Source organism: Streptomyces blastmyceticus, assembly GCF_039521185.1.
GTDB classification, from domain to species: Bacteria; Actinomycetota; Actinomycetes; order Streptomycetales; family Streptomycetaceae; genus Streptomyces; species Streptomyces blastmyceticus.
The window spans coordinates 386,887-443,015 of record NZ_BAAABW010000026.1; the positions used below are offsets into that span (position 1 = coordinate 386,887).

The 56,129-nt window shown below is 73.8% G+C and carries 49 protein-coding genes and 1 riboswitch (1 of these 50 running past the window's edge); of the genes, 26 read left to right on the top strand and 23 right to left on the bottom strand.

Annotated elements, in window-relative coordinates; all coding sequences use genetic code 11:
* The 6 genes from ABD269_RS24160 to ABD269_RS24185 form a co-directional block, all read left to right on the top strand.
* Positions 1-755: the 3' portion of an acyl-CoA dehydrogenase family protein gene (locus ABD269_RS24160; protein ID WP_344120958.1), read on the top strand. The gene continues 400 nt to the left of window position 1, outside the view; only the last 755 of its 1,155 coding nucleotides appear in the window; its start codon lies beyond the left edge, outside the window; the stop codon is at positions 753-755.
* A 61-nt stretch (positions 756-816) separates the two neighbouring features.
* Complete coding sequence (locus tag ABD269_RS24165) at positions 817-1,845, top strand: acyl-CoA dehydrogenase family protein (RefSeq protein ID WP_344120960.1); 1,029 nt, start codon at positions 817-819, stop codon at positions 1,843-1,845.
* Positions 1,846-1,866: 21 nt separating this feature from the next.
* Positions 1,867-3,489 (top strand): FUSC family protein, encoded by a 1,623-nt coding sequence (locus ABD269_RS24170; protein WP_344120962.1) that lies wholly within the window; start codon positions 1,867-1,869, stop codon positions 3,487-3,489.
* Between the two features lie 84 nt (positions 3,490-3,573).
* Positions 3,574-4,080 (top strand): MarR family winged helix-turn-helix transcriptional regulator, encoded by a 507-nt coding sequence (locus ABD269_RS24175; protein WP_344120964.1) that lies wholly within the window; start codon positions 3,574-3,576, stop codon positions 4,078-4,080.
* Positions 4,081-4,231: 151 nt separating this feature from the next.
* A complete protein-coding gene (locus tag ABD269_RS24180) occupies positions 4,232-6,496 on the top strand; it encodes a heavy metal translocating P-type ATPase (RefSeq protein ID WP_344120966.1) in 2,265 nt (754 codons plus the stop codon).
* 191 nt (positions 6,497-6,687) lie between these two features.
* Entirely contained in the window at positions 6,688-7,440 is a 753-nt protein-coding gene (locus tag ABD269_RS24185) for a polysaccharide deacetylase family protein (protein ID WP_301891081.1), read from the top strand.
* A gap of 6 nt (positions 7,441-7,446) precedes the next feature.
* Here the strand turns inward: ABD269_RS24185 and ABD269_RS24190 are convergent, their stop codons facing one another.
* From ABD269_RS24190 to ABD269_RS24210, 5 genes are all read right to left on the bottom strand, one after another.
* Complete coding sequence (locus tag ABD269_RS24190) at positions 7,447-8,019, bottom strand: hypothetical protein (protein WP_344120969.1); 573 nt, start codon at positions 8,017-8,019, stop codon at positions 7,447-7,449.
* Complete coding sequence (locus tag ABD269_RS24195; protein WP_425572968.1) at positions 8,016-9,518, bottom strand: ATP-binding protein; 1,503 nt, start codon at positions 9,516-9,518, stop codon at positions 8,016-8,018. Before ABD269_RS24195 ends, ABD269_RS24190 begins: the two co-directional genes overlap by 4 nt.
* On the bottom strand, positions 9,515-10,213 hold the full coding sequence (locus ABD269_RS24200) for a response regulator transcription factor (RefSeq protein ID WP_301891083.1): 699 nt from the start codon (positions 10,211-10,213) through the stop codon (positions 9,515-9,517). The genes ABD269_RS24195 and ABD269_RS24200 overlap by 4 nt, the downstream gene beginning before the upstream one ends.
* 63 nt (positions 10,214-10,276) lie before the next feature.
* The gene (locus ABD269_RS24205; protein WP_344120972.1) at positions 10,277-11,350 is read right to left on the bottom strand and encodes a glycosyl hydrolase family 18 protein; all 1,074 of its coding nucleotides are present in this window, start codon (positions 11,348-11,350) and stop codon (positions 10,277-10,279) included.
* A gap of 263 nt (positions 11,351-11,613) precedes the next feature.
* Positions 11,614-12,354 carry a PaaX family transcriptional regulator C-terminal domain-containing protein gene (locus ABD269_RS24210; RefSeq protein ID WP_301891085.1) on the bottom strand — a complete coding sequence of 247 codons (741 nt, stop codon included), beginning with the start codon at positions 12,352-12,354 and terminating at the stop codon, positions 11,614-11,616.
* A gap of 89 nt (positions 12,355-12,443) precedes the next feature.
* On the opposite strand from ABD269_RS24210, the gene ABD269_RS24215 reads away from it, so the two are divergent.
* The 4 genes from ABD269_RS24215 to ABD269_RS24230 all read left to right on the top strand — a co-directional run bounded on the left by ABD269_RS24215 (position 12,444) and on the right by ABD269_RS24230 (position 16,563).
* Positions 12,444-14,090, top strand: a complete 1,647-nt coding sequence (locus ABD269_RS24215) for an acyl-CoA dehydrogenase family protein (protein WP_344120975.1) — start codon at positions 12,444-12,446, stop codon at positions 14,088-14,090.
* Positions 14,087-14,851 (top strand): crotonase/enoyl-CoA hydratase family protein, encoded by a 765-nt coding sequence (locus tag ABD269_RS24220; RefSeq protein WP_344120977.1) that lies wholly within the window; start codon positions 14,087-14,089, stop codon positions 14,849-14,851. Before ABD269_RS24215 ends, ABD269_RS24220 begins: the two co-directional genes overlap by 4 nt.
* 143 nt (positions 14,852-14,994) lie before the next feature.
* Entirely contained in the window at positions 14,995-15,741 is a 747-nt protein-coding gene (locus tag ABD269_RS24225) for a hypothetical protein (RefSeq protein ID WP_344120979.1), read from the top strand.
* A gap of 66 nt (positions 15,742-15,807) precedes the next feature.
* Positions 15,808-16,563, top strand: coding sequence for a bestrophin-like domain (locus ABD269_RS24230; RefSeq protein ID WP_344120981.1), 756 nt, complete (start codon positions 15,808-15,810; stop codon positions 16,561-16,563).
* Here ABD269_RS24230 and ABD269_RS24235 read toward each other — a convergent pair.
* A complete protein-coding gene (locus tag ABD269_RS24235; protein WP_344120983.1) occupies positions 16,541-17,842 on the bottom strand; it encodes a cytochrome P450 in 1,302 nt (433 codons plus the stop codon). The two genes, ABD269_RS24230 and ABD269_RS24235, sit on opposite strands and share 23 nt — an antisense overlap.
* 158 nt (positions 17,843-18,000) lie before the next feature.
* Between ABD269_RS24235 and egtA the strand changes: the two genes are divergently transcribed.
* From egtA to ABD269_RS24260, 5 genes are read left to right on the top strand one after another with little or no spacing between them, the layout of a single operon-like run.
* Complete coding sequence (gene egtA, locus ABD269_RS24240) at positions 18,001-19,284, top strand: ergothioneine biosynthesis glutamate--cysteine ligase EgtA (RefSeq protein WP_344120985.1); 1,284 nt, start codon at positions 18,001-18,003, stop codon at positions 19,282-19,284.
* Positions 19,281-20,606, top strand: a complete 1,326-nt coding sequence (gene egtB / locus ABD269_RS24245; RefSeq protein ID WP_344120988.1) for an ergothioneine biosynthesis protein EgtB — start codon at positions 19,281-19,283, stop codon at positions 20,604-20,606. The genes egtA and egtB overlap by 4 nt, the downstream gene beginning before the upstream one ends.
* Positions 20,606-21,388 carry an ergothioneine biosynthesis protein EgtC gene (gene egtC, locus ABD269_RS24250; protein WP_344120990.1) on the top strand — a complete coding sequence of 261 codons (783 nt, stop codon included), beginning with the start codon at positions 20,606-20,608 and terminating at the stop codon, positions 21,386-21,388. The genes egtB and egtC overlap by 1 nt, the downstream gene beginning before the upstream one ends.
* Complete coding sequence (egtD, locus tag ABD269_RS24255) at positions 21,385-22,359, top strand: L-histidine N(alpha)-methyltransferase (RefSeq protein ID WP_344120992.1); 975 nt, start codon at positions 21,385-21,387, stop codon at positions 22,357-22,359. The genes egtC and egtD overlap by 4 nt, the downstream gene beginning before the upstream one ends.
* On the top strand, positions 22,356-22,841 hold the full coding sequence (locus ABD269_RS24260; protein ID WP_344120994.1) for a universal stress protein: 486 nt from the start codon (positions 22,356-22,358) through the stop codon (positions 22,839-22,841). The genes egtD and ABD269_RS24260 overlap by 4 nt, the downstream gene beginning before the upstream one ends.
* Before the next feature lie 48 nt (positions 22,842-22,889).
* Here the strand turns inward: ABD269_RS24260 and ABD269_RS24265 are convergent, their stop codons facing one another.
* Positions 22,890-23,105 carry a dodecin gene (locus tag ABD269_RS24265; RefSeq protein WP_301891096.1) on the bottom strand — a complete coding sequence of 72 codons (216 nt, stop codon included), beginning with the start codon at positions 23,103-23,105 and terminating at the stop codon, positions 22,890-22,892.
* 267 nt (positions 23,106-23,372) lie between these two features.
* Between ABD269_RS24265 and ABD269_RS24270 the strand changes: the two genes are divergently transcribed.
* Positions 23,373-24,065, top strand: a complete 693-nt coding sequence (locus tag ABD269_RS24270) for a PAS domain-containing protein (protein WP_301891097.1) — start codon at positions 23,373-23,375, stop codon at positions 24,063-24,065.
* Here the strand turns inward: ABD269_RS24270 and ABD269_RS24275 are convergent.
* Positions 23,999-24,712 (bottom strand): (2Fe-2S)-binding protein, encoded by a 714-nt coding sequence (locus ABD269_RS24275; protein ID WP_344121001.1) that lies wholly within the window; start codon positions 24,710-24,712, stop codon positions 23,999-24,001. The two genes, ABD269_RS24270 and ABD269_RS24275, sit on opposite strands and share 67 nt — an antisense overlap.
* Positions 24,713-24,932: 220 nt before the next feature.
* On the opposite strand from ABD269_RS24275, the gene ABD269_RS24280 reads away from it, so the two are divergent.
* Positions 24,933-27,275: a GH92 family glycosyl hydrolase gene (locus ABD269_RS24280; RefSeq protein ID WP_344121004.1), complete on the top strand. Its 2,343-nt coding sequence runs from the start codon at positions 24,933-24,935 to the stop codon at positions 27,273-27,275.
* Positions 27,276-27,369: 94 nt separating this feature from the next.
* Complete coding sequence (locus ABD269_RS24285) at positions 27,370-28,818, top strand: amino acid permease (RefSeq protein ID WP_301891100.1); 1,449 nt, start codon at positions 27,370-27,372, stop codon at positions 28,816-28,818.
* A 4-nt stretch (positions 28,819-28,822) separates the two neighbouring features.
* Here the strand turns inward: ABD269_RS24285 and ABD269_RS24290 are convergent, their stop codons facing one another.
* Genes ABD269_RS24290 through ABD269_RS24300 form a run of 3 tightly spaced genes read right to left on the bottom strand, consistent with a single transcriptional unit; the run spans position 28,823 to position 33,621 of the window.
* A complete protein-coding gene (locus ABD269_RS24290; protein WP_344121008.1) occupies positions 28,823-29,686 on the bottom strand; it encodes an Fpg/Nei family DNA glycosylase in 864 nt (287 codons plus the stop codon).
* A 23-nt stretch (positions 29,687-29,709) separates the two neighbouring features.
* Complete coding sequence (locus tag ABD269_RS24295; RefSeq protein WP_344121010.1) at positions 29,710-32,115, bottom strand: excinuclease ABC subunit UvrA; 2,406 nt, start codon at positions 32,113-32,115, stop codon at positions 29,710-29,712.
* A gap of 45 nt (positions 32,116-32,160) precedes the next feature.
* Positions 32,161-33,621 (bottom strand): glycosyltransferase 87 family protein, encoded by a 1,461-nt coding sequence (locus ABD269_RS24300; RefSeq protein WP_344121012.1) that lies wholly within the window; start codon positions 33,619-33,621, stop codon positions 32,161-32,163.
* Between the two features lie 113 nt (positions 33,622-33,734).
* On the opposite strand from ABD269_RS24300, the gene ABD269_RS24305 reads away from it, so the two are divergent.
* The gene (locus tag ABD269_RS24305) at positions 33,735-34,880 is read left to right on the top strand and encodes a molybdopterin-dependent oxidoreductase (protein WP_344121014.1); all 1,146 of its coding nucleotides are present in this window, start codon (positions 33,735-33,737) and stop codon (positions 34,878-34,880) included.
* Positions 34,880-35,302 (top strand): hypothetical protein, encoded by a 423-nt coding sequence (locus ABD269_RS24310; RefSeq protein ID WP_344121016.1) that lies wholly within the window; start codon positions 34,880-34,882, stop codon positions 35,300-35,302. The genes ABD269_RS24305 and ABD269_RS24310 overlap by 1 nt, the downstream gene beginning before the upstream one ends.
* A 37-nt stretch (positions 35,303-35,339) precedes the next feature.
* Here the strand turns inward: ABD269_RS24310 and ABD269_RS24315 are convergent, their stop codons facing one another.
* Positions 35,340-36,452 carry a sensor histidine kinase gene (locus ABD269_RS24315; protein ID WP_301891105.1) on the bottom strand — a complete coding sequence of 371 codons (1,113 nt, stop codon included), beginning with the start codon at positions 36,450-36,452 and terminating at the stop codon, positions 35,340-35,342.
* Positions 36,445-37,215 carry a response regulator transcription factor gene (locus ABD269_RS24320; RefSeq protein WP_344121019.1) on the bottom strand — a complete coding sequence of 257 codons (771 nt, stop codon included), beginning with the start codon at positions 37,213-37,215 and terminating at the stop codon, positions 36,445-36,447. The genes ABD269_RS24315 and ABD269_RS24320 overlap by 8 nt, the downstream gene beginning before the upstream one ends.
* Positions 37,216-37,374: 159 nt before the next feature.
* Here ABD269_RS24320 and ABD269_RS24325 point away from each other — a divergent pair, with 159 nt between their 5' ends.
* The 3 genes from ABD269_RS24325 (at position 37,375) to ABD269_RS24335 (ending at position 39,568) form a co-directional block, all read left to right on the top strand.
* Entirely contained in the window at positions 37,375-38,052 is a 678-nt protein-coding gene (locus tag ABD269_RS24325; RefSeq protein ID WP_344122049.1) for a glycosyltransferase family 2 protein, read from the top strand.
* Positions 38,053-38,237: 185 nt separating this feature from the next.
* Positions 38,238-38,906: a TIGR04282 family arsenosugar biosynthesis glycosyltransferase gene (locus ABD269_RS24330; RefSeq protein ID WP_344122051.1), complete on the top strand. Its 669-nt coding sequence runs from the start codon at positions 38,238-38,240 to the stop codon at positions 38,904-38,906.
* Positions 38,903-39,568 (top strand): methyltransferase domain-containing protein, encoded by a 666-nt coding sequence (locus ABD269_RS24335; RefSeq protein ID WP_301891108.1) that lies wholly within the window; start codon positions 38,903-38,905, stop codon positions 39,566-39,568. Before ABD269_RS24330 ends, ABD269_RS24335 begins: the two co-directional genes overlap by 4 nt.
* 92 nt (positions 39,569-39,660) lie before the next feature.
* Here ABD269_RS24335 and ABD269_RS24340 read toward each other — a convergent pair whose 3' ends face one another.
* From ABD269_RS24340 to nicT, 3 genes are all read right to left on the bottom strand, one after another.
* Positions 39,661-40,053: a YidB family protein gene (locus tag ABD269_RS24340; RefSeq protein ID WP_344121022.1), complete on the bottom strand. Its 393-nt coding sequence runs from the start codon at positions 40,051-40,053 to the stop codon at positions 39,661-39,663.
* A 102-nt stretch (positions 40,054-40,155) separates the two neighbouring features.
* Positions 40,156-41,205 (bottom strand): NAD-dependent epimerase/dehydratase family protein, encoded by a 1,050-nt coding sequence (locus tag ABD269_RS24345; RefSeq protein WP_344121024.1) that lies wholly within the window; start codon positions 41,203-41,205, stop codon positions 40,156-40,158.
* Positions 41,206-41,287: 82 nt separating this feature from the next.
* Positions 41,288-42,424 (bottom strand): Nickel transporter NicT, encoded by a 1,137-nt coding sequence (gene nicT / locus ABD269_RS24350; RefSeq protein ID WP_301894251.1) that lies wholly within the window; start codon positions 42,422-42,424, stop codon positions 41,288-41,290.
* A gap of 32 nt (positions 42,425-42,456) precedes the next feature.
* A riboswitch (cobalamin riboswitch) is annotated at positions 42,457-42,677 on the bottom strand.
* Between the two features lie 166 nt (positions 42,678-42,843).
* Between nicT and ABD269_RS24355 the strand changes: the two genes are divergently transcribed.
* Positions 42,844-44,400 (top strand): APC family permease, encoded by a 1,557-nt coding sequence (locus tag ABD269_RS24355; RefSeq protein WP_344121026.1) that lies wholly within the window; start codon positions 42,844-42,846, stop codon positions 44,398-44,400.
* A gap of 74 nt (positions 44,401-44,474) precedes the next feature.
* Positions 44,475-45,080 (top strand): YIP1 family protein, encoded by a 606-nt coding sequence (locus tag ABD269_RS24360; RefSeq protein ID WP_344121028.1) that lies wholly within the window; start codon positions 44,475-44,477, stop codon positions 45,078-45,080.
* Between the two features lie 155 nt (positions 45,081-45,235).
* Here the strand turns inward: ABD269_RS24360 and ABD269_RS24365 are convergent, their stop codons facing one another.
* From ABD269_RS24365 to ABD269_RS24380, 4 genes are all read right to left on the bottom strand, one after another.
* Positions 45,236-46,432, bottom strand: coding sequence for a cytochrome P450 family protein (locus ABD269_RS24365; protein ID WP_344121030.1), 1,197 nt, complete (start codon positions 46,430-46,432; stop codon positions 45,236-45,238).
* Positions 46,433-46,679: 247 nt separating this feature from the next.
* Positions 46,680-47,891 carry an MAB_1171c family putative transporter gene (locus ABD269_RS24370; RefSeq protein WP_301891114.1) on the bottom strand — a complete coding sequence of 404 codons (1,212 nt, stop codon included), beginning with the start codon at positions 47,889-47,891 and terminating at the stop codon, positions 46,680-46,682.
* On the bottom strand, positions 47,884-48,513 hold the full coding sequence (locus tag ABD269_RS24375) for a hypothetical protein (RefSeq protein WP_344122054.1): 630 nt from the start codon (positions 48,511-48,513) through the stop codon (positions 47,884-47,886). Before ABD269_RS24375 ends, ABD269_RS24370 begins: the two co-directional genes overlap by 8 nt.
* A gap of 5 nt (positions 48,514-48,518) precedes the next feature.
* The gene (locus ABD269_RS24380; RefSeq protein ID WP_301891115.1) at positions 48,519-49,004 is read right to left on the bottom strand and encodes a helix-turn-helix domain-containing protein; all 486 of its coding nucleotides are present in this window, start codon (positions 49,002-49,004) and stop codon (positions 48,519-48,521) included.
* Between the two features lie 397 nt (positions 49,005-49,401).
* Here ABD269_RS24380 and ABD269_RS24385 point away from each other — a divergent pair, with 397 nt between their 5' ends.
* Positions 49,402-50,334: a trypsin-like serine peptidase gene (locus ABD269_RS24385; RefSeq protein ID WP_301891116.1), complete on the top strand. Its 933-nt coding sequence runs from the start codon at positions 49,402-49,404 to the stop codon at positions 50,332-50,334.
* Positions 50,335-50,392: 58 nt separating this feature from the next.
* On the opposite strand, the gene ABD269_RS24390 is transcribed toward ABD269_RS24385, so the two are convergent.
* The 3 genes from ABD269_RS24390 to cobN form a co-directional block, all read right to left on the bottom strand.
* Entirely contained in the window at positions 50,393-51,157 is a 765-nt protein-coding gene (locus ABD269_RS24390) for a hypothetical protein (protein WP_344121033.1), read from the bottom strand.
* Complete coding sequence (locus ABD269_RS24395; protein ID WP_344121035.1) at positions 51,157-52,416, bottom strand: VWA domain-containing protein; 1,260 nt, start codon at positions 52,414-52,416, stop codon at positions 51,157-51,159. The genes ABD269_RS24390 and ABD269_RS24395 overlap by 1 nt, the downstream gene beginning before the upstream one ends.
* Positions 52,417-52,485: 69 nt before the next feature.
* Entirely contained in the window at positions 52,486-56,094 is a 3,609-nt protein-coding gene (gene cobN / locus ABD269_RS24400; RefSeq protein ID WP_344121037.1) for a cobaltochelatase subunit CobN, read from the bottom strand.
* Positions 56,095-56,129 lie beyond the last annotated feature (35 nt).

Here is a 56,129-nt window from a genome sequence, read left to right on the forward strand (position 1 = left end):
CGGACCTCGCGGCGCTGCGCTCGGTCGCGGTGCGCGAGCGGGGCGGCTGGCTGCTGCGCGGCCAGAAGACCTGGTCCTCGCGCGCGGCCTTCGCCGACCGGGCCTTCGGGCTGTTCCGCAGCCACGCGGACCCGGAGCGGCCGCCGCACCACGGGCTGACGTACGTGATGTTCCCGCTGGACGCGGACGGGGTGACGGTGCGGCCCATCGGCCGTCTCGACGGCAGGCCGGCCTTCGCGGAGCTCTTCCTGGACGACGTGTTCGTGCCGGACGCCGATGTGATCGGCGAACCGGGCCGGGGCTGGGGCGTCGCCATGAGCACCGCGGGCAACGAACGCGGGCTGACCCTGCGCAGCCCCGGCCGCTTCCTCGCCACCGCCCGGCGGCTGGCCGCCCTGTGGCGCGAGAGCGCGGACCCCGGCGACGCGGCGCTGCGGGACCGGGTGGCGGACGCGGTGATCAAGGCCCGGGCGTACCAGCTGTTCACCTACGCCCATGCGGAGCGGCTCGCCGCGGGGGGCTCGCTGGGGGCGGAGTCCAGCCTCAACAAGATCTTCTGGTCCGAGCTCGACCTTGCGCTGCACGAGACGGCGCTCGATCTGCTGGGCCCGGAAGGGGAGTTGGCGGGTAGCGCGTGGGCGGAGGGGTATGTCTTCGCGCTGGCGGGGCCGATCTACGCGGGGACGAACGAGATCCAGCGGGACGTGGTGGCGGAGCGCCTGCTGGGGCTGCCGCGCGGCCGGCGCCGGCCGTGACCGCGCACAGGACTCCGGGTGCGCGAACGCCCTTGCCCCGCCCGATGGGAGGACACAGCGCGTGAAGCTTTCGCTCGACACCTCGCAGCTCGACTTCCAGCACTCGCTCGCGCGCATGCTCGACGCGGCCGACACCCCGTCGGCCGTTCGCGCGTGGGCCCGAGGCGAGCACGGGCCCGGGCTGGCCGTGTGGGAGCGGGCGGCGGCCATGGACGTCTTCGCGCTGGCCACGCCGGAGGCGTACGGCGGCGCGGGGCCGCTGCCCGTGGAACTCGCCGTCGCTTTCGTCGAGTTGGGTCGGTACGCGGCACCCGGCCCCTTCGTCGAGACGGTCGCGGCGGCCGCGCTGCTCTCCCGCCTGGCCGAGCGCGGCGCGGCCGCCCCCGCGGCGGCCTGGCTCCCCCGCGTCCGCACCGGCGAGGCGCGGGTCACGCTGACGCTGCCCGGCGGCAGTCCGTACGCCCTGGACGCGGACGTGTGCGACGCCGTCCTCGCGGTGGCGCCGGGCACGGACACCCTGCGGCTGGCCGCCGGGCACGGCCCCGTACGGCCCTCGCTCGATCCCGCGCGACGGCTCGCCCGGCCGGGCGACGGCGGCGAGCCGCTGGCCGCGGGCCCCGCGGTGCGGGAGGCGGCGGCGTACGCGGCGGACCACGCGGCGTTCGCGGTCGCCGCGCAGGCGCTGGGGGTGGGGTGCGCCTTGCTGGAGCGCACGGTGGCGTACGTCCGGCAGCGCACCCAGTTCGGCTCGCCGGTCGGCGCGTTCCAGGCGGTCAAGCACCGGCTGGCGGACACCCTGGTGGGCCTGGAGTTCGCCAGGCCGCTGGTGTTCGGCGCCGCGGTCGCGCTCGCGTCGGGGGCGCGGTCCGCCCCGGCCGAGGTCGCCGCGGCGAAGGCCGCCGCCTGCGACGCGGCGTACGCGGCGGCCCGCACCGCGCTCCAGCTGCACGGGGCGATCGGTTACACGGCGGAGTACGACCTGTCGCTGTGGCTCGGGAAGGCGCGGGCCCTGCGAACCGCGTGGGGCGGCCCGGCGGAGTGCAGGGCCCGCGCGCTGGAGCTGTTTCCGGGGCGGTTATTTTTCGAGTAAAACACTTGCTAATCTTTTTGTATGCCCGAACAGACCACCCGACGCCTCCCCCTGCGCGGCACGCTCCGGCTGAACCGCGCCGGGGACATCTGGCACAAGCCCGCGTTCAGCGCGGTCTCCGCGATCGCGGTCCCCGACGGCGTCCTGCTCGCCACCGACCGTCTCGACCTCGCGCTCTACACCTCGGCCGGGGCGCTCTGCGCCCTCTACGGCCACGCCAGGCCGTACGCGGCGCGCGGCCGGGCGCTCGCCGGGGTGGTGCTCGGCATGGCGGCGGGGGTGGGCGTCGCGCTGACCGCCGCGTCCCTGACGGGTTCCGTCGCGCTGCTGGTCGTGGTCGCGGCGCTGCTCGCGGCCGTGCAGAAGACGCTGTGCGACGCGTTCAGGACCGGCCCGCCGGGCAGCATCGTCCTCACCTTCGTCAGCTCCACCGCGTGCTTCGTGCCGCAACGGCCGGGCGAGGTGCCCTTCCATGTCGGGCTCGTCCTGGCCTGCGGCGCGTTCGCATGGCTGATCTGCATGGCTCCCCGGCTCGTGCGGCCGTACGGCCCGGAGCGCATCGCCACCGCCCGCGCACTGGAGGCCGCGGCCCGGCTGCTGCGCGCGGACACCGACGCCGCCCCGCGCGCCCGGCACACCGCGACCGCCCTGACGAACGCGGCGCGCGCCGAACTGCGCCGCGCGCCGTCGCGACGCCGGGACGGTGCCGGTGTGCTCGCGGCGCTGGAACTCCTGCTCGTACGGGCCGAGTCGGCGGCCGCGGACCGTCCCGGTTCCGCGTCGGAGGCGGAGCTGTACGACGCCTGGGCGCGCGACCTCCGCAAGGGGCGCGCACTGCCGGGCGAGACCACCGGCGGGGGTGAGGCGCCCGGCGGGCGGCCGTCGGGTGGGCCCACCGCGCTCGACCGGCTGCGGCCGGGTTCCCCGCTGCTGCTCCTCGGGGCGCGGGTCCTGGCCGGGTGCGTGCTCGCGGGCTGGGCGTCGGCGGCCGTGGGGATCGGCCATCCGTACTGGGCCGTGGTGACCGCCGCTTCCGTCTTCCAGGCGAATTCCGCGCTGTCCTGGCAGCGGGCCGTGCAGCGCGTGCTCGGCAACCTCCTGGGGCTGCTGCTGTTCACCGCGCTGCTGCCCGTCGCCCGGACCGGGCCCCTCGCGATGGTGGTGCTGTCGGTCGCCCTCCAGTTCGGCGCCGAGGCGCTCATCACCCGCAACTACTGGCTCGCGACCGTCTGCGTCACCCCGATGTCGCTGCTGCTCGGTGAATTCGCGGGCAGTCACCCGGCTCGCCCGCTCGTCGGCGACCGCTGGGCCGATACGCTCGTCGGCGCGGCGGTCGCGCTGCTCGCCTGCGCGCTGATCACCGACCGGCGCCGGGCGGACCGCGTCGACGCCGCGGTGGACCGGGTCGCCGAGGCCCGGACCACCGCCCTCGCCCTGCTGGACGCCCCGCACTCCGCCCACGAAGCGGGCCGGGCCCGCGACCGGCTCGCGACCGCGCTCGTGGAACTGCGGGAGACGGCGGACGCGGCGGCCGGCGAATGGCGGCGGCGCGCCCTGCCGCAAGGGCATGTGGAGCGTGCCGAGCGCGACGGCCACCACGCCCTGGCCGCGCTCGCCCGGCGCTTCGCCACGGCCGCGGCGTAGCCGGCGGCCGAGGGCCTGATCACCGGACGACCGCCCCGGGACGGCAGAATCTGCCGTGAGCACCCAGCCGAAAGGATCCCCACCGTGACCGAGGACGTCGTCGCGCGCGTGCTGCGCCAGTGGCAGCAGGTCCACCCCGGACTCGACACCGCGCCGATGGCCGTGATCGGCCGCCTCAACCGCTGCGCGGCGCTGTTGCAACAGGCGACGGATGCGCCGCTGGTGCGGGAGGGGCTGGCGCGCGCGGAGTTCGACATCCTCGGCACGCTGCGGCGCACGGGCCGGGAGCTGTCGCCGGGGCAGATCGCCCGGGAGACCTTCGCCTCCGGGGCGGCGGTCACCAAGCGGCTCCGGGTCCTGGAGGCGCGCGGCCTCGTGGCCCGCCGCACCGACGAGCGCGACCGGCGCGTGGCTCACCTCTCCCTCACCGAGGAGGGCACCGCCCTCATCGACCGCCTGGTGCCCCGCCAGCTCGACTACGAGAACACCCTGCTGGACGGGCTCGGCGACGACCACCGCGACCGGCTCGCGGACACCCTGGCCGACCTGCTCGTTCTGCTGGAGGGGCGGCTGGGCGGCCTCCAGCCGTAGGGCGCGCGACTGCCGGATCGACCTGAGGCGGATACCCCCTATGGGTATCTGCCTCGGGCACTTCCCCCCTTGCCCCGCCATACACCCTGGGGGTATACATATCTCTGGCAGATACCCCCAGGGGGTATCACCCTCAGCCCCAGGAGCCGCAATGACCACCACGGTCACCCAGGTCGAACTCACCATCGGCGGCATGACCTGCGCCTCGTGCGCCGCGCGCGTCGAGAAGAAGCTCAACCGCATGGACGGCGTGGAGGCCACCGTCAACTACGCCACCGAGAAGGCCAAGGTGACCTACCGCGAGGACATCGGCGTCGCCGACCTCGTCGCCACCGTGGAGGCCACGGGCTACACCGCCGCTGTGCCCCGGCCCGTACGGAACACCGGTCCCGCCCACGAGGCGGACGGCACCGCCGACGAGGCCGACGACGGAGGCGGGGAGCTGCGCACACTGCGGCAGCGGCTGCTGACCTCCGTGGTCCTCGCGGTGCCCGTGGTGGTCCTGGCGATGGTGCCGGCCTGGCAGTTCACCTACTGGCAGTGGCTCTCCCTGACGCTGACCGCCCCCGTCGTCACCTACGCGGCCTGGCCCTTCCACCGCGCCGCCTGGACCAACGCCCGGCACGGCGCGGCGACCATGGACACGCTGATCTCGGTGGGGACGTCGGCCGCGTTCCTGTGGTCGCTGTGGGCGCTGTTCCTCGGCGACGCGGGCATGCCGGGCATGACGCACTCCTTCGAGCTGACCGTCGCGCGGAGCGACGGCGCGCAGAACATCTATCTCGAAGCGGCCGCCGGGGTCACGGCGTTCATCCTGGCCGGGCGCTACTTCGAGGCCCGCTCCAAGCGCAGGGCGGGGGCCGCGCTCAAGGCCCTGCTGGAGCTGGGCGCCAAGGAGGTGACCGTGCTGCGCGGCGGCCGCGAGGAGCTGATCCGCACCGAGGAGCTCGCGGTCGGCGACCGCTTCGTCGTCCGGCCCGGCGAGAAGATCGCCACGGACGGCACCGTCGTCGAGGGCACGTCCGCGGTGGACGCCTCGATGCTCACCGGCGAGTCCGTCCCGGTCGAGGTCGGCGTGGGCGACGGCGTGACCGGTGCGACGCTCAACGCGGGCGGGCGGCTCGTCGTGGCCGCGACCCGGGTCGGCGCGGACACCCAGCTGGCCCGGATGGCCGAGCTGGTCGCGGACGCGCAGAACGGCAAGGCCGCCGCGCAGCGGCTCGCCGACCGGATCTCCGCGGTGTTCGTGCCCGTGGTCATCGCCCTCGCGCTCGGCACACTGGCCTTCTGGCTGATCAGCGGTGCGGGCCTGACGGCCGCGTTCACGGCCGCGGTGGCCGTGCTGATCATCGCCTGCCCGTGCGCCCTCGGCCTCGCGACGCCGACCGCGCTCATGGTGGGCACGGGCCGGGGCGCGCAGCTCGGCATCCTCATCAAGGGGCCCGAGGTGCTGGAGAGCACGCGCAAGGTCGACACGATCGTGCTGGACAAGACCGGTACGGTCACCACCGGCCGGATGACGCTGCTGAAGGTGCACACCACCCGGGGCACGGCGGAGGCCGATGTGCTGCGGCTCGCGGGCGCGTTGGAGCACGCCTCGGAGCACCCGGTGGCGCGGGCGATCGCCGCGGGGGCCACCGAGCGCGTCGGGGCGCTGTCCGTGCCGGAGGACTTCGCCAACGTGCCCGGACTGGGCGTGCAGGGCGTGGTCGAGGGCCACGCGGTGCTCGTCGGCCGGGAGAAGCTGCTCGACGCCTGGGCGATGCCGCTGCCCTCGGGCCTCGCCCGGGCGAAGGAGGAGGCCGAGGCGGCGGGGCGCACGGCCGTCGCGGTGGCCTGGGACGGCGAGGCGCGGGCGGTGCTGGAGGTCGCCGACGCGGTGAAGGCCACGAGCGCGGAGGCCATACGCAGGCTGCGCGCGCTGGGGCTGACCCCGATCCTGCTGACCGGCGACAACCGGGCCGTGGCCGAGGCGGTGGCCGCCGAGGTCGGCATCGACGAGGTGATCGCCGAGGTCATGCCGCAGGACAAGGTCGACGTCGTCAAGCGCCTGCAGGGCGAGGGCCGTTCGGTCGCGATGGTCGGCGACGGGGTCAACGACGCCGCCGCCCTGGCCCAGGCCGATCTGGGCCTCGCGATGGGCACCGGCACGGACGCGGCGATCGAGGCGGGCGACCTCACGCTGGTCCGGGGCGACCTGCGGGTCGCGGCGGACGCGATCCGGCTCGCGCGGCGCACGCTCGCGACCATCAAGGGCAACCTGTTCTGGGCTTTCGGCTACAACGTGGCGGCGCTGCCGCTGGCCGCGGCGGGGCTGCTCAACCCGATGATCGCGGGGGCGGCGATGGCCTTCTCGTCGGTGTTCGTGGTCGGCAACAGCCTGCGGCTGCGGGGGTTCCGGGCCGAGGACCAGTGATCGAACGCCCCCGGGAGCCGGGCGGGTCCACCGACCCGTCCGGCTCCTGACGTGGCGTCGACGGGCCTGCCGGCGGCGGGAGATGAGCCCTGTGTCCCCGCTCCATGATGAATCCGTAACAGGCGCACCCTCACCCCGGCCCGCTCCCTCTTGTGTGGTGACAGAGACCGCAGACAGGGAGGGCATGAGCCATGGCGCTGCCGAAGAAGCACAAGATCCGGATCGCGGCCACGGCGGCGGTCTTCACGATAGCCGCCGGCACCATCGCCGCGGCCGTCGACCACGGCAGCGGCGGCGGGAACAGCGCCCCGGTGACGGACCGTCCCGCGCCGGGGAAGAACGTGAGCGACGAGATCGTGCGGATCTCGGAGGACCCGGGCAAGACCGTCAACCTCACCTTCGACGACGGCCCGGACCCCACGTGGACCCCCAAGGTCCTCTCCCTGCTGGAGCAGTACGGCGCCAAGGCCACCTTCTGCATGATCGGCCCGAACGCCGAGAAGCACCCGGACCTGGTGAAGAAGGTCGTCGCGGCGGGGCACCGGCTGTGCGACCACTCGATCTCGCACGACACCCGCATGGACAAGAAGCCGGTGGCGTACCAGGAGAAGGAGATCCTGGACGCGAAGAAGCTCATCGAGGACGCGTCGGGCGGCGAGCCGGTGCGCTACTACCGGGCGCCGGGCGGGGCGTTCACCCCCGACAGCCGGAGGATCGCCGCCGAGAACGGCATGCGCCCGCTCGGCTGGAACGTGGACACCAAGGACTTCGAGCACCCCGGCGTCGACAAGATCCTGGACACGGCCAAGAGGGAGCTGAGCAAGGGCCCGACCGTGCTGATGCACGACGGCGGCGGCTCGCGCGCCCAGACCGTCGAGGCGCTCGCCCGGCTGCTGCCCTGGCTCAAGCAGCAGGGCTACACCTTCAGCTTCCCCAAGATCTGACGGACGTCAGGGGGTGGACACCGCCGCCTTGGTAGGGACCTGGGCCGCGGGGAAGGCGTTGTTGTTGTCGCAGACCAGGTCCGAGACGACGTAATTGCCGCCGCTGAGCTCCACCTTCACGTCCTGGACCGCCCGCCCCCGGGGCACCTCGGCGCTCGCCGCCGTGCACACGAGCTGGCTGCGGGCCACGAGGGACAGCCTCAGCACGTTGTACGGCAGCTGGATGCCCACCCGCATGGTGCCGGTGGTGACGTGGACCTCACCGTTCAGCTTCGGCAGGTCGGAGTAGAAGCCACGGGCCTGCTCCGCCGAGTTCGTCCCCTTCAGGAGCAGGGCGATCGCGTCCTCCGCGCCGACCTTGTCCGCGGCGTCCCGGCCGCTGGACGCGATGCCGGTCGGCGTCATGAAGTAGAGCCGGACCTCATGGGTGTTGGTGATCCCCTTCTTCTTGGCGCCCGTTGCGGGCTGTCCCGCATCGATGGCGTCAGTGGTAGTGACGCCGCAGCCTGCGAGCGTGGTGAGCAGCAGCGCGGCGGCAGCGGCGGCGTGGGGCTTCCTGATGGCGCTCGTCAGCCTCATGCCTCCTCACCCCCGCCGCGCCGCAGGGGCAGATCCACGGTGAACACCGCTCCTCCTCCGGGTGCGTTGGCGGCCCGTACCGTCCCGTCGTGCAGGCGGACGTTCTCCAGGGTGATGGCGAGGCCCAGGCCGCTGCCCTCGGAGCGGGCCCGGGCGGAGTCCGCCTTGAAGAACCGGTCGAAGACGTGCGGCAGCACCTCGGGGTCGATGCCCGCGCCCCGGTCCGCGATCTCGATCAGCAGCCGCTCGCCGGTGTCCCGCTTCTCGGCCCGGACCGTGACGCTCACCGGTTCCCCGCCGTGCTTGAGCGCGTTGCCGACGAGATTGGCGACCACGACGTCTATGCGGCGCGGGTCCAGCCGGGCCCGTACGCCCTCGGGCAGGTCGGCGGCCACCTTCTCCTGCCAGCCGCGGGCCTGGAGGGTCTTGCGCACGGTCTCCGAGACGTCGACCTCGTCGAGGTGGAGGGCGGCGGCCCCCGCGTCGAAGCGGGAGATCTCCATGAGGTCCTCGACCATGCGGGCGAGCTTCCCCGTCTCCTCGCTGATGAGCCGGACGGCATAGGCGGTGTCGGGGTCGAGCGAGGCGGCATCCTCGTCGAGGACGTCGACGACGGCGGTCATGGCGGCCAGCGGGGTGCGCAGCTCGTGCGAGACGTCGGCGGCGAAGCGCCGGGAGTTGGCCTCCATGCGGCGCAGCTCCGCGACGTTCTCCTCCAGCGCCTCGGCCATGTCGTTGAAGGTGCGGGAGAGGTCGGCGAGCTCGTCGCGGCCGGTCACCCGCAGCCGGGTGTCGAGCTCGCCCGCGGCGATCTTCCGGGAGGCACGGCGCAGTTCGCGTACGGGCCGCAGCACGCCGCGGGCGGCGATCAGGGCGGGCACGGCGGCCAGCGCGACGGCGGGCAGGGCGCCGGACTGGGCGGCCTTGACCAGGGCCTGCACATTGGCCTCGTCCTCGCGGAGCGGCATCTGGGCGTAGACCTCCAGGCCGGAGTCCTGGTTGGTGTCCTTGAAGGTGACGGGCAGGCCGATGGCGAGCCAGGGGCTGCCGTCGACGTCCATCCGCTGGAAGGCCGGGATGCCGGAGCGGACCTTCTGCTGCAGGCCCTGCGGGATGGTCCGGTTGGTGTCCGCCGCGGGCATCATCGGCCCGCCCTGGTAGCGGAGGTGGATGATCCAGCGCTGCGCGCCGCCGGCTGCGGCGAGCCGGCGGCTGAGGTCCATCTGCGCCGACGAGGTCAGCGGGAAGGTGTAGTCGGGCACCTGGGAGTTCACCTGCGAGCGCAGGGAGTCGATGGCGGTGTCCTGGGTGTGCTTGAGGATCGCGGTGCGGGCCGAGCGGAAGGTCAGCCCGGCCGTGGTGAGCGCGGCGAGGGCGGCGACCAGCAGGAACGCCACGACCAGGCGGGCGCGCAGCCCGCCCGCGGCACCGCGCAGGGTGGGGCGGCGGAACTCCGGGCGGCGGAATCCGGGGAAGCGCGGAAGGAGCCGGCGGCTCACAGGGGCCCGAACCGGTAGCCGAAGCCGCGCACGGTCTGGATGTACCTCGGCGACCTCGTGGACTCCTCGACCTTGGTCCGCAGGCGCATCACACAGGCGTCGACCAGCCGCGCGTCACCGTGGTAGCTGTGCTCCCACACGTGCTCCAGAAGCTGCTGGCGGCTGAAGACCCGGCCGGGCGTCGAGGACAGGTAGAGCAGCAGCTTCATCTCGGAGGGGGCAAGCGGCAGGTCCTGGCCGTGCTTGCCGACGAGCAGGCCCGCGCGGTCGATGGTGAGGTCGCCGTGCGTCTCGACCGGCTGGGTCACGGCCGGATCGGGGCCGCCGTCGCCGGGCGCGGCGCGGCGCAGCACGGCCCGGATCCGGGCCTCGAGGACCTCGCCGCGGGCGGGCTTGACGATGTAGTCGTCGGCGCCCGCCTCCAGGCCGAGGACGACGTCTATGTCGTCGCCGCGCGCGGTGAGCATGATGATCGGGATCTGCCGGGTGGCGCGGATCCGGCGGCACACCTCGAAGCCGCTCTTGTCGGGCAGCATCAGATCGAGCAGGACGAGGTCCGGCCGGAAGGTCTCCATGGCGGCGATACCGGCCTCGCCGGTGGCGGCGCCCTCGACCTCGTGGCCGCGGCGGCGCAGGGTGAGGGTGACACCTTCCCGTACGGCCCGGTCGTCCTCGATCAGAAGCACGCGTGACATGCGGCCAGTATCCGTCCAATCAGCACAACAGTGCGACGTTCGGCCCTCCGGGCGGCCGAACTGTCACCGACTGCTCATATTCTCCCGGTCCCCGGCGGCGGGCGGGGCGCCCGCGAGGACGGGCCACAGGTCCGGGTCCTCGAAGTCGAGCGCCCACAGCGCCGTCCCCTCCACACCGTACTTCCGCAGTACGCGCAGGTGGTCGGCGATCCCGCGCGCGTCCTGGTACCAGACCTCGCGCCGCTTGCCGCCCTCGGTGTAGGTGAAGTGGGGGGTGCGCGCGACGGGGTCCAGGGCATAGGGCGCGCCGACCTTGCGGCGCAGCGCGTCGGCCTCCCGCCAGGTGCGGTGGGTGGCCCGGCCCGGGTCGCCGACCACGTGGTCCCAGCCATAGGCCGGGATGCCCATCTCGATCTTGTCCGCGGGCAGCCGGGCGGTGGCGTAGCGCAGGATCTCGTCGTACCAGCCGGGGGTGGAGAGCGGGCCGGGCGGTTCGAGGGCGTCGTGCAGGTTGTAGCCCATGATCCGCAGCCGGTCGAGGGAACGGCCCAGCCGGGCGTAGTCGTAGACGGGACCGCCGTCGTGGCCGGGGGTGGCGGACCGGGGGAAGACGGCCGCCGTGCACTCCTTGCGCAGGGCGTGCAGCCTGGCGCAGACCTCGCCGATCAGGGTGGTGAAGCCGGTGCGCACGCGGTCGATGAGAGCGGTGCTCTTGGCGCTCTCGTTCATCTGCTCGTAGTCGAGGTCGAGCCCGTCGTACGGGAGGCCGGTGGCGAGCCGCACCAGGGTGTCGACGTGCGTGGCGCGGGCCTTGGGGTCCCCGGTCAGATCCGCCATCGCGGCGGCGTCGAGGCTCTCGGTGACGGTCGGTACGACCTTGATCCCGGCCCGGTGCAGCCCGTCGATCACGGCCAGGTCGCCGGCGCCCGGGTGCGCGGTGACGCGGTCGGCGGCGGTGGCCTCGTACCAGAAGGGGTTGACGGTGTGCAGTTGCTCCGCGTGGGCGAGCGCGTCCTGGTAGGCGCCGGGCTCCCAGTAGGGCATCCAGGCGGAGACGCTCCGCGTCTGCGGCGGAGCCGTGGGGGCGGCGCTCAATACGGCCAGCGCGGCGAGGGCCGCTGCGCGGATGCGGATCATAGGGCCAGCGTTGTACGTGGTGGCTGGTGGCGCGAGCGTGGTTGCCCCGCACGTGGGTTTGTTCCCCAGCCCCGCTCCTTCCCGCAGCGTCTGATGCGCGGCTCCGCCGCGGCCGGGGCTCCGCCCCGGACCCGTGCCCGGGTGCGGCCCGGCGGGTTGTCTCCCCCACCCCGCCCCTTCCCGAAACTGGGGCTCCGCCCCAGACCCCGGTCCTCAAACTCCCCCAGCTACCGCTGGGAGGTGCCCCCACGGGCTGATTTCCCCTACACCCCGAGGTGTCCCCGCAGGAGTTGCCTGAAGGAGCCGTCGAACGCCTCGTAGTGTTCGCGGAGCCGTTCCCCCGGCCACCCCGGTGGCAGCAGTGCGGCCGGGAGGACCGGGTCGGCCAGCAGGTGGCGCAGGACCGCCGCCGAGGCGGTGAATTGTTCGGCGAGGCTTCCGGGGCGCAGGGCCGTTTCCAGGGCGGTCGCCCGGGCCGCCCAGCCGTCCAGGTCCCACAGCGCCGCCGCGAGCCGTGCCGGGTCGTCCTCGGGCTCGCCGGTGAAGGCCGCGCACTGCTCGGCGACGACGGCGGGCCGGTCGCGGACGAGGTTGGCCGGGCGCGTCCAGCAGCCCTCGCGGAGTTCGGCGAGGCGCAGGGCGGCCATCGCCTGGCGGAGGGCCGCCCGGTCGGCGGGGGCGCGGCGCTCGGTGGTGACGACGGCGATCTCCCAGCGGCCGTCCCAGGCTCGGGTGCGCGGGGCGCGGCTGTCGTCCTGCCGGGCCTGGCGGGCGAGGAGGCGGTCGGTGAGCCGGTAGGTGCCGTCCCGCTGTTCCAGGTCGCCGGCGGCGACCATGCGGGTGAGGGCGGTGCGGACCGTGCCCTCGGCCGTGCCGAAGAGCGCGCCCGCGCGGACGAGCGCGCGGGCCGGCAGCGCGGGCGGGTGGTGGCCGAGCAGGGTGGAGAGCACGACCGAGCGGGCGGTCAGCGGCCGGAGGGGCAGGGCGGTGCCGGTGTCGTCCATGGTTGTCGAAACCCTGTTCATTACAGTGCTGGATCACGCATCATAAAACTGTAATGCCGCATCGCACCCCGTCCGTCCGGAGGTCCCCCGTGAGCGCCACCCACGAAGTGTTCAACCAGGCACCGCCCCTGACCGGCTTCACCACCGCCGACGACCCGGCCCTGCTGGAGGCGCTGCGCCGTGACGGCGGCGGCTGGGGGGAGGCGGAGGTGCGCGCGCTGGGGGCGCGCGCCGGGTCGGAGGAGGTCCAGGAGCGGGCACGGCTTGCGGAGGCGTATCCGCCGGTGCTGCGTACGCACGACCGCTACGGCCACCGGGTGGACGAGGTCGAGTTCCACCCGGCCTGGCACCAGCTGATGGCCGAGGCGGTCGCGAGCGGTCAGCACGCCGCGCCGTGGGCCGAGCCCCGCGCCGGGGCCCATCTGGTGCGGGCCGCGAAGTTCTACGTCTGGGCGCAGGCCGAGGCGGGGCACGGCTGTCCGGTCTCCATGACCTACGCCGCCGTGCCCGCGCTGCGCGCCCAGCCGGACCTCGCCGCCGCCTACGAGCCCCTGCTCGCGTCGCGCGCGTACGACTACGGGCTGCGGCCCCCGCTGGGCAAGCGGGGGCTGATCGCGGGCATGTCGATGACGGAGAAGCAGGGCGGCTCGGACGTCCGGGCGAACTCGACGACGGCGGTGCCCGCGGGCGACGGCTCGTACGTGGTCACCGGCCACAAGTGGTTCACGTCGGCGCCGATGAGCGATGTGTTCCTGATGCTCGCGCAGGCGCCGGAGGGGCTCACCTGTTTCCTCCTGCCGAGGGTGCTGCCCGACGGCACGCGCAACGCCATGCGCCTCCAGCGGCTGAAGGACAAGCTCGGCAACCGCTCCAACGCCTCGGCCGAGATCGAGTACGAGGGGGCCGTGGCCTGGCCGGTGGGCGAGCCCGGCCGCGGGGTGCGCACGATCGTCGAGATGGTCAACATGACGCGGCTCGACTGCGTCATCGGGTCGGCGGCCGGCATGCGGGCCGGGCTGCGGCAGGCACTGCACCACACGGCGCACCGGCGGGCGTTCGGCGCCGAGCTGATCGACCAGCCGCTGATGCGCAACGTCCTGGCGGACCTCGCCGTGGAGTCCGAGGCTGCGACGGTGCTGGCGATGCGGCTGGCGGCGGCGCTCGACCGGTCCGAGGCGGGGGACGCCGCGGAGGCGGCGCTGCGCAGGCTCGCGCTCGCCGCCGGGAAGTACTGGGTCTGCAAGCGCGGCAGCGCGCACGCCGCCGAGGCCCTCGAGTGCCTGGGCGGCAACGGCTACGTCGAGGAGTCCGGCATGCCCCGGCTCTATCGGGAGGCGCCGCTGCTGTCCATCTGGGAGGGCTCGGGCAATGTGGGCGCGCTGGACGTGCTGCGCGCGCTGACCAGGGAACCGGCCGTCCTCGACGCCTACTTCGCGGAGGTCGGCGCGGCGGCGGGGGCGGACGCCCGGCTCGACGCGGCCGTGGGGCGCCTGCGTGAGCTCCTCGGCTCGCTCGCCGACCCGCACCGCGCCCAGTTGCTGGCGCGCCGTCTCGCCGAGCAGCTCACGCTCGTGCTCCAGGGCAGCCTGCTCGTGCGCCACGGCACGCCGGCCGTCGCCGACGCGTTCTGCGCGTCCCGGCTGGGCGGCGACTGGGGCCACGCGTTCGGCACCCTGCCCACGGGCGCGGACCTGGGTCCGATCCTGGACCGCGCGCGGGCGAAGGAGGGGATGTGACGGTCCGTACGGAGCGCTCCGGGCCGGTGACGACGGTCGTCCTCGCGCGGCCCGCCGCGCGCAACGCCGTGGACGGCCCGACGGCCGCCCTGCTGGCCGACGCCTTCCGGGCGTTCGAGGCCGACGACGCGGCGCGGGTGGCGGTGCTGTGGGGCGAGGGCGGCACGTTCTGCGCGGGCGCCGACCTGAAGGCCTTCGGCACGGAGCGGGGCAACCGGGTGGCGCCCGGCGGCGACGGCCCGATGGGCCCCACCCGGCTGCGGCTGTCGAAGCCGGTCATCGCGGCGGTGAGCGGCCACGCGGTGGCGGGCGGGCTGGAGTTGGCGCTGTGGTGCGACCTGCGGGTGGCGGAGGAGGACGCGGTCTTCGGGGTGTTCTGCCGCCGCTGGGGCGTGCCCCTGATCGACGGCGGCACGGTGCGGCTGCCGCGGCTGATCGGCGCGAGCCGCGCCATGGACCTGGTCCTCACGGGCCGCCCGGTGCCCGCCGCGGAGGCGTACGCGATGGGTCTCGCCAACCGCCTGGTGCCGCCCGGCGGGGCCCGCGCGGCGGCGGAGGAACTGGCCGCGGAGATCGCCCGTTTCCCGCAGTCGTGCCTGCGGGGCGACCGCGCCTCCCTGCTGGACCAGGAGGGCGTTCCCGAGGAGGCTGCGATGGCTGCCGAACTCGCCCACGGTCAGGCGTCCTTGGGCGAGGCCGCCCACGGGGCGGCACGTTTTGCGGCGGGGGCGGGCAGGCACGGGGACTTCTCCCGCATTTGAGGGCGGACGTATCGGATCGCCGCTCCGCGTACCGGAGTTGAACGTTACGTTTCTGCACACTACGCACACAGTTCTTCACCCCATCGAAGGGATTACGCCGGGGAATTGGCCTGAAGGCGCGCGCGACCGCCAGGATCTGCGTCGTGAGCGGATGGGTACGGGCAGGGCGTACGGGCATCGTGACCTTCGCGGCCGTGCTGGCGACAGCGGCGGGCGCACCGGCACCGGACGGTGGCCCCGGGCCGACGGCGGACGGGCCGCGCCGGTCCCACGCGAACGCCGTCCCCGGCACCACGCGCGCCGCGGCACCGTCGGAGCGTGAGCACGACGGCGGCCGCCCGCCCTCGGTCCGCGTGATGGACGACGGACCGGGCAGCCTCTCGCCGTCGGTCGTCATCGACGACGGACACCACCGGCAGGTCCGGGTCTCGGGCGGCGGGGACGGTCAGCGCACCTCCGTGGTCATCCGGGGGCGGGGCTGCCTGACGGTCCTCTCGCACGGCGCGGAAGGCTCGGCGGTGATCGGTGCCGACTGCCCGGAGGCTCCGCCGCCGCCCGTACGGCCGGCCGGTCCCCGGCCCATGCCCCGCGTTCCGGCTCCCCCGCCACCGCGCCGCACTCCTCCCCCACCGCCCGGCCCGGCCCCCATGCACGCCGCGGTGAAGCGCGCGGCACCCGCGCCGCCGCCCCCGGCGCCGCCCGCCCCGAATCCCGCCCCCGCGGTCGCCGCGGCCCACATCGCGCCCCGCGCCTATCACCAGGCGGCCGGGAAGCCCGCCCCGGGCGGCTCCTCACCGGTCATGCTCATGCTGGTGCTCACCGCCCCGGCCGTGCTCGCCGCCGCCATGCTGCGGCCACGCGGCGGCGGTGGCAGCGGTGGGCGCGGCTGACCCGCCCGGTACGTCCTCTCCACCCTGTTCGCCCCCGTCTGCTCACGCTCTTCCCGGAGGTTCCCCTTGGCCGAGTGGCTGGTCCTGACCCTCGCGATGGCCGCCGCGTGCGCGGTCGTCCTGACGATCACCGTGCTCCGGGAACGCCGGCTGAGCGAGCACGACGACCCCTCCGAGACACCCGACGTGATCGAGTACATGACGATGATGATCGGGGTCGTGTACGCCATCGTGCTCGGCCTGGCCATCGCCGGTGTCTGGGAGGCGCGCAACGCCGCGCAGGACGGGGTCCGCGCGGAGGCGCAGGCGCTGCACGAGGTCAGCGAGCGGGTCCAGGCATACGCGCCCGCGGCCCGGGACCGCACCCGTGAGGACGTCGACGCCTATGTGAGCTACGTGGTGCACAAGGAGTGGCCGCTGATGCTCAAGCGGGGTGAGATCACCGACCGCAGCGAGCAGTTGCTGTCCAAAGTGCGGGAGGACATCACCTCGTACGTGCCGCGCAACGACCACGAGACGCAGTCGTACCAGCCGCTGCTTGACCAGGTGGGGGCCGCGGACGCCGCACGCTCCGCGCGGGCCCAGAACGCGAACGACACGATGCCGGGCGTGGTGTGGTTCGGGCTGCTCGGGGGCGCCGTGGTCGCCGTCGGGCTGATCTTCACCCTCCAGATCCGGCGTTCGCCACGCGAGTTGCTGCTCGCGGGCGTCTACAGCGCGATGATCGCCTTCCTGCTCTTCCTGATCTGGGACTTCAACACACCCTTCGGCCACGAAGTGTCGGATGCGGTCGGCCCGTTCACGGACATGTTCGCCACCTGACGGGCAGCCGCTTGAGCCCGTTCTGCAGGTTGGATATGAGCCGTACCGGTTCGCCCGCCCGTTCCAGGCCGGGCAGCCGGTCGGCGGCCGCCCGCAGCATGGCCCGCAGTTGGGTGCGCGCGAGGTGGGCGCCCAGGCAGAAGTGCGGGCCGTAGCCGAAGCTGACGTGGTCGTTGGGTGTGCGGGTGATGTCGAAGCGGTCGGGGTCGGGGAAGACGCTCTCGTCGCGGTTGGCCGAGGCGTGGTAGACGACGACCTTGTCGCCGCGCCGGACGCGCACCCCGCCCAGTTCGGTGTCACGGGTGGCGGTGCGCCGGAAGTCGATGACCGGCGGCCAGTAGCGGAGCACCTCCTCGACCGCCGAGTCCGTCGTCGTGGGGTCGCTCCGGAAGAGTTCGTACTGCTCGGGGTGGTCGAGGAGGGTGAGCAGCCCGCCGGGGATCGCGTTGCGCAGCGTCTCGTTGCCGGCCACCACGAAGAGGAAGAACATCGTCTCGAACTCGTCGCGGGTCAGGCCGCCTTCGCACATGCGGGCCAGCACGCTGCCGGGGCGGACCTCGTCGGCCAGCGCGTGGGCGTAGGCGAACATGTCGGCGAGCCCCTCGCGCGACCGCGGGCTGATCATGCTGCCGTCGGGCCGCACGAGCGTGGGCGGGCGGTGGGCGAGGGCCGCGCGGCCCATCGGGCTGAGCGTCGCGGGGTCCGCGGTGCTGGACTGCGCGTGGTCGGGGTCCTGATAGCCGATGACCCGGTTCGACCAGTCGAACAGCAGTCGCCGGTCCTCGTCCGGCACCCCCATGAGGTGGGCGAGCATCCGCACGGGCAGATCCGCGGTGAGCTCCACGAAGTCCGCCTCGCCCCGGCCGGCGACGCCGTCCACGAGGTCCCGGGCGCGGTCCTCGATGACGGACTCCAGCTCCCGTACGGCCCGCGCGGTGAACGCGGCGGAGACGATGCGCCGCAGCCGGGCGTGGCCGGGCGGGTCCTGGTTGAGCATCATGGCCCGGACGAACGCGAGGTCCTCCGCGGTGTCCGGGTCGCGGAGCTGGGTCGCGCCCAGGTACGAGGAGTAGACCTCGGGGGTGCGCAGCACCCGCTTGACGTCGGCGTGCCGGAAGACCGCCCAGTAGCCGGGGCCCGCCGGCCAGGGGCCGACGGCCGGTTCCTCGACCCGGCACACGGGGCTGCTCGCCCGTAGCTCCCGGAAGCGGGCGTACGGCACTCCGCGGGCGTAGGTGGCGGGGAGGAAGACGTCGGAGGTCGCCGTGGGTGCGGTCACGTCGGGACCGTACGCCCTCCTCTGGCGGGCGCGTCAAGGGCTCGCCACAATGACGGAGGGACCCCTGCGTCCATGGTGAGAGGCGGGAGCGGCGGTTGACCGCACGCGGACGGGGAACCACAGCAGGAGCAAGCGGGCTACGGACGGAGGTACGGACCGTGACCGACACCGAGTCCGGCGGGGCGGGCGCCGCCCGTGTCGTCGGCGAAGCGGAAGTGGACGCCCTCGTGCGGGGCATCTGTTTCAAGACCGGGCCACCGCGGCGCCTCGGCGTCGAACTGGAATGGCTCGTCCACGATCTTCGCGATCCCGCCCGTCCCGTCGCCCCACCCCTGTTGGCAGCCGCCGTCGACCGGCTGCGGACCCTGCCGCTGCGGTCCCTGCTCACGGTCGAACCCGGCGGCCAGGTGGAGTTCAGCTCCCGGCCCGCGGACTCCCTCGCCTCCTGTGTGACCGAGGTGTCCGCCGATCTCGCCCTCGCCAGGCCCGCACTGCGCGACCTCGGCCTCGTCCTCGCCGGTTACGGCCAGGACCCCTGGCACCTACCCCGCCGCTTCCTCGACACGCCCCGGTACGACGCGATGGAGGCCCACTACGACCGGCTGAACGGCGCCGGGCGCACGGTGATGTGCCGCACGGCCTCCGTGCAGGTGTGCGTCGACGCCGGTTTCGAGGAGCCCGGCCCGCTGGGGTTCGGGCGGCGCTGGCGGCTCGCGCACCTGCTGGGCGCGGTGCTGGTGGCCGCGTTCGCCAACTCCCCGCTGCACCTGGGCCGCCCGACCGGCTGGCGCTCCAGCCGGCAGGCCACGTACACGCGGATGGACCCGGGGCGCACCCTGGCCCCGGACGAGAAGCTGGACCCGCGCGCGGCCTGGGCGGAGTACGCACTGGACGCCCCGGTGATGTGCATACGGTCGCAGGACAGCGCGTCGTGGCGGCCGCCCGCGGGCCTGGACCTGCGGGGCTGGGTCCGCTCGGGGCAGCCGCGGCCGGCCACGGCCGACGATGTCGCCTACCACCTGACGACGCTGTTCCCGCCGGTCCGGCCCCGGGGTCACCTGGAGCTGCGCATGATCGACGCCCAGCCCGGGGAGGACGGCTGGGTGGTGCCGCTCGCCGTGACCGCGGCCCTCTTCGACGACCCGGTGGCCGCCGAGACCGCCTATCGCGCGGTGAAGGCCCTCGCGGACACCGCGGGCCCGGAGCCCGCGCCGCGGAACGCGCTGTGGCGCAACGCGGCGCGCCGCGGCCTCGCCGACCCCGAGCTGCACGCGGCCGCCGTCACCTGCTTCGCCGCCGCCCGCGAGGCGCTGCCCCGGCTGGGTGCGCCGCCCTCCGTCCTGGCGGCCGTCGACTCCTTCACGACACGCTATGTCGACCGGCGGCGATGTCCCGCCGACGACGTCCTCGACCACGTCATCGGCAAGGAGAACCGCACATGACCACCACCGCGCCGGACCCCGAACCGCTCCGGCGGCGCGCCGTGGCCGCCCTCGTCACGGCGCGCGAGCGCACCCGCTCCCTCACCGGCTGCGTGGACGAGCACGAACTCCTCGCCCAGCACTCCCCGTTGATGTCGCCGCTGGTCTGGGACCTCGCGCACATCGGCAACCAGGAGGAGCAGTGGCTGCTGCGCGCCGTGGGCGGGCGGGCGGCGCTGCGCCCGGAGATCGACTCGGTCTACGACGCCTTCGAGCACCCGCGTGACCGGCGCCCGTCGCTGCCGCTGCTGCCGCCCGCGGAGGCGCGGTGCTACGTCGCGGACGTACGCGGCCGGGTGCTCGACCTGCTGGAGACCACCCCGCTGCGCGGCGCCCCGCTGGTGGAGGCGGGCTTCGCCTTCGGCATGATCGCCCAGCACGAGCAGCAGCACGACGAGACCATGCTGATCACCCATCAGCTGCGCCGGGGCCCGGCCGCCCTCACCGCGCCCGAACCGCCGCCCGCCGCGCCGGACGCGGGCCTGCTGCCGGAGGAAGTCCTGGTGGAGGGCGGCCCGTTCACGATGGGCACCTCCACCGAGCCCTGGGCCCTGGACAACGAGCGGCCCGCCCACCTCCGCTCCGTGCCGCCCTTCTTCCTCGACACCCTGCCGGTGAGCAACGGCGCGTATCTGCGGTTCATCGAGGACGGCGGCTACACGGACCCGCGCTGGTGGCTGCCCGAGGGCTGGGAGCAGGTGCGGACCCACGGGCTGGGCGCGCCGCTGTTCTGGCGGCGCGAGGGCACGGTCTGGGTGCGGCGGCGGTTCGGGGTGGAGGAGCCGGTGCCGCCCGACGAGCCGGTGATGCACGTCAGTTGGTACGAGGCGGCGGCCTACGCCGCCTGGGCGGGGCGGCGGCTGCCCACTGAGGCCGAGTGGGAGAAGGCCGCCCGCCACGACCCGGTCCCGGGCCGCTCGCGCCGCTACCCCTGGGGCGACGCGGACCCCACGCCCGAGCACGCCAACCTGGGCCAGCGCCACCTGCGACCGGCGCCGGTCGGCGCCTATGCGGCGGGTGACTCGCCGCTGGGCGTGCGGCAGCTGATCGGCGACGTGTGGGAGTGGACGGCGAGCGACTTCCTGCCGTATCCGGGCTTCCGGGCCTTTCCCTACCGCGAGTATTCCGAGGTGTTCTTCGGCAGCGCCCACAAGGTGCTGCGCGGCGGGTCCTTCGCCGTCGACCCGGTGGCCTGCCGGGGCACGTTCCGCAACTGGGATCTGCCGGTGCGCCGGCAGATCTTCGCCGGGTTCCGTACGGCCCGTGACGCGGAGCCGTCCTGATGTGCCGTCACCTGGCGGTCCTGGGGCCGGAGTCCCTGATCGGCGAGACCGTGGTGGAGCCGCCGCACTCGCTCGTACGCCAGTCGTGGGCGCCCCGCAGGCAGCGGCACGGCACGGTCAACGCGGACGGCTTCGGCATCGGCTGGTACGCGCCGGGCGACCCCGTGCCCGCGCGCTACCGGCGGGCGGGGCCGGTGTGGGGCGACCAGACCTTCGCCGACCTCGCCCGGGTGGTGCGCACCGGCGCGCTGCTCGCGTCGGTGCGGGACGCCACCGAGGCGGACGCCGACGGGGAGGCGGCCGCGGCGCCGTTCTCCGCCGGGCCCTGGCTGTTCAGCCACAACGGGGCGCTGGCCGGCTGGCCGGACTCCGTCGCCCCGCTCGCCGCCCTGCTGCCGCCGGGGGCGCTGCTGCGGCTGGCGGCGCGGTGCGACTCGGCGTTCGTCTGGGCGCTGGCCGAACACCGGCTGCGCGGCGGCGAGGCCCCGGGGCCCGCCCTCGCGAGCGCGGTCGCCGCCCTCGCCGAGGCAGCCCCCGGCTCCCGGCTGAACCTGCTCCTCACCGACGGGGCGTCCATCGCCGCGACCGCGTGGGGCGACTCCCTCTGGTATCTCCGCGGCCCCGCCGGGCGGACCGCCGTCGCCTCCGAGCCCTACGACGACGACCCCGGCTGGACCGAGGTCCCCGACCGCACCCTGCTCACCGCCACCCGCACCGGCGTCACGCTGTCGCCCCTGGCCCCCCTCACCCCGCTCTCCGCGCTCAAGGAGCCCGTTCTGTGAGTCCGTTCGCCCTGACCCGCACCCTTCCCCCCGACGCGACCGCCGCCGCCCTGCGCGCGGACGTGGCCACCGGGCTGACCCGTACCCCCAAGGTGCTCCCTCCGAAGTGGTTCTACGACGCCCGCGGCAGCGAGCTCTTCGACGCGATCACCCTGCTGCCCGAGTACTACCCGACGCGCGCCGAGCGGGAGATCCTCCTCACCCGGGCCGCCGGAATCGCCGAGGTCGTGCAACCCCGGACGCTGGTGGAGCTGGGCTCCGGCTCCTCCGACAAGACCCGCCACCTGCTGTCGGCGCTGCCCTCCATCGACCACTACGTGCCCGTCGACGTCAGCGAGAGCGCCCTCGCGGGCGCGGCGCGGACGCTGCTCGCCGAGCACCCCGGGCTGACCGTGCACGCTCTGGTCGCCGACTTCCAGTACGGTCTCGCGCTGCCGGACACGCCCGGTCCGCGGCTCCTGGCCTTCCTCGGCGGCACGATCGGCAACCTCCAGCCGGAGGAGCGGGCGGTCTTCTTCGGCGCCGTGCGGTCCGGGCTCGCGCGCGGCGACGCGTTCCTGCTGGGCACGGACCTGGTCAAGGACGAGCGGACGCTGGTCGCCGCCTACGACGACGCCGCGGGGGTGACCGCGGAGTTCAACAAGAACGTCCTCGCCGTCATCAACCGCGAGCTCGGCGCCGACTTCGACCCCGCGGACTTCGACCACGTCGCCCTCTGGGACGGCCGACGGGAGTGGATCGAGATGCGGCTGCGGGCCCGTACCGCCGTCGTGGTCAAGATCCCCGCGCTCGACCTCGCGGTCCACTTCGAGGCGGGCGAGGAGCTGCGGACGGAGGTCTCGGCGAAGTTCCGCCGGGCCGGGGTGCGCGAGGAACTGGCGGCCGCCGGGCTGGAGCTCAGCCGGTGGTGGACAGATGGACAGAGCCGCTTCGCCCTGTCCCTGTCCGTGCCGGTTAGCCTCGCGGTGTGAACGAGGAGAAGAACGAGCAGCGCGACAAGGGCGTCCCGGCGGGCTTCGAGCGCGGCACGGACGGCCCGAAGGTGATCGTCGCCGGTGTGGACGGCTCGGACACGTCGTGGCGCGCCGCCGCCTACGCGGCGGGGCTGGCCCGCCGGCAGAACGCGCTGCTGGCGGTCGTCTACGTCCAGCCGATGCTGGCCGGCAGCGCGGCGCTCGGGGCTCCCGTCGCGGAGATGACGGAGGAAGTGGCCGAGGAGCTGCTCGCCGAGATCCGCACGGCAACGGACCGGCTGCGGGGGATCCACGAGGTGCGGTGGGAGTTCCACACGTTCCGCGGCGACCCCTACTCGGGGCTGGTCAAGGCGGCGGAGGAGCTCACGGCGGACGCGGTGGTCGTGGGCGCCTCCGAGCAGGCGGGCCACCGGATCATCGGTTCGGTGGCGGTCCGTCTGGTGAAGGCGGGCCGCTGGCCGGTGACCGTGGTCCCGTAACAACCGCGTCGGCCGGGAGGGGGTGAGGACGGGGCGAAGCCCTGGCCCTCAGTCCTCGTCGTCCAGCCGGAACCCCACCTTCATGCCCACCTGGTAGTGGCCGACCTGGCCGTCGACGAGGTGCCCTCTGATCTGGCCGACTTCGAACCAATCAAGGCAGCGCAACTTCTGGGAGGCGCGCGCGATCCCATTGCGGATCGCCTCGTCCACGCTGTTCGGCGAAGAGCCGACGATCTCGGTCACGCGATACGTGTGGTGGGTCATGGCGCGGGCTCCAGGCGGTGAACGGTCCGGACACCCACCACGGTGGCGCACCGCGCGCCGCACCGCGAGGCGAGCGCCGCCGTCGGAAGGCGCGCCGGCCCGTCCCGGGCGTCTCGTGCGCAGCACGCAAATGGGCTCACCCAGTCGTATACAGAACTGCACGATCCTGCAGTCGTGGGAGGCTCGACGCTCCTGCGCGGGCCCCGCCGGGCAAGCACTGGACGGGCCCTTGGACGGGCGTGGAACGAGCGAGGGGCCGATGCGGACATGGGCGGCGAGGAATACACCAGCTGGCGCAACCACTTTCTGCTGCTGCTCGACCGGATTCCGACGCCGATCGCGGTCTGCCGGGCGGACGGCGAGGTCACGGTCGCCAACCCGGCCATGGCCGCCGAGTGGGGGACCGCACCCGGCAGACTGCGCGGCCGCAACCTCCAGGAGCTGTTCCGGCCCCGGGCCGTCGGCCGGCTCGACCTGCACATCGAGGCGCTGCGGCTGGGCCGCCGTCCCCGTCACCCGATCGAGGTGCGCTGGGTGACGGGCGCGGACGGCGTCGAGCGGGAGGGCGAGCTGCTGGTGGACCCGGTGGGCGACGCCTTCCCCGCGAACCCGATGCTGCTGGCGATCCTGCGCGTACGGGCCGAGCCGGCGCACCGCCCGGTGGAGCCGATGGCGGAGGTCAGCGTGGTGGAGGGGAACATCCTCGCGCTGGCCGCCGCCGGGGCCACGACCGCCGCGATCGGCAAGGCCGTCGGCCTGACCGTGGACGGCGTCAACTACCACTTGACCAGGCTCACCCGGCGGTGGCGGGTGCCCAACCGTACGGCGCTGGTGGCGAAGGCGTACGTCCTCGGTGTGCTCTCCACGCGGGAGTGGCCGCCCGCCCCGGCGCCTCAGCGGGCGCGGGGCGCGTGCCGCAGCACGCAGTCGCCGCACATCCCGCCGGGGAGGACCCGGTAGTACAGACAGCAGGTGGTGCGGGCGAAGGCGGGGCCGCCCGGCGCGGGGGCGGTGAGGGTGCCGGTGCCGCTCAGCGGGGGCGCGTCCAGCAGGGCGCGCGTCAGGGCGAGCACGCGGGCCGCCTCCTCGGGCCGCCGCCGCTCGCGGCACCACCCGTGCAGCACCCGCAGTGATCCGGCGAGCGACGAGGCGGCGTTGCCCCACAGCAGCCGGCCGGAGACCGGGACGACGGTGCGGGTCGCGTCGTGCAGGGCGGTCAGCGGGCCGCGCAGGACGTGGTCGCGCAGCAGGCCCGCGAGGTCGGCGGCCGGTGGCAGGGCGGCGGGCGCGGGCAGCCACAGGTCGTCGGGGGCCGTGCGCGCGGGGTGCCAGAGGAGGCGTTCGTCGGCGAGGTCGGGGACGCTTCCGGTGAGCACGGCGGAGCCGAGGGCGACGGAGAGCAGCCGGCCGGCGATGCCCTGGTAGGCGATGGAGGCGGCCACGCGCCGGTCCGTGGTGCCCAGCCGCTCCGCCACGGTCTCGACCCTGCGCCGGACGGCCTCCTCGGTACGGCCCGCCAGGGACAGGTACTCCCCGGCGTCGCCGGGGCCGTCGTCGGTGCGCAGGGCGAAGAAGGGCCCTGCGGAGGCGAGTTCGCGGAGGTTCATGGGCGGGGTGGGTCCGTTCGGTGGGGCGGGGCGGGTGGTGGCCGTGGTCCCGGACAGCCTTTCACGGGCCTTCCCCGTAAGGGTGAACACCCGTGCCGCCCGGGCCCGGGATCGCCACACCAGGCGCGCCGGGCATCATGACAGCACGTCACCCTCTCGATACCCTCGGCGCTGACAACGATGTCAGTTCATATGACGCGTCAGACGAGGGGCGTGGACGATGAGATGGACCGAACACCTGCGGCTGCGCGCCGGCGCGGCCGCGCTCGCCTTCGCGGCGGTGCTGGCCGGGACGGCGCTCGTACCCCCGCAGCGGGCCGTGGCGGCCGACGACCTCACCGGCCTGGTGAACCCGTTCATCGGCACCCAGAACGAGGGCAACACCTTCCCCGGCGCCGCCGTGCCGTTCGGGATGGTGCAGCTCTCCCCCGACACCGGGCACAGCACCGGCTACGACTACAAGGACAGCCACATCCGGGGCTTCAGCGCCGTGCACCTGTCCGGCGTGGGCTGCCGCATCGGCGGTGACCTGCCGGTGCTGCCCACCACGGGCGAGGTGACGCGGACGGACAACGCCCGCTACGCGGCGGAGTTCAGCCACCGCGACGAGGAGGCCCGGCCCGGCTACTACCGGGTCGGGCTCTCCTCGTACGGCGGGATCACCGCCGAGCTGACGGCGACCGGGCGGACCGGCGTCCAGCGCTACACCTTTCCCGCGACGGACAAGGCCAACGTCCTGCTCAACACCGGCCAGTCGCTGCACCGCACGGTGTCCACCACCGTCGAGGTCGTGGACTCCAGAACGGTCCGCTCCACCATCACCGGCCGGGGCTTCTGCCAGGACACCCGCCCCTACACCCTGCACACGATCACCCGCTTCGACCGCCCCTTCACCGGCTTCGGCACCTGGAACGGCGACCGGATCACCCCCGGGTCCAAGCTCTCCACCTCCACCGGGCGCAACGGCGCGTGGGTGCGCTTCGACACCACCCACGACCGGACCGTCGAGGCCACGACCGCCCTCAGCTACGTCGACGCGGCGGGCGCCGAGGGCAACCTCCGTGCGGAGGGCGGCGATTTCGACCGCACGGCGCGCGCGGCCCGCGCGGCCTGGGAGCGGCGGCTGGCCGACGTGCGGGCCCAGGGCGGCGGCACGACGCTGCGGCGCACCTTCTACTCCTCGCTCTACCGCGCCTTCCTCTCCCCGAACATCGGCAGCGACGCCGACGGCCGCTACACCGGCTGGGACCAGCAGCCGCACCGCGCCGAGGGGTTCACCTACTACCAGAACTGGTCGCTGTGGGACACCTACCGCACCCAGGCGCAGCTGCTGGCGCTGCTCGCGCCGCGCGAGGCGCGGGACATGGCGCTGTCGGTGCTGCGCGTCGACCGCGACGGCGGCTGGCTGCCCAAGTGGGGCTACGGCACGGTCGAGACGAACATCATGACCGGTGACCCGGTGACGCCGTACCTCACCAACGCCTATCAGGCGGGGCTGCTGGCGGGCCACGAGGAGGAGGCGTACCGGGCGCTGAGGAAGAACGCCGACGGGGTGCCGCCCGCCGACTCCCCCTACGCGGGCCGGGACGGCAACGCGGAGTACGTGAAGAACGGCTACGTGCCCTATCTGCCGAGCCGCCCCAAGGAGAAGCCCGGCGACTCCGACTTCCAGCAGGGCGCCTCGGCGACCCTGGAGTACGCGCTCGCCGACGCGGTGCTCGCGAAGATGGCGCGCGGTCTGGGCCACGACGCGGACGCCGAGCGCTATGCCGAGCGCGCCCGGAACTACCGCAAGGTCCACGACCCGTCGACCGGCTTCTTCCGTGCCCGGGACGCGCAGGGCGCCTTCGTCGGCCCCGCCGACCCGGCGAAGAGCGTCGGCTTCCACGAGGGCACGGCCTGGCAGTACCAGTGGCTGGTCCCCCAGGATCTGCCCGGCATGGTGCAGCTGATCGGCGGGCGGGAGAAGGCGAACGCCCGGCTCGACTCCTTCTTCGCCTACGACCGCCTGCTGAAGGACCCCGAGCGCACGGCCCGCGAGGTGTGGGTCAACGGCCCGTACGACTACTACAACGCCGACAAGTACAACCCGCAGAACGAGCCCGACCTCATCGCGCCCTACACCTATCTCTCCACCGGCCAGCCGTGGAAGACCACGGACGTGGTGCACGCGGCGCTCACCCTCTTCACCGACACCCCGACCGGCATGACCGGCAACGACGACCTGGGCACCATGTCGGCGTGGATGGTCCTCTCGGCGATCGGCCTCTATCCGGTGCAGCCGGGCGGGGACACCTGGGGCCTGAGCTCCCCGGTGTTCGAGCGGGTGGACCTGCGACTGGACCGGCACTGGTATCCGCGCGGGCGGCTGACGGTGACCGCGCCGGACACCTCCGACACCGACCGCTACATCCAGTCGGTCCGGCTCGACGGCGCCCCCCACGACCGCACCTATCTGACGACCGCCCAGCTCAAGGAGAGCACCCGGCTGGAGTTCACCATGGGCGACAAGCCCTCGCGCTGGGGCACGACCCCGTCGGCCGTGGCGCCCGCCATCGGCTGAACCCGGGGATCCGGTGCGGGGCGGCGTCTTCCGTAGCCGTTCCCGCTCGGCGATGATGTTCGGCCCCGTCAGGGTCGACGAGAGGACATGACACATGGCCAGGCTCCGCGCGGGTCAGGGCGTACTGCGCCGCAAACCGATCGAGACAATCGAAGAGGCGGAGACCGTCGAGGGCGGCGGGCCGGCCCAGCGGCTGACCCGCACCCTGGGGCTGTGGCAGCTGACGGCCATCGGCGTGGGCGGCATCATCGGCGCGGGCATCTTCAGCCTGGCCGGGACCATCGCCAACGGTGTCGCCGGTCCCGCCGTGCTGGTGTCCTTCCTCATCGCGGGGGTGGCGAGCGCGGCGGCGGCCTTCTCGTACGCGGAGTTCGCGGGCCTGATCCCCCGGGCCGGTTCGGCCTATACGTACGGCTATGCCGTGCTCGGGGAGATCGGCGGCTGGTTCATCGGCTGGGACCTGCTGCTGGAGTACACGGCGATCGTCGCGGTGGTGGCCATCGGCATCTCGGGCTATATCAACTTCCTGCTCGGGGAGATGAACGCCGAGCTGCCCAAGTGGATGCTGGGCGCGCCGGGGACCGGGACCGGGCACCGGATCGACCTGTTCGCGGCGGTGCTGTGCCTGCTGATCGCCTGGCTGCTGACGATGGGCATGAAGAGCGCGGCGCGCTTCGAGACGATCGTGGTGGGGCTGAAGGTCCTGGTGGTCCTGCTGGTGATCGGGGTGGGCTTCTTCCATGTGAAGTCGTCGCACTACACGCCGTTCTTCCCGTTCGGGGTCAGCGGGGCCTTCACGGGCGCGGCCACCGTCTTCTTCGCCGTCTTCGGCTACGACGCGATGTCGACGGCGGCGGAGGAGTCCAAGGACGCGCAGCGCCACATGCCGAAGGCGATCCTCTACTCGCTGGGCATCTCGATGGTGCTGTACGTCCTGGCCTGCCTGGTGCTGACGGGCATGCAGAGCTACAAGGACATCGACAAGAAGAGCGGCTTCTCCACGGCCTTCAAGTCGGTGGGGCTGAACGGGATCGCGGACGTCATCGCGGTCGGCGCGATCATCGGCATCCTCACCGTCATGTTCACCTTCATGCTCGGTGTGACCCGGGTGTGGTTCGCGATGAGCCGGGACGGGCTGCTGCCGAAGTGGTTCGCCAAGACGCACCCGACCCGGCACGTGCCGACGCGCGTGACGTGGATCGTGGGCGTGGCCTCGGCGGCCATCGCCGGTCTCGTGCCGATCGGCGAGGCCGCCGAGCTCACCAACATCGGCATCCTGCTGGCCTTCGCGGTGGTGTGCACGGCGGTGATCGTGCTCCGCTACAAGCGCCCGGACCTGCCGCGCTCCTTCCGCTGCCCGTGGGTGCCGGTGGTCCCGGCGGTCGGGGTCGCGGCGTCGATCTGGCTGATCACCTATCTGGCGTGGCAGACGTGGGTGCGGTTCGCGGTGTGGTTCGCGGTGGGGATGGTCGTGTACTTCTCGTACTCCTACAAGCACTCGGAGCTGGCGCACGCGGATGCCCGGGGTATCCCGCAGGACTGACGCGCTATTTCAGCAGGCGGGACAACCGGCGGTCGGCGAGCGGTTTGCCGGCCGTCTGGCACGTCGGGCAGTACTGGAGCGAGGAGTCGCGATACGAGACCTCGCGAATGATGTCGCCGCAGACCGGGCACGGCTGACCGGTGCGGCCGTGCACCCTCAGCCCGCTCTTCTTCTCCGCCTTGAGCTCCGCCGCCGCGTGGCCGCGCGCCCGCTCGACGGCCTCGCGCAGCGTTGTGCCCAGTGCCTCGTGGAGCGTGGTGATCTCGTCCTCGGTCAGGCTCGCGGCGAGTTTGAAGGGGGACATCCGGGCGGCGTGCAGGATCTCGTCCGAGTAGGCGTTGCCGATGCCCGCGATCACGCTCTGGTCCCGCAGGACGCCCTTGAGCTGCCGCCGCTCGTCGCGCAGCAGCGCCGCGAAGGCGTCACGGGTGAAGTCGGGCGCGAGCGGGTCCGGGCCGAGCCGGGCGATGCCGGGCACGTCGGACACCTCGCGGACGCAGTGGACGGCGAGCCGCTTCTGGGTGCCCGCCTCGGTGAGGTCGAACCCGGCGCCGTCGGTGAGCCGGAGCCGCAGCGCGAGCGGGCCCTTGCCGGGGCGCGGCGGGGCGTCGGGGAGCCGGTCGTGCCAGCGCAGCCAGCCCGCGCGGGCGAGGTGGAAGGCGAGGTGCGGGCCGCCGTCGGTGGCCAGGTCCAGGAATTTGCCGTACCGGGTCACGGCGGTCACCCGCCGCCCCTCGACCGCGCTCAGTGGCGGGTCGTACGTCTTCAGGACGGACACGGCCACCGGGAGCACCCGCTCGACCGTGCGTCCGGCGAGGTGCCCGGCGAGGAACCCGGCGAGGGCTTCGACCTCGGGCAGCTCCGGCATGGCTCCAGTCTGCCGCAGTGGGGTTACAACCGCAGCGCCGCCTTGAGATACGGCGCCGTCACGCTGTCCGCCGCGCGGGCCACCGCGTGCGGGGTGCCCGCGGCGACCACGCGCCCGCCCGCGTCCCCGCCGCCGGGCCCGAGGTCGATGACGTGGTCCGCGCCGGCCGCCACCGCCATGTCGTGCTCCACGACCACCACGGAGTTGCCCGCGTCGACCAGCCCGTGCAGCTGCCGCAGCAGGAGTTCGGTGTCGGCCGGGTGCAGTCCGGTGGTGGGCTCGTCGAGGACGTAGAGGGTGTGGCCCCGCCGGGTGCGCTGGAGCTCGGTGGCGAGCTTGATGCGCTGCGCCTCGCCGCCGGAGAGCTCCGTGGCGGGCTGGCCCAGCCGCAGGTAACCGAGGCCGACGTCCTGGAGGGTGCGCAGGCTGCGGGCCGCGGCGGGCACGTCGGCGAGGAAGCCCGCGGCGGCGTCGACGGTCAGGTCGAGGACCTCGGCGATGTTCGCGCCGCGGTAGGTGATCTCCAGTGTCTCCGGGTTGTAGCGCGCACCGCGGCAAGCGGCGCAGGGCGCGTACGTGCCGGGCAGGAACAGCAGCTCGACGGCGACGAAGCCCTCGCCCTGGCACACCTCGCACCGCCCGGCGGTGACGTTGAAGGAGAAGCGGCCCACGGTGTAGCCGCGGGCGCGGGCGTCGTCGGTGGCCGCGAAGACCTTGCGCACGGCGTCGAACAGGCCCGTGTACGTGGCGAGGTTGGAGCGCGGTGTGCGGCCGATCGGCTTCTGGTCGACCGTGACGAGCCGGTGGACGGCGTCCAGGCCCTCGGCGCCCGTGACCGGGTCGCCCGCGAGGTGGGCGGTCACGGTCTCCGCGAGCACCTGTCCGACCAGGGTCGACTTGCCCGAGCCGGAGACGCCGGTGACGGCGGTGAAGACGCCGAGGGGGAACTCCACGTCGAGGCCGCGGAGGTTGTGCCGGGTGACGCCGCGCAGCCGCAGCGCGCCGGAGGGCTCGCGGGGTGTGCGGGCCACGGGCGCGGGCCCGTCGGGGAAGACGTAGGGGCGGGTCGCGGATCCGGGCACGTCCGCGAGTCCGGCGACGGGCCCGCTGTAGAGGATCCGCCCGCCGTGTTCGCCGGCGCGCGGCCCGACGTCGACGATCCAGTCGGCGCGGCGTACGACGTCCAGGTGGTGTTCGACGACGAACAGCGAGTTGCCCGCGGCCTTCAGCCGGTCCAGGACGGTGAGCAGCGCGGCGCTGTCGGCGGGGTGCAGTCCGGCCGAGGGTTCGTCCAGGACGTAGACGACGCCGAAGAGGCCCGAGCGCAGCTGGGTGGCGAGCCGCAGCCGCTGGAGTTCGCCCGCCGAGAGGGTGGGGGTGGGCCGGTCCGTGCCGAGGTAGCCGAGACCGAGTTCGGTGAGCACCTCGATGCGGGCGACGAGGTCGGTGGCGAGGGTGGCGGCCGCGCCGTCGCCCTCGCACGCGGGGCACAGGGTCCGCGCGAGGTCGGCGAGCGGCAGGGCGGCGAGCGTGGAGATGTCCCGGCCGGCGAAGGTGACGGCCAGTGCCTCGGACCGCAGGCGCCGTCCGGCGCACACCGGGCAGGGCCCGCTGACCAGGTGCCGCTCGGCGCGGGCGCGCAGGGCGGTGCTCTTGGAGTCGGCGACGGTGTGCAGGACGTAGCGCCTGGCGCTCATGTAGGTGCCCTTGTAGGGGCGTTGGATGCGGTCGGCGTCGCGCACGGGGTGGACGGTGACGACGGGCTGTTCGTCGGTGAAGAGGATCCAGTCGCGGTCGGCGCGCGGCAGGTCGCGCCAGGGCCGGTCGAGGTCGTGGCCGAGGGCGCCGAGGATGTCGCGGAGGTTCTTGCCCTGCCAGGCGCCCGGCCAGGCGGCGATCGCGCCGTCGCGGATCGACAGCGACGCGTCGGGCACCAGCGATTCCTCGGTGACCCGGTGGACCTGTCCCAGGCCGTGGCACTCCGGGCAGGCCCCGGCGGCCGTGTTCGGCGAGAAGGCGTCGGAGTCCAGCCGCGCGGCGCCCTCGGGGTAGGTGCCGGCGCGGGAGAAGAGCATGCGCAGGGAGTTGGAGAGCGTGGTGACGGTGCCGACGGAGGACCGCGAGGTGGGCGCGGACCTGCGCTGTTCCAGGGCCACGGCGGGCGGCAGCCCGCTGATCTCCTCGACCTTGGGCGCGCCCACCTGGTGGATGAGCCGGCGGGCGTACGGGGCCACGGACTCGAAGTAGCGGCGCTGTGCCTCGGCGTAGACGGTCCCGAAGGCGAGCGAGGACTTCCCGGAGCCGGAGACGCCGGTGAAGACGACGAGGGCGTCGCGCGGGATGTCGACGTCGACGGCCCGCAGATTGTGCTCGCGCGCGCCTCGGACCCGGACGTAGGGGTCGTGCGCGCCGCCTTCGGGGGTCGTCATCGGGGGTGCTCTCCGGGGGTCGGCGCCGTACGTTTCGCCCCGATTTTATGGGCGTGGGGGTTCCGGTTCGCGGTGGGGGGCGGTCCGCCTGGCCGGGTCGGTGGCCCCGGGCGCGGCCCGGTCGGTGGCGGCGGCCGCGCGGCGGCGCAGCGCCCAGCCCCCGGCCACCATCAGGGCGGCCACCGCGTAGGCGGTCGTCCCGAGCAGGTTGGGGTCCGCGGCGGCCCGGCCGCCGATGTATTTGGCGGCCCCGGCCGCCGCGACGCCCAGCCACTCCCACCGCCCGTCGAGGGCGACCAGACCGACGAGGAGCAGCGCGTACCAGGAGTAGCCCGGTGTCAGCAGCAGGAACGCCGTCCCCGTGACGAGCAGCGCGCCGCGCCAGGGCCGCTCGGGGTCGCCGCGCCGGAGCACGTACCCCACCACCACGGCCAGGACGGCGAGGGTGGCGGGCAGGGCCCAGGAGTCGGGGAGCACCAGGCGCAGCAGGGCGTAGCGGTTCTTCACGGTGGCGTCGTCGTAGCCCTCCTCCTGCGTGTAGCCGCTCAGGTAGCCGAGGACGGAGCTGTCCGAGATCAGGATGTAGGGCAGATAGCCGATGGCGACGACGGCCGCGGCGGGCAGCAGCACCGCGAGGGCCCGCCGCGCCCGGCCGCGCGCGGGTCCCGGTGCCGCGAGGCCGCTGAGGGCTCCGGGGAGGGTGACGGCGGGGAGCAGTTTGGTGGCGATACCCGCGCCGAGCAGGGCGCCGCCGAGGGGGCGGCGGGCCCCGACGACGGTGAAGGCGGCGACGGTGAACAGCACGCTCAGCACGTCGGCGTGGGCGCTGTTGACGGCTTCGACGGCGACGGCCGGGCACCAGGCCCAGTACGCCGCGGCCCGGCCGTCGCCGCGCCTGCGCAGCGCGTACAGCAGCAGCCCCGAGGTGGCCACGGCGAGCAGCGCGCCGCCCACCTGGAAGGGCTTGTGGCGGGTGCCGGGTGGTGAGAGTTCCTGGACGAGGAGGAAGTAGCCCTCGGCTACGGGCGGGTAAATGGTGTGCACGTACGGCCGGTTGATGCGTGAGCACGCGGGCTGCCCGGTGTCCGAGGCGATGCGGAACCGCTCCGGCCGCGCGCACTGCGCGCCCTTGGGGAAGAGCCAGGGGTCGCGCAGGTGCGCGAGCGCGGGGTCGGCCGGTGCGTGGTCGTACGGGGAGATGCCCGCGGCCTGCACGCGTCCGTCCCAGACGTAGCGGAAGGCGTCCGAGCTGGTGCGGGGCTCCGCGAGCAGTCCGGTGGCGGCGACGGCGACCGACCCGGCAAGGACCAGGGGCGCGACGTGCCGGGCGGAGACCGAGCGCAGGGACCAGGCGGCTGCCGCGAAGAGGGCCCACGCGGCCGCGTACCAGCCGGTGAGGGCGGCCGGGTCCGTGAAGTAGGCGTCGCCGCGGACGGCCGTGGCGAGGACCGTGGTGAGGGCGGCGAGCAGGGCGGTGGTGACGGTGACGGCGGTACGGGGCTTCACGGGTCCACCCTGGCACCGCGAGCCCTCTCCGACCCGCGGACCTGGGCGGACGTCCGCGTTTCGTAAGGTGTCGATCACCCCCGGCGGGCCGTCGCGCGCGGTGTGATGGAGCCATGAAGCTCCCCCTCCCCCGATTCCCCCTGGCCCCGCCGTCGTTCCGCGGCAGGCTGCACGACGCCCGCACGGCGACCGCGATCGGCCGCTGGCTGGGGGTGGCGGTCGCCGTCTGCTTCGTGACCGGGCTGATCAGTCATTACCTCCAGCAGCCGGGCATGCTGGCGGACGTGCTGCCCAGCCGCCCCCGGTGGGGGTACCGGGTGACGCAGGGGCTGCATGTGGCGAGCGGCATCGCGGCGATCCCCCTGCTGCTGGCGAAGCTGTGGACGGTGTATCCGCGGCTGTTCGTGTGGCCCCCGGTGCGGTCGGTGCGGCACGCGCTGGAGCGGGTGTCGGTGGCGGTGCTGGTGGCGTCGGCGCTGTTCGAGCTGATGTCGGGGCTGCTGAACACCGCGCAGTGGTATCCGTACGCGTTCTCCTTCGTGCCCGTGCACTTCGCGGTGGGCTGGCTGCTGATCGGCTCCGTCGTCCTGCACGTGGCGGTCAAGGCGCCGGAGATCAGGGCGCATTGGCGGCGCCGGTCGGCGGGCACCCTGGCACTGCCCGCCGAGGACGCCGTCGACCGGCGGTCGCTGCTGGCGGCCGTGGGCGTGGCGGCGGGTGCGGTGACGGTGACGACGGTCGGGCAGTCGTTCACGCCGCTCGGCAAACTGGACCTGCTGGCGCCCCGCCAGCCGGACCACGGCCCGCAGGGCCTGCCCGTCAACCGGACCGCCGCGCTGGCCAGGGTGGACGCCACGACGGTGCGGGACTGGCGGCTGCGGGTCGACGGCCCGCGCCCGTACGAGCTGACGCTGGCCGGCCTGCGCGCGCTGCCGCAGCGGGAGGTGGCCCTGCCCATCGCGTGCGTGGAGGGGTGGAGCAAGTCGGCGCACTGGACGGGCGTACGGGTGCGGGACCTGCTGGACCGGGCGGGCGCGCCGCCCGGCGCCCTGATCCGGGTGACGTCGCTGGAGGCCCGCGGCGGGTACCGGGTGATGGTGATGCCGCACACCTACGCCCGGGACCCGCTCACCCTCCTCGCCCTGCGCCTCAACGGCGAGGTGCTCTCCCTCGACCACGGCTATCCGGCGCGGATCATCGCCCCGAACCGGCCGGGCGTGCTCCAGACCAAGTGGGTCGCCCGGATGGAGGTGCTGTGATGCGCAGGCTGCGGATCTCGGCGGGTGCGCTGGGCCTCGCGCTGATGGCGGCGGGGGTGTGGGCGCTGCTGTTCGGCGCGGACGCGCAGGACCCGTGGGTGGTGGCGAAGTGGCTGCTCGGCGTGCTCGTCGTGCACGACGGTCTGGTGGTGCCGCTCACCTTGGCGGTGGGCTTCGCGGTGTCGCGCGTGCCGGTGCGGGGGGTGGTCCGCGGGACGCTGCTGGTGGCCGCCGCGCTGACGGCGGTGGCCGGACCGGTGCTGCTGCGGCCGGGCCCGGTGCAGAACCCTACGGTCCTGCCGCTGGACTACGACCGCAACTGGGTGCTGCTGGTCGTGCTGACGGCGGGGGTGGGGGTCCTGGCCGGACTGGCGGTGAAGTGGCGCCGCAGGGACCGGAGTTCCGGACCCGGCGACGAGTGAGGGCATGGGGGGGCTTGCCCTGCCCTGCCGGCGGGCTTCAGGCGGGTGCCGCCGGGAGGATCACGTCGAAGCGGCAGCCGCCCGGCACGTTGCGGACCGTCGCCCGCCCGGAGTGCGCCTCCACGATCCCGCGCACGATCGCCAGCCCCAGGCCGGCCCCGGCCGGAGGGGTGCGCGCCTCCGAGCCCCGCCACCCGGTGTCGAAGACCCGTGGGAGGTCGTCCTCGGGGATGCCGCCGCAGCCGTCCGTCACGGACAGCACCACCGTGTCCGCCTCCCGCCGCGCCGCCATCGCGACCGTCCCGTCCTCGGGGGTCCGGCGGATCGCGTTGACGAGGAGGTTGCCGAGGACGCGGGTCATCTCCTTGCCGTCGACCTCCACGGGGACCGCGTCGACGCGGTCGCCGACCAGCCGCACGCCGTGCTCGCGGGCCAGCGGGCCCGCACCGGCGAGCGCGTCGCCCACCAGGTCGTACACCGACATCCGGCTCGGGCACAGCGGCAGCGCCCCCGCGTGGATGCGGGAGAGCTCGAAGAGGTCGCCGACCATGGAGTTGAGCCGGTCCACCTCCGTGCGGATCTGGCGGAAGTAGCGCTGCGGGTCCTCGGCCATGCCGTCCTCCAGCGCCTCGGACATGGCCCGCAGCCCGGCCAGCGGGGTCCGCAGGTCGTGCGAGATCCAGGCGACGAGCTCACGGCGCGAGGTCTCCAGCGCCTTCTCCCGCTCCCGGGACCGCGCGAGGCGCTCGCTGGTGGCGGCCAGTTCGCGGCCGAGCTCGGCCAGTTCGGCGGTGGCGCCGCCGCCGGGGGCGGCGAAGCTGCCGTCGTCGCCGAAGGAACGGGCCGCGCGGGTCAGGGCGTTGCTGCGGGCCACCACCCAGCGGCCCAGCAGCAGCGCCGTCGCGAGCGAGACGACGGCGGCCATCGCGCACACCGTCGTGACGACGGTCAGGTCGTGCGAGGAGAGGAACATCGCCCAGGCCACGGCGAGCGTCCCGGCCAGCATCGCCGTGACCGAGACGGCCGCCACCACCGTCAGCGACACGGCGACGGAGCGGTGGCGCAGCGCCCGGAGCGCGACGGCGCCCAGCAGCCCGGCCGCGGCGGCGCCGAGGAAGGCGAAGAGGGCGATGAGCAGGACGTCACGCATGGCCGGGCCCGCTCTCCGTGGAGGTCTCGGAGGTGGGGGTCTCGAAGCCGGGGGTCTCGGCGGTGGGGGTCTCGAAGCGGTAGCCGACGCCCCAGACCGTCTGGATGAGGCGGGGCCGCGCCGGGTCGTCCTCGACCTTGCTGCGCAGCCGCCGCACGTGCACGGTCACCGTCGACAGGTCGCCGAACTCCCAGCCCCACACCTCGCGCATCAGCTCCTCGCGCCCGCAGGCCCGGCCGGGGTGGCGCAGCAGGAACGCGAGCAGGTCGAATTCCCGTACGGTGAGGGCCAGTTCGGTGCCGTCCTTGGAGGCGCGGCGGGCCACTGGGTCGAGGGTGATGCCCGCCGCCCGCAGCGGGGGCGCGGAGCTCGGGCCCGAGGCCCGCACCCGGGCGCGGCGCAGCACGGACTCGACGCGCAGCACGAGCTCCCGGGGGCTGAACGGCTTGGTCACGTAGTCGTCCGCGCCGACCTCAAGGCCGAGGATGCGGTCGTCCTCGTCGCCGCGCGCCGTCAGCATGATCACCGGGACGGGGCCGGTGTCGCGCAGCCGGCGGCACACCTCCAGGCCGTCCATGCCGGGCAGCATCAGGTCGAGCACGACCAGGTCGGGGCGGAGCGCCGCGGCGCGCTCCAGCGCGCCGGGCCCGTCCGCGGCCCGGTCCACGGTGAAGCCGGCCCGGTCGAGATAGCCGGCCACGACCTCGGCGACGGTGGGGTCGTCGTCCACGACGAGCACGCGGGCGGGGGGTGGGGTCTGCATGCCGCAAGCGTCGCACGCCGGGCGGGTGCCCTCGGGCGGGGCCGGTCGCGGGCCGGGCGATGTCCGCGTTTCGTAAGAACGCTGGGTCCGAAATGTCGGAATTCTCTCCGTAGGGTGAACAGCGTGACAGACCAGACCACCACCTCGCGCACCGACCGCGTGGACGTCGTCCTCCCGTGCCTCGACGAAGCCGCCGCGCTCCCCTGGGTCCTGGCCCGCATCCCCGACGGCTGGCGCGCCGTCGTCGTGGACAACGGCTCGTCCGACGGCTCGGCGGACGTGGCCCGCTCGCTCGGGGCCACCGTCGTCCACGAGCCGCGCCGCGGCTTCGGCGCGGCGTGCCACGCCGGGCTGCGGGCCGCCGACGCGGAGCTCGTCGCCTTCTGCGACTGCGACGCCTCCCTCGACCCCGGGCTGCTGCCCGCCATGGCGGCGGCCGTGCACTCCGGCGCCGCCGACCTCGTCCTGGGCCGCAGGCGCCCGAGCAGTCGCGGCGCCTGGCCACTCCACGCCCGCCTCGGCAACGCCGTACTCGCCCGCCTGCTCCACCGGCGCACGGGCCTGCGCCTGCGCGACCTCGGCCCCCTGCGCGTCGCGCGCCGCGAGGCGCTGCTCGGCCTCGGCCTGACGGACCGGCGCAGCGGCTATCCGCTGGAGATGGTCGTCCGCGCCGCCGACGCGGGCTGGCGGGTGACGGAGACGGACGTGCCCTACCGGCCCCGCACGGGCGCCTCGAAGGTGACCGGCACCTGGCGCGGCACCTGGCGCGCGGTCCACGACATGCGGGCCGTCCTGCGGACGGCGGGCCCTGTGGGCGCGGAGGTGGCGGCGTCGTGACCGGGAACGCCGAGGAGGCGCGCGGACGTCACGCCGACGGAGGCCGGGCGACCGGCCGGCACGCCCCGGACCGGATGGTGTCCGGCGATACGGGCGCGGCCCGGGCCGTCGCCCAGGACGCCGCCCTGAAGTGGCACGACGGCGTTCAGCCGTACGGCCGAACCGCGCACCGCGCCTCGACGGGCATGCCCCCGGCCGGCGGTCCCGGCGGTCCGTGCGGACCCACCACGCTCCTGGTCATCGCCAAGGAGCCGCTGCCCGGACGGGTGAAGACGCGGCTCACCCCGCCGTACAGCCCGGAGCGGGCCGCCCGGATCGCCGAGGCGGCCCTCGCCGACACCCTGCGGGCCGTGCTCGCCATGCCCGCGCGGCGGCGGGTGCTCGTCCTCGACGGGCGGCCCGGGGACTGGCTGCCCCCCGGCTTCGAGGTGGTGCCGCAGTGCGCGGGCGGGCTCGACGAGCGGCTCGCGGCCGCCTTCGCCGGGTGCGCGGGGCCCGCGCTGCTCATCGGCATGGACACCCCGCAGGTCACCGCCGCGCTGCTGGCCCCCGCGCTGGCGGACGGCGCGTGGCACGGGTGCGACGCGTGGTTCGGCCCGGCCGCCGACGGCGGTTTCTGGGCGCTCGGCCTGGCCGAGCCCCGGCCCGAGCTGTTGCGCGGCGTCCCCATGTCCACCGCCCGCACCGGGGCCGTCCAGCGCCGCCGCCTCACGGACGCCGGGCTCGTCGTGCGCGACCTGCCCGAACTCCGCGACGTGGACACCGCCGACGACGCGGCCCGGGTCGCGGCCGCGGCACCGCACGGACTCTTCGCGGCGACCGTCGCGGCGGGGGACCGGGAGCACGCCCGGTGACCACCAGCGAACTGACCCGGCGCCGGGCCACCGGCGCCTGGAGCGCCGACCCCTACGCCGACGCCGTGCACCTCGGGCGCGGGCCCCTCTTCCTGCGCCGCGCGGACGGCTGGCTGCTGCCTCTCGAGGTGGAGCGCTGGTGCGGCCACGCGGACCCCGCCGACAGGACCGTGCTGGACCGCTGCGAGGGCAAGGTCATCGACATCGGCTGCGGCCCCGGCCGCCTCGTCGCCGCCCTGGCGGCGCTCGGCCGCCCGGCCCTGGGCGTCGACCTGAGCCCGGCGGCCGTAGCCCGCACCCGCCGCACGGGGGGCGCGGCGCTCTGCCGGTCCGTCTTCAACCCGCTGCCGGGCGAGGGGCGTTGGGGAACGGCGCTGCTCGTCGACGGCAACATCGGGATCGGCGGCGACCCCCGCACCCTCCTCGCCCGGGTCGCCGCCATCACCGCGCCGCGCGGGCTCCTCCTCGTCGAGGCCGCGGCGGCGGACGTCGACGAGCGGGTGCAGGTGCGGGTGGACGACGGCCGGGGCCGGCTCGGGCCCGCGTTCCCCTGGGCGCGCGTGGGAGTGACCGCGCTGCTGCGGCACGCGGGCGCGGTGGGGTGGCGGATGGTGGACCGCTGGGAGTCGGGCGACCGGCACTTCGCGGCGCTGCGGCTCTGACACGGCCGCCCCGGCCCCCGGCGCGACTGCGCCGGGGGCCGGGGCGGATCCGCACATCGGATGCGGCCGGGAGAGAGCGCCCCCCGTCCGGATCAGCCGCCCTGGTGCTGGGCGATCACTTCTTCCAGCGAGCCTTCGGGAATCTCTCCCGTGGGCGTCAGTTTGTCGACCGCCTGCGGGATCACCTGCGCCAGCTGGTCCGCCGCTTCCTCCGGCGTGATGCCCGCCTTCTGGGCGACGTGGTCGAGCGCCTGGTACGGCAGCGCCTGCGCCACCTCCGGCCCGCTGACCGGTTCGTTGGCCCCGGTGCTCACCCAGGACCGGGTCTTCGGACCGAGGCCGCCCTCCCCGAGCTGCTGCAACAGGCCGGAGAGCGACTCCCCTCCCCCGCTGCCGAGCGCGCCGAGCAGCGAGCCCAGCAGAGAGCCTCCCTTGCCGCCGCCGAGCAGTCCGCCGAGCAGGGTTCCCAGGTCGTTGTCCGCCATGTCTGCCGCCTTTCCTGGAAGCGCACCGATATGCCATCCATCTATCCCGGGAGGGCACCTCCGGCGCGGGCGGGCGGGATGTTCACCCGTACGCAGCCACGGTCAGACGCGCTGGGGCGCCCGCGCGAACTCCGTCATTCCCTCCGGGAAGCCCACCTCCGCGCGCCAGCCCAGCTCTTCGCGCAGGCGCCGCGACGAGGCGGTGATGTGCCGGACGTCGCCGAGGCGGTACTCCCCCGTGACGACGGGCTCCGGCCCGCCGTACGCGGCGGCCAGGGTGGTGGCCATGTCGCCGATGGTGCGGGGGGTGTCGCTGCCGCAGTTGTACGCGCGCAAGGTGCCCGCGGGGCGGTCGGCGAGGTGTTCCAGGGCGAGGGCGTTGGCGGCGGCCACGTCCCGTACGTGCACGAAGTCCCGGCGCTGGCGGCCGTCCTCGAAGACGCGGGGTGCCTCGCCGCGGGCGAGCGAGGAGCGGAAGAAGGAGGCGACGCCCGCGTACGGGGTGTCGCGGGGCATCCCCGGCCCGTAGACGTTGTGGTAGCGCAGCGAGAGGGCCGTGCCGCCGGTGGCGCGGGCCCAGGCGGCGGCCAGGTGTTCCTGGGCGAGCTTGGTCGTCGCGTAGACGTTGCGGGGATCGACGGGCGCGTCCTCCTCGACGAGGCCCGGCGTCAGTTCCCGGTCGCAGCGCGGGCAGTGCGGTTCGTAGCGCCCGGCGTCGAGGTCGGCGGCTGCCCGGGGGCCGGGGCGCACCGGGCCGTGCCGGGGGCATTCGTAGCGGCCCTCGCCGTAGACGACCATGGAGCCGGCGAGGACCAGGCGGCGTACGCCCGCGGCGGCCATCTCGGCGAGGAGGACGGCCGTGCCGAGGTCGTTGCAGCCCACATAGGCGGGCGCGTCGGCGAAGTCCTTGCCGAGGCCGACCATCGCGGCCTGGTGGCAGACGGCGTCGACGCCGCGCAGGGCCCCGGCCACGGCCGTGCGGTCGCGGAGGTCGGCGTCGGTCCACTCGACCCCGGCGGGCCGGGGCGGAGCCTCGGGATGGGCCGCGGGCAGCAGCGCGTCGAGGACGACGGGCCGGTGCCCGCGGGCGGTGAGTGCGGTGACGATGTGCGAGCCGATGAAGCCCGCGCCTCCGGTGACGAGTACGCGCATGGACCCGACGTTAGGGGCGCGGGCGGCGGCGCGCCCGCACCGGCGCCGCCCTGTCACCGGTCCGTAAGAACCGCGGCGCCCGTCAGGCCGCCTCGCCCGGGGCGTCGGCCGCGCGCGCCGCCCACCGCTGTTCGACCTTGCCGAAGCGCCAGTAGGCGAGCGCGATCGCCCAGACCACCACGAACAGGCCGACGATGACGAAGCCGACGTTGTCGAGGTTCAGGCCCGAGATCCAGCCGGTGACCGCGTCGTTCATGTCGAGCTTCTCGTGCAGCACGGTGACCAGCTCGATGGTGCCGATGAGGAAGGCCACGGCGATCGAGAGACCGGTGATGGTGAGGTTGTAGTAGACCTTGCGGACGGGATTGGAGAACGCCCACTGATAGGCGAAGTTCATGAAGGTGCCGTCGAGGGTGTCGAAGAGGCTCATGCCGGCGGCGAACAGCAGAGGCAGGCACAGGATCGCGTACCAGGGCAGCCCGGCGGCCGCGCCGCTGCCCGCCATCACCATCAGGGTGACCTCGGTGGCGGTGTCGAAGCCGAGGCCGAAGAGGAAGCCCAGCGGGTACATCTGGCCGGGGCGGGTGATGGAGCGGGTGAAGCGGCCGAGGATGCGGTTCATGAAGCCGCGCGAGTCCAGGTGCTGCTCCAGCTCGGCCTCGTCGTAGCGGCCCTCGCGCATCGCGCGGAAGATGCGCATGATGCCCGCGAGGGCGATGAGGTTGAGGGCGGCGATGAGGTAGAGGAAGCCGCCGGAGACGGTCGTGCCGACGACGCCGAGGGTCTGGTGGGTGGTGGACTGCTCGTCCATCAGCTTCCCGGCGAGCTGGGTGCCGCCCGCCACCAGCGCCGCCATCAGGACGACCACGCTGGAGTGGCCGAGCGCGAACCAGAAGCCGACGGAGACCGGGCGCTTGCCGTCGGCCATCAGCTTGCGGGTGGTGTTGTCGATCGCGGCGATGTGGTCGGCGTCGAAGGCGTGCCGCATGCCGAGGGTGTAGGCGGTGACGCCGAGCCCGACGCCGTAGACCTTGGAGTCCACGGTGTAGTGGTCGGGGACGACGAGCAGGTAGAGCACGCCGAAGGCGACGACGTGCAGGGCGGCTATGACGGCCAGCAGGCCGGCGGTGCGCACGGTGTCCTGGCGGCGCCAGCGGAAGGCGGACGGCTTGCCTTCGGGTATGGCGGTGGATCCGGGTATGTCGGTGGGCAGAGTCATCTGCGGGTCACGCTCCAGCACCTCGTGGAATGTCCTCGTGAGATGCCGTGGCCGGTCTCCTGGCTTACGGGTTCGCTCGCGCCCGTCCCCGCCTTCCCGGCAGCCGGCTGCGGCCAGTGGCTCCGCGCACCCATGGGGGTGGTGCGCGAAATGGGACGGTAACTCCCCGATCACAGTGGCGAGGGCCGCTCCGGCCTGGGACCACAAGGGTCCGTCACCGGTCTTCCCGAACACCACGGCCGGGCCACCTTACGCTCCGACCGGCGCTCATGGCGAGCAAGTGGCAGTTGACACAGCTGTGCGGGAAGCCCGGCGGGGCGCGCCGCGGACATCCGTACGCAGTGCTGGACGCGCCCCGCGGGCCGGTGCTACCAGTGCAGTTGACGGCTCACCCCATCCGGCAGAGAGAGGGCACGCCCATGGCGGACACCGGGCAGGAACCGGAGCAACGGGTCGGATTCGTACGCCGGATCGGGCTGTTCCAGGCCACCACCATCAACATGAGCCAGATGTGCGGTATCGGACCCTTCGTCACCATCCCCTTGATGGTGACGGCGTTCGGCGGGCCGCAGGCGGTGATCGGCTTCGTCGCGGGCGCGCTGCTCGCGCTCGCCGACGGGCTGATCTGGGCGGAGCTGGGCGCCTCGCTGCCCGGGGCGGGCGGCAGTTATGTGTATCTGCGGCAGGCGTTCCAGTACCGCAGCGGGAAGCTGATGCCGTTCCTCTTCGTGTGGACGGCGATGCTGTTCATCCCGCTGGGCATGTCGACCGGGATCATCGGCTTCGTGCAGTACCTCGGCTATCTGTGGCCGGGCATGGGGCAGACGGCCGGTGACCTCGTCGGGCTGGCGGTCATCGTCCTCATCGTCGCGGCGCTGTGGCGGCGGGTCGAGAACATCGCGAAGCTCACCGTGGTGCTGTGGGCGGTGATGATCGCCTCGGTCGTCCTCGTGATCCTCGCGGCGTTCACCCACTTCAGCCCCGACCGGGCCTTCACCTATCCCGCCCACGCCTTCGCGCTGACGACCAATCACTTCTGGATCGGCTTCGCGGCGGGCCTGACCATCGGCATCTACGACTACCTCGGCTACAACACCGCGGCCTATATGGGCGCCGAGATCAAGAACCCCGGGCGGACGATGCCGCGCGCGATCATCTACTCCATCCTCGGCATCATGGCGATCTATCTGCTGCTCCAGATCGGCACACTGGGGGTCGTCGACTGGAAGCAGATGCTCGACGAGAACTCGACGGCGCACTCCTCCGTCGCCTCCGCGGTCCTGGAGGCGGCCTGGGGCAAGGGCGCGGCCCGCACGGTCACGGTGCTGATCCTCGTCACGGCGGTCGCCTCCGTCCTCACCGGTCTCCTCGGCGGCTCCCGCGTGCCCTGCGACGCCGCGCGGGACAAGGTCTTCTTCCGCTCCTTCGGCACCCTGCACCCCCGCCACCACTTCCCGGTGCTGGGGCTGGTGTCGATGGGGGTCATCACCGCCGTCGGCTTCCTGATCGGCCGTCATACGGATCTGACCACGCTGATCCAGCTGCTGACCACCGTGATGGTGATCGTGCAGGCGCTGGCCCAGGTGGCGGCGGTGTCGGTGCTGCGCCGCCGGCAGCCGGGGCTGCGGCGCCCGTACCGGATGTGGCTCTATCCGCTGCCGAGCCTGGTGGCGCTGGTGGGCTGGCTGGTGATCTACGGCTACGCGGACAAGAACTCCCCCGGCAGGCACCCCATCGAATGGTCGCTCGCCTGGGTCGCCGCGGGCGGTGTGGCGTTCGTGCTCTGGGCGCGCCACGAGAAGGTGTGGCCGTTCGGTCCGCGCGAGATCTCGGAGGAGTACCTGCACGCCCCGGACCCCGACGCCGGTGCCGACCCCGACGGCTCCGCGGGCCCGGACGCGGGCCCCGACCCGGACGCGGGACCGGGCGTGGGCCCGGGCGCCGACACCGATCCCAGGGCGCCCGCACCGGTCTGACGTGGCCTCACGCGCGGGATCCCGGGCGGCCCGGCCACCGGTGGCCGGGCCGCCCGGTGATAGAAATTGCATCCATGCCCGTGACCCCCTCGCCCTCCGCACCCGCTTCCTCCGCACCGCGCGCCCCGGCCGCGGCACCGCGCAGACTGCTCTGGCACCGCCTCATATTCGGGCTGTGGCTCCGGCCGGTCGAGGTGCTCGACGAGGCCCGGGACCGCAGCGTCTGGGGCGCGGCGGCGTTCCTGTGCCTGCTCTCCGGTGTGCTGGGGACGCTGGGGAGGGACGACTTCCGGGCGCAGTGGCGCGTCAGCCCCTCGCTCGCGCTGCAGGCGATGGCCATCGCCGACGGCGTCCTGCTGCTCGCCAGTCTGCTGCTCGGTGCCGCCACGCACGCGATAGCCCGCAGGCTCGGCGGCAACGGCAAGTTCGGCCCGACGGTCACCCTGTTCGTGGTGATCTTCTGGGCGACGGATCTGCCGCGGCTGGCCCTCGACGCCTGGCTGCCCGGCAGCTCGTACGCCGTGCGGGCGGCGGCCTGGATCACCGCGGGCTTCGGCTACGCGTTCTCCGCGCTGCTGATCCGGGGCCAGCATCATCTGCCGACACACAAGGCGGTGGCGGCGGTGAGCATCCAGATGCTGGCGGCGACCGCGCTGCTGAAGTTCCCGACCGGCGGCTGAAGTCCTCGCCCGGCCCCTGTCGTCACGCCCGGAGGAGAACCGGGGTGGAAGTCGACGGCCCGCCCGGTGCGACGGGGGATGCACACCGGGCGGGCTCACGCACAGTTCTACCTCATCAAGGATGGGTTATGCACCAAAAACCTGTTCGGCTTTTTCTATGACCACCGCACGGGGAGCGAAATCAGGCCACGCGCCCGCACCGAGGGCCGCCACTTCAGCTCCTCGCGCGGCACGTCGAGCTCCAGCCCCGGGAATCGCTCCAGCAGCGCTGCCAGCGCCGTTTCCATCTCCATCCTGGCCAGCGGCGCTCCCAAGCAGTAGTGGATGCCGTGCCCCAGCCCCAGGTGGCCGGAACGATCACGGTTCGGATCCAGCCGTTCCGGATCGGTGAAGTGACGAGGATCACGATTGGCCGAGGCGATGGAGAGCAGCACGGTCTCGCCCGCGGGCACGGTGACACCGCCGATCTCGACGTCCTCCAGCGGAAACCGCCGGATCGCCAGGGGTGTGGGGCCGTCCCACCGGTTGAACTCCTCCACCGCCGCGCCGAGTCCGGCCGGATCCTTGCGCAAGGATCGCATCAAGGCCGGGTGGTCCAGCAGGGCGAGGACGGAGTTGGCGATGAGGTGGACGGAGTTCTCGTAGCCGGCGAAGAGGATGAGGAAGGCCAGTGAGGTCAGCTCGTCCTCGGAGAGCCGGTCGCCGCCCTCGCCGTCGCGGGCCGCGATCAGATCGGAGAGCAGGTCGTCCGCGGGGTCGGCGCGCTTGCTCGCGATGAGCCCGGTGAAGAAGCGCATCATGTGCCCGACGGCTTCCTTCATCAGGTGCGGCCGCTCGGGGTCCGGGGTGATGAGGGCGTCGGTCCAGGCCCGGAAGTCGCGCCGGTCCGCCTGCGGCACGCCCAGCAGGTCGCAGATGACGGTGATGGGCAGCGGCCCGGCGTAGGCGGCGAGGAGGTCGGCGCGCCCGTCGGCCTCGACGGCGTCCAGGAGTTCGTCGGCGACCTTGCGGACGGGCGCGCGGAGCTTGTCGATCCGGCCGGGGGTGAACGCCTTGACCACCAGGCGGCGCACGCGGGTGTGGTCGGGCGGGTCCATGTTCAGCAGATTCGCCTCCAGGGCCGGAGGCAGCGCGAAGCCGCTGTAATTGCCGGGCGTGGCATTGCTCTTGTCCAGGGACAGCCGGGGGTCCGCGAGCCCCTGGCGCACGTCGTCGTAGCGGGTCACCAGCCAGGCGGGCCTGCCGTCGGGGCCGGTGATCCGGTGGACGGGCCCGGCCTCGCGCAGCCGGTCGTAGGTGCCGTACGGATCGGTGGTCAGCGCGGTGACGTCGAAGGGGACGGTGTTCTGCATGAAAGACGACTCTAGACGGGGCGGTTCAAGAGCCCACATCAGCCACATTCAGCCCGTCCGGCGATTGAGGACACCGCCGCGAAGCGGTGGTGCGGAACACACCACCCCGCAGAGACCGGGGCCCCCGCAAACAGCGGAACGCGCACGGGCGACGCCGGATCCGTATTGCTACGGACCCGGCGCCGGCCTGTGGCGCAGGCGGCCTTGACCCCCGTCCAGGGCCGCCTCGTCTGTGGGCCGCGCGCCGTCAAGGACGGCGTGCCGCGCAAATCTCCCGTAGTTCGCTGAGCACGGAGTCGACCACCGGGTCGTGGTAGACGTCCGCGACGCGCGCCAAGTGCTCGTGTTCCTCGGCCGGATCGGCACTGACGGTCATCACGACACTGTCCGCGTGCGGTGCCGGCACATGGCCGGTGACCTGGTTGGCGAGGCCGCGGCGCAGGGCCGCCGCCTCCACCACCGCGGCCAGGCCGCGCTCGTCCAGAGCGGCGGCGGTCGCCTTCTCACGGGCGATGTCCAAGGTCGCGGCCTCGACATGGCGCCGGATGCCGCGCTGGATGTCGCGGATCTCGGCCATCTGCCGGTTGGCCCGCCACTCCAGGTCCGCGAAGGGCCAGCGGCCCGTCCAGCGGTGCCCGGAGATGGTGACCTCCGGGGCGTGGGCGGTGACATCCTGCCACAGCGGCTGGAGTCGGCGCAGCCGGCGCCAGGCGGCCACCCGCGGCCCGGCCGCGGGCAGCGAGAAGCCGACGAGGACCAGCAGCGCGGCGACCGAAGCACTCATCGGGGCAACGCCGTTGGACAGCCAGTACGCCTCGTGGCCGCCCCAGCTCAGCACGAAGCCGACCAGCTTGCACAGGCAGTACAGCAGGCCCAGCCAACAGCCCGCGGCGAGCGTGCGCAGCCCTTTGGAGAGCCAGGAGCGGCCCAGTTGGGTGGCGTAGCGCGGGCAGAGCGCGCCGAGCCCGGCGAGGCTGATGCCGAAGATGGCCAGATACAGCACCAGGAAGGCGACCACTCCGGGCGCGTCCGCATAGGCGGTGCTGAAGTCGCGGGGATGCTCCACGGCGTCGGGGCGGCCGACGGCGAAGCAGACGATCGCCGCCGCCCACGCCACGCCCAGCGCGACGACCGCGAAGCGTGAGCGTGCCGCGGCACGGGCCCGCGCCGCCTCGTCGCCCCGGCTGGTCCAGCGCAGCAGCAGCACCGTGGCGCCCGACGCGAACAGCACGACGGCCGAGTAGAGGAAGACCATGGCCAGGTTGGCCACGCCCGTCAGCCGGTCGAAGGCGCGGTAGACGCTGGGCGCGGAGAACATGAAGACGACGGGGACGCCCGAGGTCATCAGGGCGGTCAGCCCGAGGTCCGTGTTGCCCCGGTCGCGGAACCAGGCGCGGGTCTTGTAGCCGACGATGACCCAGGCTATGGCGCTGAAGGTCAGGTAGAGGACGTCAAACACCGGTGACGCCTCCTTCCCTGAGCTGTTGGCGCACGTGCTGGAGCGCCGGGCCGAGCGAGGCCGCGAGCTCGGCGGCCTCCCCCTCCAGCGGCGCGTCCTGGCCCGGCGGCGGAGGCACGATCTTCTCCATGAGAAGGGTGCCGAGGATCTCGGTCTCGCGCTCGGTGAGGTTGTCGTAGCAGTGGTGCCGGGCGAGCCCCATGGTCAGGCCCATCCGGCGCATGGCGGTGGCCACGTCGACCGACGGCGTCCACACCTTGAGGGCGTCCTCGGTGACGGCCGGGTCCTGGTCGTGGCCAAGCAGCAGGTGGCCGACCTCGTGCAGCACGATGTGGACCTGGTGCCAGGGCGAGGTCTTCTGTTCGTAGATGACCCAGAACGCGTCGTCGGTGGTGGCGGTCATGCCGGAGACGACGCCGTCCAGGCTCATCGGGACCAGACGGATGGGCCGGCCCACGCGGCGCGCGACGACCTGGCACAGGCCGTGCAGGTCGGTCGACGCGGGCAGCGCGAGCTCCTGGATGAGCTGCTTGCAGCGGCGTCGTATGCGCCCCACTCGCATGCCTGCACCGTCCTCGTCCTCGGTACGCCGCCAGTAGGTGAAGAGCTGGTCATCCGCCATGACGGTCACGAGCGCTCCTCACCACCCGCGTCGGGCGGGTCGGCCGGAAGGTTCATCTGCTGCCGGAACTGGGCAATGATCGTGTTGAGGCTGTCCTGGACCTCGGGCGGCAGCCCCACCGAGCGCAGGGCTATCGCACGGACGCGCTGATCCCTCATGGCGACGAGGAAGCGGACCTCCTCCTCCACCCGCTCGGCCTGGGAGGCCGAGAGGTCGCCCATCAGATAACCCACGGGCACGGCGAAGAATTTCGCGAGGGCGCGCAGCACATCCGGACTGGGGTTGGCGCGCCTGCCGTTGCGCAGCATCGAGAGATACTGCTCGGTCAGCCTCACCCCGCCGTACTCCTCGGTCCCGCAGCTGATCTCCTCGGCCACGTGACCATTGGTGTACGGCGCCCCCGGCGGATGCATGTTCGCGAACAGGTAATTGAGCCGCTCCGCGAGCGGGCTGCCCAACTCACCTGCCGACCTGTCGCCCCCGACTGCCATCTGCTCCGTCCTCACGAGCTGTCCCCATGTCACCTCACGGCCAGTTAAGCCCGAGGTGGCTACAGGGAGCATCCTGTCACGGGAGAACGCCGGACACTAGTCCGTTCGGTGTTCTCCCTGCGTGAACGACTTAACCACGAGTTGATATCGGGTCTTCACCCCGAATCCTCGACCCGTTCCGCTCCCGGCATCCGGCCCGCGCGCGGACATGACCGCAACGCCCGAACACATGTGTCCGATTCCGGTCGTCCCGGTGAATCCCGGCGCGCCGGGCTCTCGTTCCCTCGGGCGGTCCGTAGGACGATGACACGCTCGTCCCGCACGCGCCCCAGGTCCCTTACCCCTCATGTATCCCTCATGTCGGGACAACGGCGAGCCGAACGAGAGGAATCCGTTCATGAACAGATTTCTGAGACATCTCGCCCTGCGGGGCGCCGCCGCCCTGCTCCTCGGACTGCCGGCCGCCCTCGTGCCCGGCACGCTCGCGGCCGCCTCGGGGCCGCCCGGCGCCGCGGCGGCCGACGCCTACTGGACGCCGCAGCGGATGGCGTCCGCGCTGCCGGTGGTGACCGGCAAGCAGGCGCCGCCGCCCCCGGCGGCGGAGCCGGAGGGGGCGGTGCCGCCCAGCCACCCCTTCGACGGACTGCCGCAGGTGGGAACGTTCTTCTGGACCGACGGCAAGAACACCGGCCGCTTCTGCGGCGGTACGGTCGTCCGCAGCCCCGGCGACAACCTGGTGATCAGCGCGGCCCACTGCCTGCGCTCGCCGGACCCCAAGCGGCACCTGTCGTTCGTGCCGCAGTACCACGACGGCCTCAAGCCGCACGGCGTCTTCCCCGTCGAGAGCATCTACATCGACCAGCGCTACTACGACCTGGGCACGGACGGCGGGGCGCGCTGGGACTACACGGTGGTCCGGCTCGGCCCGCGCGAGGACGGCACCGAGGTGCAGAGCGCCGTGGGCGGCTTCGACTTCGCGGTCCGCAGCGGGTACGCGCACGGCGACGTACGCCTGATCGGCTACCCGGGCAGCAGCGACGCCAAGTACCCCAAGCCGCTCGACTGCTCCTCGTCGACGCACCGTTACACCAGCACCGACCCCAAGGCCCCGGGCGACTTCCTGGAGATCGCCTGCGCGGGCTACGTCGGCGGGACGTCGGGCGGGCCGTTCCTGGTCCCGGATCTGACGGGCTATCTGCTGATCGGGGTCATCGGCGGCTATCACACGGGCGGGGACACCCCCGACATCTCCTACAGCTCGTACTTCACCGACGACCTGCTCGATCTGTACCTGCAGGCGGCCGAGGGCGACCCGCCCGCGCGGCGCTGAGACGGCGACGGCGCCCGTGGCCTTCCCGGCCACGGGCGCCGTCGTGCGCGAGCGCCTGCTACTGCCCGACGGGCGGGCGGTGGCGCCGGTGGGGGTGGCGGGTCAGGGTGTAGCCGCCGATGGCCGCGAGCGCGCCGAGCACGGCGCCGCCCACGGTCCAGGCCCAGCGGTCGGAGAACCAGCTGCCGTTCCAGCCGCTCTCCGGCTCCTTCAGTGCGGCCGCGTGCAGCGGGGCGAGCTCGCCGCCCTCGGCGCGGGAGCCGCCCACGTCCTTGGCGTCCGCCTGGATCTCCGCCTTCACCGGCAGGCCGAGGTCCTGGGCGGGGCCGTCGGAGACGGTGAGCCGGGCGTAATACGCGCCGGGCAGCGGGTCGTTCGACCATCGCTCCGCCCACGGGCGGACGGTGCGCAGCGTGCAGGTCACGGTGACCGAGGCATCCTGCGCGGCCGCCCGCTGCGTGGGTTCGCCCGAGGCGCACGCCTGGCGGCGGCGCAGACCGTCGAAGAGGTCGAGCTGCCAGGTGGCGGTGCCGTGCCGCAGGGAGGCCTCCGGCAGCTGCACGGTGGCCTTCACGGTCGCCCGCTGCCCGGCGCCCGCGGGGAACTGCCAGTAGAGGTAGTCACCGCTCGACGCGTTCGCGGTGGCCTTCTGCCCCTGCTCGACGGGGGTGGCGGTGCGGAAGGTGGTACCGGCCTCCGTCGGGGCGTCCTCGCCGTTCGCGGACGGGCTCGGGCTCGGGGCGTCCGCGAAGGCGCCTCCGGCCGAGGTGAACAGGGCGGCGCCGACGAGCAGCGCGGCGGCCATCACACGGGTTGCACGCATCAGTTCGCCCTCCACACAGCGACGCGCCAGCGGGACAGCCAGCCCCACACCAGTCCGGCGAGCAGCCCGGTCACGGCCAGGACGGCCAGCAGCACCCAGCCCCGGCCGAGGCCGAAGGCGGCCAGGTCGGAGGGGTTGTCCGGGGACTTCACCAGGTCGACGGCCAGCTCGAGGGGCAGGCCCGGGTCGCGCTTGACGGACGGCGGCGCGGAGAAGGAGTTGAAGACCTCCAGGCAGACCGTCCGCGCCTCCTTGTCGTTCTTGTCCTTCGCCTTGGCGACGGGGTAGCGCAGCCCGGACGACATCACGTCCGTACGGCCGCTGCCCGCGTCCGAGCCGCGGACCAGTTCCTGGCCGTTCTCCCCGACGGCGCGCACGAGCACGCCGTAGTCGCGGTCGACGGCGCGGTCCGCGCCCACGCTCACCGAGGTGCGCAGCTCCTGACCCGGCTTCACCTTGACGCGGTACCAGCGGTGGTCGGAGAAGGTCTCCCGGTCGGTCCAGATCCCGGCGCCGACCTCGGGGGCCTTGGCGCACTCGGCGGCGCCCTCCACGGGCTTCGGGGTCTCGACGGGGGTGTCGGCCCGGCGGACGATCTGCTTGATCTTGCCCGACAGCTGGTCGGTGTGCTGGACCGAGGTGAACGTGCCGCCGGTGGCCTCGGCGATGCAGGTGAGCTGCTCGCGCGTCTTGTCGTCGTGGGCGAGACCGAGCGTGTCGATCGTCAAGTGCGTGCCCTTGGCGGCGAGTTCGCGGGCCACGTCGCACGGGTCGGGCTGGCCGCAGGAGTCCTCGCCGTCGGTGATGAGGACGATCCTGCGGGTGCCCTTGTCGGTGCCGAGGTCCTGGTCGGCGCCGCGCAGCGCGTAGCCGATCGGCGTCCAGCCGGTGGGCCGCAGGGTGGCGACGGCCGCCTTGGCCTCCGTGCGGTCCACCGGTCCGACGGGGTAGAGCTGCTTGGAGTCGCGGCAGCCGATCTCCTTGTCGTCACCGGGATAGTTGGCGCCGAGGGTGCGGATGCCGAGCCGTACTCCGCCGGGAACGGCGTCGATCACTTCGTTGAACGCCTGCTGAGCGGCCGCCATGCGCGACTGGCCGTCCACGTCCCGGGCCCGCATCGAGCCGCTGACATCCAGTACGAGCTCGACCTTCGGGGAGTCCTTCGAAGGTCCGTCGGCGGCGCTCGCCGGGGCGATTCCTACGGCCAGCGCGGCGAGCAGGGCGCATGCGCCCGCCGCGAGCCGTCTTGTGATGATCATCCGAAGATCCTAGTGAGGCCGGGGCGGCAGCCCCAAAACGGCCTGCCCCGGCCCCGGACGCCGGACGGGCTACTCCTCGCCCTCCAGCTCGCCCTCCGTCTCCAGGAAGGCCCGCTTCAACGCCTCCAGCGTCTCCGCGTCCGGCTTCGCCCACATGCCCCGGCTCTCCGCCTCCAGGAGGCGTTCCGCGATGCCGTGGAGGGCCCAGGGGTTGGCGTCCTGGAGGAAGGCGCGGTTCTCCGGGTCGAGGACGTACGTCTGGGCGAGCTTGTCGTACATCCAGTCGGGCACGACGCCGGTGGTGGCGTCGTAGCCGAACAAGTAGTCCACCGTGGCGGCGAGTTCGAAGGCGCCCTTGTAGCCGTGGCGGCGCATCGCCTCGATCCAGCGGGGGTTGACCACGCGGGCGCGGAAGACGCGGGACGTCTCCTCGACCAGGGTGCGGGTGCGGACCGTCTCGGGGCGGGTGGAGTCGCCGATGTACGCCTCAGGGGCCCTGCCCTTGAGCGCCTTCACGGTCGCGACCATGCCGCCGTGGTACTGGAAGTAGTCGTCGGAGTCGGCGATGTCGTGCTCGCGCGTGTCGGTGTTCTTGGCGGCGACCGCGATCCGCTTGTAGGCGGTCTCCATCTCCTCGCGGGCCGGGCGGCCTTCGAGCTCCCGGCCGTAGGCGTAGCCGCCCCAGACGGTGTAGACCTCGGCCAGGTCGGCGTCGGTGCGCCAGTCGCGGCTGTCGATGAGCTGGAGCAGACCGGCGCCGTACGTGCCGGGGCGGGAGCCGAAGATGCGGGTGGTGGCGCGGCGTTCGTCGCCGTGGGCGGCGAGGTCGGCCTGCGCGTGGGCCCGTACGAAGTTGTCCTCCGCGGGCTCCTCCAGCGCGGCGGCCAGCCGGACGGCGTCGTCCAGCAGGCCGATGACGTGCGGGAAGGCGTCACGGAAGAAGCCGCTGATGCGCAGGGTGACGTCGATGCGGGGGCGGCCGAGCTCCGCCAGGGGGATCGGCTCCAGGCCGTTGACGCGGCGGGAGGCGTCGTCCCACAGCGGGCGGACGCCCAGCAGGGCGAGGGCCTCCGCGACGTCGTCACCGGCGGTGCGCATGGCGCTCGTGCCCCACAGGGAAAGGCCCACCGACTTCGGCCAGTCGCCGTGGTCGGTGCGGTAGCGCTCCAGAAGGGAGTCGGCGAGGGCCTGGCCGGTCTCCCAGGCCAGGCGGCTGGGGACGGCCTTGGGGTCGACGGAGTAGAAGTTGCGGCCCGTCGGCAGGACGTTGACCAGGCCGCGCAGCGGCGAGCCGGACGGGCCCGCGGGCACGAAGCCGCCCGCGAGGGCGTGCACCGCGTGGTCGAGCTCGTCGGTGGTGGCGGCCAGGCGCGGCACGACCTCGCGGGCGGCGAAGTCCAGGATGTCCGCGACCGCTTGCGGGTGCCCCTGCGCGACGCGGGACACGGCGGCCGGGTCCCATCCGGCGTCCTCCATCGCCTGGACGAGGGCGCGGGCCCGCTCCTCCGCCTCGTCGGCGGTGGTGCGGGTGGCGGCGGACTCGTCGAGGCCGAGGGCCTCGCGCAGACCGGGCAGGGCGGCGGTGCCGCCCCAGATCTGCCGGGCGCGGAGGATGGACAGGACGAGGTTGACGCGCTCGGGGCCGGTGGGCGCGCCGCCCAGGACGTGCAGGCCGTCGCGGATCTGGGCGTCCTTGACCTCGCACAGCCAGCCGTCGACGTGCAGCAGGAAGTCGTCGAAGCCGTCGTCGTCGGGGCGGTCCGCAAGGCCCAGGTCGTGGTCGAGCTTGGCGGCCTGGATCAGGGTCCAGATCTGGGCGCGGATGGCGGGCAGCTTGGCCGGGTCCATCGCGGAGATCGACGCGTATTCGTCGAGGAGCTGTTCCAGGCGCGCGATGTCGCCGTAGGACTCGGCGCGGGCCATCGGCGGCACGAGGTGGTCGACGAGGGTGGCGTGGGCGCGGCGCTTGGCCTGGGTGCCCTCGCCGGGGTCGTTGACGAGGAAGGGGTAGACCAGCGGCAGGTCGCCGAGGGCGGCGTCGGGGCCGCAGGCGGCGGACAGTCCGGCGTTCTTGCCGGGCAGCCACTCCAGGTTGCCGTGCTTGCCCAGGTGCACCATGGCGTCGGCGCCGAAGCCGCCGTCCTCGCGGGAGGCGGCGATCCAGCGGTAGGCGGCCAGGTAGTGGTGCGAGGGCGGCAGGTCGGGGTCGTGGTAGATGGCGATGGGGTTCTCGCCGAAGCCGCGCGGCGGCTGGATGAGGATCAGCAGGTTGCCGCGGCGCAGCGCCGCGAGGACGATGTCGCCCTCGGGGTTGCGGCTGCGGTCGAGGAACATCTCGCCGGGCGCGGGCCCCCAGTGCTCCTCGACGGACTCCCGCAGTTCGAGGGGCAGTTCGGCGTACCAGCGGCGGTAGTCGGCGGCCGGGATGCGGACGGGGTTGCGGGCGAGCTGTTCCTCGGTGAGCCACTCCTGGTCGTGGCCGCCGGCCTCGATGAGGGCGTAGATCAGCTCGTCGCCGTCGCCGGACGCGAGGCCGGGCACGGGCTCGTCCCCGAAGTCGTAGCCCTCCTCGCGCAGTCGGCGCAGCAGGGCGACGGCGCTGGCGGGGGTGTCGAGGCCCACGGCGTTGCCGATGCGGGAGTGCTTGGTGGGGTAGGCGGATAGGACGAGGGCGAGACGCTTCTCGGCGGCCGGGATGTGGCGCAGCCTGGCGTGACGTACGGCGATGCCCGCGACGCGTGCGGCACGCTCGGGGTCGGCGACGTACATCGGCAGGCCGTCCTCGTCCACCTCCTTGAAGGAGAAGGGGACGGTGATCAGGCGGCCGTCGAACTCGGGGACGGCGACCTGGGTGGCGGCGTCGAGCGGCGAGAGGCCCTCGTCGTTCTCCTCCCACGCGCTGCGCGGCCCGGTCAGGCAGAGGGCCTGGAGGATCGGGACGTCGAGGGCGGCGAGCGCGCCGGCGTCCCAGGACTCGTCGTCGCCGCCCGCGGAGGCGGCGGCGGGCTTGGTGCCGCCGGCGGCGAGGACGGTGGTGACCACGGCGTCGGCGGTGGTGAGGGCCTCGACGAGCGCGGGTTCGGGCGCGCGCAGGGAGGCCACGTAGAGCGGGATCGCCACGCCGCCCGCGTCCTCGACGGCACCGCAGAGGGTGTCCACGAAGCCGGTGTTGCCGCTCATGTGGTGGGCGCGGTAGTAGAGCACCGCGATGCGGGGGCCGCCGGCGTTCTCCGCGCGCGGGGTGCGCTCCAGCGGGCCCCAGGTGGGGGCGGGCGCGGGCGCCTCGAAGCCGTGGCCGGTGAGCAGCACGGTGTCGGAGAGGAAGCGGGCGAGCTGTCCGAGGTTGGCGGGACCGCCGTGGGCGAGGTAGGCGTGGGCCTCGGCGGCGATGCCGATGGGCACCGTGGAGTGCTCCATCAGCTGGGCGTCGGGCGCCTGTTCGCCGGTGAGGACGACGACGGGGCGGTCCCCGGCGAGCAGCAGGTCGAGACCCTCCTGCCAGGCGCGGACACCGCCGAGGAGGCGGACCACGACGAGGTCGGCGCCCTCCAGGAGGGCGGGAAGTTCGTCGAGGGCGAGCCGGGCGGGGTTGGCGAGCCGGTACGGGACCGGGCCGCCGTCAGCAGCCGCGCGGGCGCTGAGCAGGTCGGTGTCGGACGTCGACAGGAGAAGGATCACGCGGCGCTCCCCAGGGCATCGAGGGTCGCCCGGGG

What these genes read in the sequence shown, in the direction of transcription:
- ABD269_RS24270 (WP_301891097.1), top strand. Translation starts at nt 23,373, where the DNA reads ATGGGCGGCGAGGAATACACCAGCTGGCGCAACCACTTTCTGCTGCTG.
- nicT (WP_301894251.1), bottom strand. Translation starts at nt 42,424, where the DNA reads ATGACTCTGCCCACCGACATACCCGGATCCACCGCCATACCCGAAGGC.
- ABD269_RS24280 (WP_344121004.1), top strand. Translation starts at nt 24,933, where the DNA reads ATGAGATGGACCGAACACCTGCGGCTGCGCGCCGGCGCGGCCGCGCTC.
- ABD269_RS24190 (WP_344120969.1), bottom strand. Translation starts at nt 8,019, where the DNA reads ATGAGGCTGACGAGCGCCATCAGGAAGCCCCACGCCGCCGCTGCCGCC.
- ABD269_RS24360 (WP_344121028.1), top strand. Translation starts at nt 44,475, where the DNA reads ATGCCCGTGACCCCCTCGCCCTCCGCACCCGCTTCCTCCGCACCGCGC.
- ABD269_RS24295 (WP_344121010.1), bottom strand. Translation starts at nt 32,115, where the DNA reads ATGACGACCCCCGAAGGCGGCGCGCACGACCCCTACGTCCGGGTCCGA.
- ABD269_RS24345 (WP_344121024.1), bottom strand. Translation starts at nt 41,205, where the DNA reads ATGCGCGTACTCGTCACCGGAGGCGCGGGCTTCATCGGCTCGCACATC.
- ABD269_RS24315 (WP_301891105.1), bottom strand. Translation starts at nt 36,452, where the DNA reads ATGCGTGACGTCCTGCTCATCGCCCTCTTCGCCTTCCTCGGCGCCGCC.
- egtB (WP_344120988.1), top strand. Translation starts at nt 19,281, where the DNA reads ATGACCACCACCGCGCCGGACCCCGAACCGCTCCGGCGGCGCGCCGTG.
- ABD269_RS24205 (WP_344120972.1), bottom strand. Translation starts at nt 11,350, where the DNA reads ATGATCCGCATCCGCGCAGCGGCCCTCGCCGCGCTGGCCGTATTGAGC.
- ABD269_RS24305 (WP_344121014.1), top strand. Translation starts at nt 33,735, where the DNA reads ATGAAGCTCCCCCTCCCCCGATTCCCCCTGGCCCCGCCGTCGTTCCGC.
- ABD269_RS24320 (WP_344121019.1), bottom strand. Translation starts at nt 37,215, where the DNA reads ATGCAGACCCCACCCCCCGCCCGCGTGCTCGTCGTGGACGACGACCCC.
- ABD269_RS24285 (WP_301891100.1), top strand. Translation starts at nt 27,370, where the DNA reads ATGGCCAGGCTCCGCGCGGGTCAGGGCGTACTGCGCCGCAAACCGATC.
- ABD269_RS24375 (WP_344122054.1), bottom strand. Translation starts at nt 48,513, where the DNA reads ATGGCGGATGACCAGCTCTTCACCTACTGGCGGCGTACCGAGGACGAG.
- ABD269_RS24200 (WP_301891083.1), bottom strand. Translation starts at nt 10,213, where the DNA reads ATGTCACGCGTGCTTCTGATCGAGGACGACCGGGCCGTACGGGAAGGT.
- ABD269_RS24380 (WP_301891115.1), bottom strand. Translation starts at nt 49,004, where the DNA reads ATGGCAGTCGGGGGCGACAGGTCGGCAGGTGAGTTGGGCAGCCCGCTC.
- ABD269_RS24210 (WP_301891085.1), bottom strand. Translation starts at nt 12,354, where the DNA reads ATGGACGACACCGGCACCGCCCTGCCCCTCCGGCCGCTGACCGCCCGC.
- ABD269_RS24265 (WP_301891096.1), bottom strand. Translation starts at nt 23,105, where the DNA reads ATGACCCACCACACGTATCGCGTGACCGAGATCGTCGGCTCTTCGCCG.
- ABD269_RS24395 (WP_344121035.1), bottom strand. Translation starts at nt 52,416, where the DNA reads ATGATCATCACAAGACGGCTCGCGGCGGGCGCATGCGCCCTGCTCGCC.
- ABD269_RS24390 (WP_344121033.1), bottom strand. Translation starts at nt 51,157, where the DNA reads ATGCGTGCAACCCGTGTGATGGCCGCCGCGCTGCTCGTCGGCGCCGCC.
- ABD269_RS24330 (WP_344122051.1), top strand. Translation starts at nt 38,238, where the DNA reads ATGCCCCCGGCCGGCGGTCCCGGCGGTCCGTGCGGACCCACCACGCTC.
- ABD269_RS24340 (WP_344121022.1), bottom strand. Translation starts at nt 40,053, where the DNA reads ATGGCGGACAACGACCTGGGAACCCTGCTCGGCGGACTGCTCGGCGGC.
- ABD269_RS24290 (WP_344121008.1), bottom strand. Translation starts at nt 29,686, where the DNA reads ATGCCGGAGCTGCCCGAGGTCGAAGCCCTCGCCGGGTTCCTCGCCGGG.
- egtC (WP_344120990.1), top strand. Translation starts at nt 20,606, where the DNA reads ATGTGCCGTCACCTGGCGGTCCTGGGGCCGGAGTCCCTGATCGGCGAG.
- ABD269_RS24185 (WP_301891081.1), top strand. Translation starts at nt 6,688, where the DNA reads ATGGCGCTGCCGAAGAAGCACAAGATCCGGATCGCGGCCACGGCGGCG.
- ABD269_RS24385 (WP_301891116.1), top strand. Translation starts at nt 49,402, where the DNA reads ATGAACAGATTTCTGAGACATCTCGCCCTGCGGGGCGCCGCCGCCCTG.
- ABD269_RS24170 (WP_344120962.1), top strand. Translation starts at nt 1,867, where the DNA reads ATGCCCGAACAGACCACCCGACGCCTCCCCCTGCGCGGCACGCTCCGG.
- ABD269_RS24310 (WP_344121016.1), top strand. Translation starts at nt 34,880, where the DNA reads ATGCGCAGGCTGCGGATCTCGGCGGGTGCGCTGGGCCTCGCGCTGATG.
- ABD269_RS24365 (WP_344121030.1), bottom strand. Translation starts at nt 46,432, where the DNA reads ATGCAGAACACCGTCCCCTTCGACGTCACCGCGCTGACCACCGATCCG.
- ABD269_RS24355 (WP_344121026.1), top strand. Translation starts at nt 42,844, where the DNA reads ATGGCGGACACCGGGCAGGAACCGGAGCAACGGGTCGGATTCGTACGC.
- ABD269_RS24180 (WP_344120966.1), top strand. Translation starts at nt 4,232, where the DNA reads ATGACCACCACGGTCACCCAGGTCGAACTCACCATCGGCGGCATGACC.
- ABD269_RS24275 (WP_344121001.1), bottom strand. Translation starts at nt 24,712, where the DNA reads ATGAACCTCCGCGAACTCGCCTCCGCAGGGCCCTTCTTCGCCCTGCGC.